At 62.3% G+C, this 57,671-nt stretch carries 47 protein-coding genes (1 of these 47 running past the window's edge); 30 read left to right on the forward strand and 17 right to left on the reverse strand.

The annotated features are described in order from the left end of the window. Positions 1 to 272 precede the first annotated feature (272 nt). Positions 273 to 2,771, reverse strand: a complete 2,499-nt coding sequence (locus AB9K34_RS03105) for an adenosylcobalamin-dependent ribonucleoside-diphosphate reductase (protein WP_369952986.1) — start codon at positions 2,769 to 2,771, stop codon at positions 273 to 275. Between the two features lie 90 nt (positions 2,772 to 2,861). Between AB9K34_RS03105 and AB9K34_RS03110 the strand changes: the two genes are divergently transcribed. Beyond that, the gene (locus AB9K34_RS03110) at positions 2,862 to 3,293 is read left to right on the forward strand and encodes a DUF1489 family protein (protein WP_369952987.1); all 432 of its coding nucleotides are present in this window, start codon (positions 2,862 to 2,864) and stop codon (positions 3,291 to 3,293) included. Between the two features lie 108 nt (positions 3,294 to 3,401). After that, positions 3,402 to 4,211, forward strand: a complete 810-nt coding sequence (locus tag AB9K34_RS03115) for a GH25 family lysozyme (RefSeq protein ID WP_369952988.1) — start codon at positions 3,402 to 3,404, stop codon at positions 4,209 to 4,211. Here AB9K34_RS03115 and hisG read toward each other — a convergent pair. The 3 genes from hisG to hisS are packed head-to-tail and all read right to left on the reverse strand — an operon-like array spanning position 4,208 to position 7,499. Beyond that, positions 4,208 to 4,897, reverse strand: coding sequence for an ATP phosphoribosyltransferase (hisG, locus tag AB9K34_RS03120; RefSeq protein ID WP_369952989.1), 690 nt, complete (start codon positions 4,895 to 4,897; stop codon positions 4,208 to 4,210). The two genes, AB9K34_RS03115 and hisG, sit on opposite strands and share 4 nt — an antisense overlap. Then, entirely contained in the window at positions 4,894 to 5,982 is a 1,089-nt protein-coding gene (locus AB9K34_RS03125) for an ATP phosphoribosyltransferase regulatory subunit (RefSeq protein WP_369952990.1), read from the reverse strand. Before AB9K34_RS03125 ends, hisG begins: the two co-directional genes overlap by 4 nt. Further along, positions 5,982 to 7,499: a histidine--tRNA ligase gene (hisS, locus tag AB9K34_RS03130; RefSeq protein WP_369952991.1), complete on the reverse strand. Its 1,518-nt coding sequence runs from the start codon at positions 7,497 to 7,499 to the stop codon at positions 5,982 to 5,984. Before hisS ends, AB9K34_RS03125 begins: the two co-directional genes overlap by 1 nt. A 135-nt stretch (positions 7,500 to 7,634) precedes the next feature. Here hisS and AB9K34_RS03135 point away from each other — a divergent pair, with 135 nt between their 5' ends. Beyond that, a complete protein-coding gene (locus tag AB9K34_RS03135) occupies positions 7,635 to 7,829 on the forward strand; it encodes a SlyX family protein (RefSeq protein ID WP_369952992.1) in 195 nt (64 codons plus the stop codon). A 148-nt stretch (positions 7,830 to 7,977) separates the two neighbouring features. On the opposite strand, the gene dnaE is transcribed toward AB9K34_RS03135, so the two are convergent. Then, positions 7,978 to 11,490 carry a DNA polymerase III subunit alpha gene (gene dnaE, locus AB9K34_RS03140; RefSeq protein WP_369952993.1) on the reverse strand — a complete coding sequence of 1,171 codons (3,513 nt, stop codon included), beginning with the start codon at positions 11,488 to 11,490 and terminating at the stop codon, positions 7,978 to 7,980. A gap of 344 nt (positions 11,491 to 11,834) precedes the next feature. On the opposite strand from dnaE, the gene AB9K34_RS03145 reads away from it, so the two are divergent. The 8 genes from AB9K34_RS03145 (at position 11,835) to AB9K34_RS03180 (ending at position 21,888) form a co-directional block, all read left to right on the forward strand. Next, positions 11,835 to 13,196, forward strand: a complete 1,362-nt coding sequence (locus AB9K34_RS03145; RefSeq protein WP_369952994.1) for a xanthine dehydrogenase small subunit — start codon at positions 11,835 to 11,837, stop codon at positions 13,194 to 13,196. After that, positions 13,193 to 15,487 (forward strand): xanthine dehydrogenase molybdopterin binding subunit, encoded by a 2,295-nt coding sequence (xdhB, locus tag AB9K34_RS03150; protein WP_369952995.1) that lies wholly within the window; start codon positions 13,193 to 13,195, stop codon positions 15,485 to 15,487. Before AB9K34_RS03145 ends, xdhB begins: the two co-directional genes overlap by 4 nt. Then, positions 15,477 to 16,412, forward strand: a complete 936-nt coding sequence (gene xdhC, locus AB9K34_RS03155) for a xanthine dehydrogenase accessory protein XdhC (RefSeq protein ID WP_369952996.1) — start codon at positions 15,477 to 15,479, stop codon at positions 16,410 to 16,412. Before xdhB ends, xdhC begins: the two co-directional genes overlap by 11 nt. Further along, on the forward strand, positions 16,409 to 17,926 hold the full coding sequence (locus AB9K34_RS03160) for an ABC transporter ATP-binding protein (RefSeq protein ID WP_369952997.1): 1,518 nt from the start codon (positions 16,409 to 16,411) through the stop codon (positions 17,924 to 17,926). The genes xdhC and AB9K34_RS03160 overlap by 4 nt, the downstream gene beginning before the upstream one ends. 33 nt (positions 17,927 to 17,959) lie before the next feature. Then, positions 17,960 to 19,039 (forward strand): ABC transporter permease, encoded by a 1,080-nt coding sequence (locus AB9K34_RS03165; RefSeq protein WP_369952998.1) that lies wholly within the window; start codon positions 17,960 to 17,962, stop codon positions 19,037 to 19,039. 1 nt (position 19,040) lies between these two features. Beyond that, positions 19,041 to 19,961 (forward strand): ABC transporter permease, encoded by a 921-nt coding sequence (locus AB9K34_RS03170; protein WP_369952999.1) that lies wholly within the window; start codon positions 19,041 to 19,043, stop codon positions 19,959 to 19,961. Positions 19,962 to 19,992: 31 nt separating this feature from the next. Beyond that, a complete protein-coding gene (locus tag AB9K34_RS03175) occupies positions 19,993 to 21,066 on the forward strand; it encodes a BMP family ABC transporter substrate-binding protein (RefSeq protein ID WP_369953000.1) in 1,074 nt (357 codons plus the stop codon). A 156-nt stretch (positions 21,067 to 21,222) separates the two neighbouring features. Continuing rightward, complete coding sequence (locus tag AB9K34_RS03180) at positions 21,223 to 21,888, forward strand: hypothetical protein (RefSeq protein ID WP_369953001.1); 666 nt, start codon at positions 21,223 to 21,225, stop codon at positions 21,886 to 21,888. A gap of 401 nt (positions 21,889 to 22,289) precedes the next feature. On the opposite strand, the gene AB9K34_RS03185 is transcribed toward AB9K34_RS03180, so the two are convergent. Both AB9K34_RS03185 and ettA read right to left on the reverse strand, forming a co-directional pair. Further along, a complete protein-coding gene (locus AB9K34_RS03185; RefSeq protein WP_369953002.1) occupies positions 22,290 to 24,575 on the reverse strand; it encodes a right-handed parallel beta-helix repeat-containing protein in 2,286 nt (761 codons plus the stop codon). A 225-nt stretch (positions 24,576 to 24,800) separates the two neighbouring features. After that, positions 24,801 to 26,450, reverse strand: coding sequence for an energy-dependent translational throttle protein EttA (gene ettA / locus AB9K34_RS03190; protein ID WP_369953003.1), 1,650 nt, complete (start codon positions 26,448 to 26,450; stop codon positions 24,801 to 24,803). Positions 26,451 to 26,623: 173 nt separating this feature from the next. Here ettA and AB9K34_RS03195 point away from each other — a divergent pair, with 173 nt between their 5' ends. After that, positions 26,624 to 27,235: a nicotinate-nucleotide adenylyltransferase gene (locus tag AB9K34_RS03195; protein WP_369953004.1), complete on the forward strand. Its 612-nt coding sequence runs from the start codon at positions 26,624 to 26,626 to the stop codon at positions 27,233 to 27,235. 206 nt (positions 27,236 to 27,441) lie between these two features. Then, positions 27,442 to 28,938, forward strand: coding sequence for a D-alanyl-D-alanine carboxypeptidase/D-alanyl-D-alanine-endopeptidase (gene dacB, locus AB9K34_RS03200; protein WP_369953044.1), 1,497 nt, complete (start codon positions 27,442 to 27,444; stop codon positions 28,936 to 28,938). A gap of 16 nt (positions 28,939 to 28,954) precedes the next feature. Here dacB and AB9K34_RS03205 read toward each other — a convergent pair whose 3' ends face one another. Further along, entirely contained in the window at positions 28,955 to 29,323 is a 369-nt protein-coding gene (locus AB9K34_RS03205; protein WP_369953045.1) for a tellurite resistance TerB family protein, read from the reverse strand. Between the two features lie 251 nt (positions 29,324 to 29,574). Between AB9K34_RS03205 and AB9K34_RS03210 the strand changes: the two genes are divergently transcribed. Continuing rightward, positions 29,575 to 31,149 carry a lysine--tRNA ligase gene (locus AB9K34_RS03210; protein ID WP_369953005.1) on the forward strand — a complete coding sequence of 525 codons (1,575 nt, stop codon included), beginning with the start codon at positions 29,575 to 29,577 and terminating at the stop codon, positions 31,147 to 31,149. Between the two features lie 108 nt (positions 31,150 to 31,257). On the opposite strand, the gene AB9K34_RS03215 is transcribed toward AB9K34_RS03210, so the two are convergent. Next, entirely contained in the window at positions 31,258 to 31,548 is a 291-nt protein-coding gene (locus AB9K34_RS03215; protein ID WP_369953006.1) for a hypothetical protein, read from the reverse strand. A gap of 305 nt (positions 31,549 to 31,853) precedes the next feature. Between AB9K34_RS03215 and AB9K34_RS03220 the strand changes: the two genes are divergently transcribed. The 3 genes from AB9K34_RS03220 (at position 31,854) to AB9K34_RS03230 (ending at position 33,150) form a co-directional block, all read left to right on the forward strand. Next, entirely contained in the window at positions 31,854 to 32,060 is a 207-nt protein-coding gene (locus tag AB9K34_RS03220; RefSeq protein WP_369953007.1) for a cold-shock protein, read from the forward strand. Positions 32,061 to 32,160: 100 nt separating this feature from the next. Continuing rightward, on the forward strand, positions 32,161 to 32,532 hold the full coding sequence (locus tag AB9K34_RS03225; protein ID WP_369953008.1) for a hypothetical protein: 372 nt from the start codon (positions 32,161 to 32,163) through the stop codon (positions 32,530 to 32,532). Between the two features lie 63 nt (positions 32,533 to 32,595). Beyond that, positions 32,596 to 33,150 carry a L,D-transpeptidase gene (locus AB9K34_RS03230; protein WP_369953009.1) on the forward strand — a complete coding sequence of 185 codons (555 nt, stop codon included), beginning with the start codon at positions 32,596 to 32,598 and terminating at the stop codon, positions 33,148 to 33,150. Positions 33,151 to 33,259: 109 nt separating this feature from the next. Here AB9K34_RS03230 and AB9K34_RS03235 read toward each other — a convergent pair whose 3' ends face one another. Continuing rightward, the gene (locus tag AB9K34_RS03235) at positions 33,260 to 33,928 is read right to left on the reverse strand and encodes an arylesterase (protein ID WP_369953010.1); all 669 of its coding nucleotides are present in this window, start codon (positions 33,926 to 33,928) and stop codon (positions 33,260 to 33,262) included. Positions 33,929 to 33,954: 26 nt separating this feature from the next. Here AB9K34_RS03235 and AB9K34_RS03240 point away from each other — a divergent pair, with 26 nt between their 5' ends. Both AB9K34_RS03240 and AB9K34_RS03245 read left to right on the forward strand, forming a co-directional pair. Then, positions 33,955 to 34,650: an ABC transporter ATP-binding protein gene (locus tag AB9K34_RS03240; RefSeq protein WP_369953011.1), complete on the forward strand. Its 696-nt coding sequence runs from the start codon at positions 33,955 to 33,957 to the stop codon at positions 34,648 to 34,650. Next, positions 34,647 to 37,175 (forward strand): ABC transporter permease, encoded by a 2,529-nt coding sequence (locus AB9K34_RS03245; protein WP_369953012.1) that lies wholly within the window; start codon positions 34,647 to 34,649, stop codon positions 37,173 to 37,175. Before AB9K34_RS03240 ends, AB9K34_RS03245 begins: the two co-directional genes overlap by 4 nt. On the opposite strand, the gene AB9K34_RS03250 is transcribed toward AB9K34_RS03245, so the two are convergent. After that, positions 37,176 to 37,622, reverse strand: coding sequence for an Rrf2 family transcriptional regulator (locus AB9K34_RS03250; RefSeq protein ID WP_369953013.1), 447 nt, complete (start codon positions 37,620 to 37,622; stop codon positions 37,176 to 37,178). A gap of 93 nt (positions 37,623 to 37,715) precedes the next feature. Between AB9K34_RS03250 and AB9K34_RS03255 the strand changes: the two genes are divergently transcribed. Continuing rightward, positions 37,716 to 38,294 (forward strand): gamma-glutamylcyclotransferase family protein, encoded by a 579-nt coding sequence (locus AB9K34_RS03255; protein ID WP_369953014.1) that lies wholly within the window; start codon positions 37,716 to 37,718, stop codon positions 38,292 to 38,294. A 77-nt stretch (positions 38,295 to 38,371) separates the two neighbouring features. On the opposite strand, the gene gltX is transcribed toward AB9K34_RS03255, so the two are convergent. After that, positions 38,372 to 39,697, reverse strand: coding sequence for a glutamate--tRNA ligase (gltX, locus tag AB9K34_RS03260; RefSeq protein WP_369953015.1), 1,326 nt, complete (start codon positions 39,695 to 39,697; stop codon positions 38,372 to 38,374). Positions 39,698 to 39,954: 257 nt separating this feature from the next. On the opposite strand from gltX, the gene AB9K34_RS03265 reads away from it, so the two are divergent. Beyond that, entirely contained in the window at positions 39,955 to 40,869 is a 915-nt protein-coding gene (locus AB9K34_RS03265) for an MBL fold metallo-hydrolase (protein ID WP_369953016.1), read from the forward strand. 81 nt (positions 40,870 to 40,950) lie between these two features. Continuing rightward, positions 40,951 to 41,343, forward strand: a complete 393-nt coding sequence (locus tag AB9K34_RS03270) for a metallopeptidase family protein (protein ID WP_369953017.1) — start codon at positions 40,951 to 40,953, stop codon at positions 41,341 to 41,343. Here the strand turns inward: AB9K34_RS03270 and AB9K34_RS03275 are convergent, their stop codons facing one another. Next, on the reverse strand, positions 41,344 to 43,002 hold the full coding sequence (locus AB9K34_RS03275) for an NAD+ synthase (protein WP_369953018.1): 1,659 nt from the start codon (positions 43,000 to 43,002) through the stop codon (positions 41,344 to 41,346). A gap of 213 nt (positions 43,003 to 43,215) precedes the next feature. On the opposite strand from AB9K34_RS03275, the gene AB9K34_RS03280 reads away from it, so the two are divergent. Both AB9K34_RS03280 and AB9K34_RS03285 read left to right on the forward strand, forming a co-directional pair. Then, positions 43,216 to 44,586, forward strand: coding sequence for an MORN repeat-containing protein (locus tag AB9K34_RS03280; RefSeq protein ID WP_369953046.1), 1,371 nt, complete (start codon positions 43,216 to 43,218; stop codon positions 44,584 to 44,586). Between the two features lie 243 nt (positions 44,587 to 44,829). Then, the gene (locus AB9K34_RS03285; protein WP_369953019.1) at positions 44,830 to 46,404 is read left to right on the forward strand and encodes a 2-isopropylmalate synthase; all 1,575 of its coding nucleotides are present in this window, start codon (positions 44,830 to 44,832) and stop codon (positions 46,402 to 46,404) included. Between the two features lie 63 nt (positions 46,405 to 46,467). On the opposite strand, the gene AB9K34_RS03290 is transcribed toward AB9K34_RS03285, so the two are convergent. Beyond that, entirely contained in the window at positions 46,468 to 47,040 is a 573-nt protein-coding gene (locus AB9K34_RS03290; RefSeq protein WP_369953020.1) for a hypothetical protein, read from the reverse strand. Positions 47,041 to 47,368: 328 nt separating this feature from the next. Here AB9K34_RS03290 and AB9K34_RS03295 point away from each other — a divergent pair, with 328 nt between their 5' ends. From AB9K34_RS03295 to AB9K34_RS03320, 6 genes are read left to right on the forward strand one after another with little or no spacing between them, the layout of a single operon-like run. Then, complete coding sequence (locus AB9K34_RS03295) at positions 47,369 to 48,415, forward strand: rod shape-determining protein (RefSeq protein WP_369953021.1); 1,047 nt, start codon at positions 47,369 to 47,371, stop codon at positions 48,413 to 48,415. Positions 48,416 to 48,474: 59 nt separating this feature from the next. Continuing rightward, positions 48,475 to 49,377 carry a rod shape-determining protein MreC gene (gene mreC / locus AB9K34_RS03300; RefSeq protein ID WP_369953022.1) on the forward strand — a complete coding sequence of 301 codons (903 nt, stop codon included), beginning with the start codon at positions 48,475 to 48,477 and terminating at the stop codon, positions 49,375 to 49,377. Beyond that, the gene (locus AB9K34_RS03305; RefSeq protein ID WP_369953023.1) at positions 49,370 to 49,906 is read left to right on the forward strand and encodes a rod shape-determining protein MreD; all 537 of its coding nucleotides are present in this window, start codon (positions 49,370 to 49,372) and stop codon (positions 49,904 to 49,906) included. The genes mreC and AB9K34_RS03305 overlap by 8 nt, the downstream gene beginning before the upstream one ends. Continuing rightward, positions 49,906 to 51,849 (forward strand): penicillin-binding protein 2, encoded by a 1,944-nt coding sequence (mrdA, locus tag AB9K34_RS03310; protein ID WP_369953024.1) that lies wholly within the window; start codon positions 49,906 to 49,908, stop codon positions 51,847 to 51,849. The genes AB9K34_RS03305 and mrdA overlap by 1 nt, the downstream gene beginning before the upstream one ends. Beyond that, positions 51,846 to 52,997, forward strand: a complete 1,152-nt coding sequence (gene rodA / locus AB9K34_RS03315) for a rod shape-determining protein RodA (RefSeq protein ID WP_369953025.1) — start codon at positions 51,846 to 51,848, stop codon at positions 52,995 to 52,997. The genes mrdA and rodA overlap by 4 nt, the downstream gene beginning before the upstream one ends. A gap of 4 nt (positions 52,998 to 53,001) precedes the next feature. Then, on the forward strand, positions 53,002 to 53,934 hold the full coding sequence (locus AB9K34_RS03320) for a 2-hydroxyacid dehydrogenase (protein WP_369953026.1): 933 nt from the start codon (positions 53,002 to 53,004) through the stop codon (positions 53,932 to 53,934). Between the two features lie 14 nt (positions 53,935 to 53,948). Here the strand turns inward: AB9K34_RS03320 and AB9K34_RS03325 are convergent, their stop codons facing one another. From AB9K34_RS03325 to AB9K34_RS03335, 3 genes are all read right to left on the reverse strand, one after another. After that, entirely contained in the window at positions 53,949 to 54,764 is an 816-nt protein-coding gene (locus tag AB9K34_RS03325) for a TylF/MycF/NovP-related O-methyltransferase (protein ID WP_369953027.1), read from the reverse strand. Positions 54,765 to 54,775: 11 nt separating this feature from the next. Next, positions 54,776 to 56,788 carry a M3 family metallopeptidase gene (locus AB9K34_RS03330; protein WP_369953028.1) on the reverse strand — a complete coding sequence of 671 codons (2,013 nt, stop codon included), beginning with the start codon at positions 56,786 to 56,788 and terminating at the stop codon, positions 54,776 to 54,778. 80 nt (positions 56,789 to 56,868) lie between these two features. Next, positions 56,869 to 57,671: the 3' portion of a ThiF family adenylyltransferase gene (locus AB9K34_RS03335; RefSeq protein WP_369953029.1), read on the reverse strand. Its footprint extends 256 nt past the window's final position; the window shows 803 of its 1,059 coding nt (coding positions 257-1,059); its start codon lies off the right edge, out of view — the gene reads right to left on this strand; its stop codon occupies positions 56,869 to 56,871.

Consider the following 57,671-nt stretch of genomic DNA (forward strand, 5'->3'; position numbering starts at 1 on the left):
CGTGATCCTCTAGCGAGAACTCATAAAACAGCGCCGGTTGCGCCTCCTGCCGCGGTCCCATCATCGCCGATCCTCCCATCCAACGCAGGAATTGAATCAGCCGACGCCCCTTCGATCAAGGGCGAGTTTTTCAACAAAATAAGCGCCTAAATAATGGAACACGCAAAAGTCTGCTATGAAAGTTGCAGGTTTGACGCCAAGAAATAGCAACTCGGCGTCAACAAATGTCACCTTATGTGTCGTTCCACACTCAGCCGAGGCCAGCTCAAAGCCTATCCACATCTCGAATATCCGCAGCTGGCGCAGGTCATGCAGCCTTCGATCATGCGCATGTCGTATTGGCCGCAACTGGAACACGCCTTGCCGCGAGAGGCGTCGGTGTTCACCACCTGTGCCTGAGGGTCGGATTTCAGCGCCATTCCCTCGCCTTCCAGGAAACCGATTGCGATCATGTGGCGCTCTATCACGCCTCCGATCGCTGCCAGGATCGACGGGATGTACTTGCCCTGAACCCAGGCGCCGCCGCGGGGATCGAACACGGCTTTCAACTCCTCCACCACAAAACTGACGTCGCCGCCCCGGCGGAACACCGCGCTGATCATCCGCGTCAGGGCCACGGTCCAGGCGAAATGCTCCATGTTCTTGGAATTGATGAAGACTTCGAACGGGCGGCGATGACCGTTGATGACGATGTCGTTGATGGTGATGTAGAGCGCGTGTTCGCTGTCGGGCCATTTCACCTTGTAAGTGTTGCCTTCAAGCTCGCTGGGGCGGTCCAGCGGTTCGGACATGTAGATCACGTCGCCATGCGGCGTCCGGGGTTCGGAATTCGAGGTCGCAACCACCACCGGCTGCTCCAAGGCGCCGGTCAGCGCGTCAACGGGCAGTTCCAGTGCATCCGCTATTTTCTGCAGCGCGTCGAAAGGCGGTGATTTACCTTCCTGCTTTATCGACTGGACATATCCGGCGGCCAGACCGGCTTTCAGCGAAAGCGCCTTGTCAGAAAGACCGGCACGGTCTGCCGCACCGCGAATCGTGTCATAGAGTGTGTCGGCACCCGGCGTCGCGGCGTCATTTTCGGCGACACTCAGAACACTTCCCGTCACCTCGTTCGGACGATAGGTGGTGCAACCCTTGCAGCCGGAATCCCACGCCTGCATGTAGACATCCTTGAACGCGTCGAAACTGATGTCCTCGGGACAGTTGATGGTCTTAGAGATCGAGGAATCCACCCATTTCTGCGCGGCGGCCTGCATGCGGACATGGTCGGCGGGCGACAGGGTCTGGGCGTTCACGAAGTAGTCCGGCAGTGCGACGTCACCGAAAGTGTCGCGCCACATCTGCACCGCGTAATCGACGACCTCTTCCTCGGTACGGCTGCCGTCCTTCTGCAACACCTTGCGCTTGTAGGCATAGGCGAAGACCGGTTCGATCCCGGACGAGACATTTCCGGCATAGAGGCTGATGGTGCCGGTGGGTGCGATGCTGGTCAGCAGGGCATTGCGGATGCCGTGTGCGCGAATGGCCTCGCGCACGTCTTCATCCATATGCTGCATGGTGCCACTGGCGAGGTATTTCTCGGCATCGAAGAGCGGAAAGGCACCCTTCTCCTTCGCCAAATCCACCGACGCCAGATACGCGGCGCGGGCGATCGCGTGCAGCCAGCGCTCGGTCTGCCGCGCCGCCTCCTCCGACCCATAGCGCAGCCCCAGCATCAGGAGCGCATCCGCCAACCCGGTCACGCCCAATCCGATGCGGCGCTTGTTGCGGGCTTCCTCGGCCTGTGCCGGCAGCGGGAATTTGGAAACGTCCACCACGTTGTCCATCATGCGCACCGCCGTCGTGACCAGGTCGGACAGCGCCGTCTCGTCCAGCTGCGCCGCATCCCCGAACGGATCGGTCACCAGACGCGCGAGGTTGATCGACCCCAGAAGGCAGGCGCCATAGGGTGGCAGGGGCTGTTCGCCACAGGGATTGGTCGCCGCGATGGTCTCGCAATAGGCCAGGTTGTTGGCGGCATTGATGCGGTCGATGAAGATCACGCCCGGCTCGGCATAATCATAGGTCGCGCGCATCATCTTGTTCCACAGGTCTCGCGCCTGCAACGTGTGATAGACCTTGCCATCGAATTGCAGGTCCCACGGCCCGTCATCCTTGACCGCGCGCATGAAGTCATCGGTCACCAGCACCGACAGGTTGAACATGCGCAGCCGGGCCGAGTCGGACTTGGCCGTGATGAACTGTTCCACGTCCGGATGATCGCAACGCATCGTGGCCATCATCGCACCGCGCCGGCTGCCTGCCGACATGATGGTGCGGCACATGGCGTCCCAGACATCCATGAAAGACAGCGGCCCGCTGGCATCGGCGGCAACACCTTTCACATCCGCGCCCTTGGGGCGGATCGTGCTGAAATCATAGCCGATCCCGCCGCCCTGCTGCATGGTCAGCGCGGCCTCTTTCAGCATCTCGAAGATACCGCCCATGCTGTCCGGTACCGTGCCCATCACGAAACAGTTGAACAGCGTCACCTGCCGTGCCGTTCCCGCTCCGGCGGTGATGCGCCCTGCGGGCAGGTATTTGAAATCTTCCAGTGCCGAAAAGAACCGGTCTTCCCAGGCTTCGGGGGTCTTTTCATGGCTGGCCAGGTCCCGTGCGATCCGGCGCCATGTATCCTCGACGCTTTGGTCGATCGGGCTCCCGTCGGCCTCTTTGAACCGGTATTTCATGTCCCATATCTGTTCGGCGATCGGGGCGGCAAATCGGCTCATGATCCGAATCCTTTCCTGGCAGGCAACCACAATAGCTTGAAGCGGGGTCAATATCCACTACCATATAAACCCTCTAGTGGAGGCGACTCTGTGGACAAGACCGTCAATCTGATCAAACTCTCCGTCGGCACCGAAAGCGTCGAGGATCTGTTGCAATGGCAAAAGACCCGCCGCGCGCAATCGGAGGACGGGCTGCCTCGCCATGTCACGCGGATGTGGCCGAAACGCGAGGCCGAACTCCTGAACGGCGGCTCGATCTACTGGGTGATCAAAGGTCTGATCCAGTGCCGTCAGCGGGTGCTGCGGCTGGATGAGGTGGTAGGCAGCGACGGCATTCGCCGCTGCGCCATCGTGCTGGACAAGAGATTGCAGCGCACGCATTCGGTGCTGCGCCGCCCGTTCCAGGGGTGGCGCTATCTGCCGTCCGGCGATGCACCGCCGGACCTGCCCGAAGGCCGCGACGCGGATGACGTCCTGCCCATGGAGCTCAATCGCGCGCTGGCAGAGATTGGCGTGATCTGATCCCGCGTACCAACATATCGCTGTTGCAGGGGCGCGATATCGTCTAGAAAAGCATCGACTCCAACAACAAGGCCGCACACAGAGACGGCATCGAGCAGGAGAACGACAATGTACAGAATCCTGGTGGCGCTGCTGGCGGCGGCCATCCTCGCCAGTTGTGGTGGACGCGCCGACCGGACGGCGCCGGTGGTACCTGCCAAGCTGGATCCCGAGACGAACCTTCTCGTCTATCCGCGATATGGCGACTCCAAACCGCACCCTTGGAAAGGCCGCGATCCCTATTCCTATCCGATCCACGGCATCGACGTCGCGCGGTATCAGGGGGATATCAACTGGTCGCGTGTGAAATCCGCCGGGATCAATTTTGCCTTCATCAAGGCCACCGAAGGCGGCGATTACATCGATCCGATGTTCCGCGAGCACTGGCAGGGCGCACGCCGCGCCGGGGTTCGTCAGGGCGCATATCATTTCTACTATTTCTGCCGAACGGCGCGCGAGCAGGCCGCCTGGTTCATCCAGAATGTCCCGCGCAACAGTTCCGACCTGCCGCATGTGCTCGACTTGGAATGGAACCACCAGTCGCGCACCTGCCGCCTGCGCCCGGACGGCGAAACCATCCGCGCCGAGGCCGAAATATTCCTCGACACGCTCGAAGCATATTACGGTCGCCGCCCGGTGGTTTACACCACGGTCGATTTCTTTGCCGAAACCGGCATCGGCCGGCTGCGCGATACGGAATTCTGGCTGCGCTCGGTCGCGGGTCATCCCCGCACCGTCTATCCCGGCGCGTTCTGGACCTTCTGGCAATATACCGGTACCGGAATCGTACCGGGCGTCGACGGCCCGGTCGATCTGAACGTGTTCAGATCGTCGCCCGAAAGCTGGTTGCGCTGGTCCGGCGGGGTGACGGCCCGTTAACCCACCTGCCTGATCAGGGTCTTCAACGTTTCACGGTCCGCGTCACTCACCGGTGCGGACCGGCTGCGCCACAGCGTCGCCTGGCTGCGCAGGACCAGACCGTCAGACAGGATCTTCAGGTGATTGGCCCGCAGCGTGTCCCCGGTAGAGGTGATGTCGGCCACCATCTCGGCGGTTTCGTTCATCACCGTGCCCTCGGTCGCCCCCTGGCTGTCGACCAGTTGGTAATCCGCCACGCCGGTCTCGCGCAGGAAGCCATGCACCAGCCGGTGATATTTGGTCGCGATACGCAGCCGATGTCCGTGCCGCGCCCGAAATGCCGCCGCGACAGCATCCAGATCATCCAGCGTATCCACATCAAGCCAGCATTTCGGCACCGCCAGCACCAGGTCCGCATGGCCAAAGCCCAGCGGGCTGACCTCTTCGGTCTGCTGCTCCCAGAGCGGCAACTTCTCATGGACCAGATCGGTCCCGGTGACACCCAGGTGAATACGCCCCGCAGCCAGTTCGCGCGGGATTTCACCGGCGGACAGCAGGACCAGATCAACGCCGTCGATCCCCGTCACCACACCGGCATATTCCCGCTCCGAACCGGTGCGCGTCAGGGTAATCCCCCGTTTGGCGAACCAGCCGAATGTCTTTTCCATCAACCGTCCCTTGGACGGCACGCCCAGCTTGATACTCATGCCAAACCCTCCCGGAGTTCCAGCATCAGACCAGGACGCAGCACGCCGCCAACGGCCGGGATCTCGCTGCCTCCGCCCAACTGCCGGGTCAGGGCATCATACCGCCCCCCGGTGGCTATCGGTGGCAAATCCGGACGACGCTCGGCATAGAATCCGAAGACGAAACCGTCGTAATATTCCATCGACGTCCGGCCATAGCTGGCCTCGAAATCGAGATTCTCGACATCGATTCCGCAAGCGTCCAACGCGCCCAGCCGGGCCTCCAGCAGATAGAGCGACGGCGTGATAGACGGCAGATCCACTGCGATGTCGCGCAGATGGCCCAGCGCGTAAGGCGCCGTCTCACGTACCGACAGCAGGTTGTCCAGCGCCGACAACTCGGTTGCGCTGATCGGCGGCGCTTCGGCTTCCGCACGAAGGGCCTCGATCCGCTCGGCAAGTTCTGCCTGCCCGCGCTTGCCGATCCAGGGCACATCGACCGACAACGGGTCCTCCAGCGCCAGCAGTTTCGCGCGTTTCGGCGGCACAGGCGCGCGTCGCGAATACCGCTCGAGCAAGACCCGGAAGCGCCGGGGCCGCCAGATATGGCGCATCAGCGCCCGCTTGCGCCGCTCGTTGGTGTTCAGCCCGCGAACCGCAGCCATCAGGATGCCGATGTCACCGGTCGCCGCCCGCAGGTTCAAGCCTGCGACCGCCTCGGCAATGCGCGCAAAGACCTCGGCATCCGCCGTCGCGGGATTGCTGCGGTCGAACAGTTCGTAGCCGACCTGCACATATTCGCTCGCCCGCTCGGGATGTTCGTCCTGATGACGGAAAACCTCGCCCGAATAGGTGTATCGCGCCGGTTCGGCTCCAAATTCCATATGCATCTGCACAACGGGTACGGTGAAATCCGGGCGCAACATCTGTTCGCCATGCAAGGCATCGCTGGTCACATAGGCCCGGGCGCGAATGTCTTCGCCGTAAAGATCCAACAGCGTTTCAGAAGGCTGCAGGATCGGCGTTTCGATCGGCAATGCCCCGGCGGCCTGAAACAGCGCACGAAGGCGCGCGGCTTCGGCCAGCGTCTCGGCCCGCGTTGGCATCAATTCGTCCCGATCTCGTGCAGAGCGAGGATCTCGCGCACCTTGGCCAGCATCTCGTCGCGCGCCACCTCGAACTGGCTGGGGCGTTCCTTCCACTCCTCCAGCGTTGCGTTTTCGGCGATCCGCGCGCCAAGGATCAGATCCTTGATCTGCACCACACCACGTTCCCGTTCGTCGCCGCCCTCGATGATCGCCACCGGGCTGTTGCGCCGATCCGCATATTTCAACTGGTTCCCGAAATTCCTGGGATTGCCCAGATACACCTCGGCACGCAGACCCGCGTTGCGCAACTCCGCCACTATCGCCTGATAATCCGCCATGCGATCCCGATCCATCACGGTGACCACCACAGGCCCATGTTCACCCGGCTTGATCCGCCCCTTTTCCCGCAATGCCGCCAAAAGGCGATCAACACCAATGGACACCCCGGTCGCCGGCACGGCCTGCCCTGTAAAGCGCTTGACGAGATCGTCATAGCGGCCCCCACCGGCAACCGAACCGAACTGCCGTTTGCGGCCCTTGTCGTCAAAGATCTCGAAGGTCAGTTCGGCCTCATAGACCGGCCCGGTATAGTATCCCAGACCACGCACCACGGAGGGATCGATGATGATACGGTCGGCACCATAGCCCTGCGCGGCCAGGAGGTCGGCGATATCCTGCAATTCACCGACACCGTCCTCGCCCATGGACGACCCCTGAACCAGTTCACGCAGCCGGGCCACCGTTTGCGCGCCGGTGTCACGCCGTGCGTCCATGAACCCCATGACGATCTCGGCCTGCGCATCCCCGAGGCCTGCGCCCTCGGTGAAATCGCCGCTGTCATCCTTGCGCCCCTCGCCCAACAGCGCCCGCACCCCGTCCGGCCCCAGCCGGTCGAGCTTGTCGATCGCGCGCAGGACAATGCCGCGCGCCTCGGCATGTTTGCCGGGGTCTTGCGGGTCGAGCACGCCGGCCACTTCCATCACGCCATTCAGAACCTTGCGGTTGTTGATACGGATCACGTAATCTCCGCGCGCGATGCCGACGGCCTCGAGCGTATCGGACAGCATCGCGCAAATCTCTGCATCCGCCGCCATGCTCGCCGTACCCACCGTGTCGGCGTCGCATTGATAGAACTGGCGATACCGCCCCGGCCCCGGCTTCTCGTTGCGCCAGACCGGCCCCATCGCATAGCGGCGATACGGCATGGGCAGATCATTGCGGTGCTGGGCGTAGACCCGCGCCAACGGCGCCGTCAGGTCGTATCGCAAGGCCAGCCAGTCGCCCCGGTCGTTATCGTCAAACTCCTGCCAGGCAAAGACTCCTTCATTCGGCCGGTCGACGTCAGGCAGGAATTTGCCCAGCGCCTCTACCGTCTCGACCGCCGAAGACTCCAAAGCGTCAAACCCGTAGCGATGGTAGACCGCCGCAATCGCCTGCAACATCTCACTGCGCTGCGTGACTTCCGCACCGAAATAATCGCGGAACCCCTTGGGTGTCTCGGCCCTGGGGCGGGGCTGTTTCTTGGTCTTGGCCATATCGAGAGTCCTTGGGCAGTCCGGTTGCGGCGCGGTCTAGCCCAAGGTCACCACAGGAGCAAGGCAGCGCAGGTGCAGCCGTTGGAAAAGACGCAAAACCACGCTATGAGCGCGCCGAAGCAATGAGGTACCACCATGCAACATCTTGAAGAGAAAATCGCCCACCTGCTGCGCAGCATGGATGAACTCAGCGACGTGGTCGCGCGCCAACAGAGAGAGATCGACACGCTGACGCGGCGCGTCCACATGCTCATGCAACGCGAAGGCGAACGCGATGCCGAGCGTGGTGGCGGGGTGATCATTGGCGACGAACGCCCGCCGCATTACTGAGCCGGAAAAACGATGAGGGGCGCTGCCCCTCAAACTCCCCGGAGTATTGGGACAAAGATGAAAGGGTAGACCCCGGATCTTCATCTTTGTGAAAATACTCCGGGGGAGACGCCCGCAAGGCGGCGGGGGCAGAGCCCCCCAAACTGCATCAGAGATCCTCGACCATCATTACGCCCTGCAGGCTCTTGAGCGCGCCCTTGATCTGAGGATTGATGGCGAATTCCTGCCCGAGTTCCATCTCGACCTCACCGGGTAGCGCGGGGTCCATCAGGCAGACCTGTACCGGGCCTCTCGCGGCGTTGCGCGCAGCGATTCGGGCGTCGTCAAGGACGCGCGCCACCGTCTCTACGGCATCTACAGTTTCGATAAACACTCGCAGACCAGCCGCCTCGAGTTCACCGATCGCCGCATCGACCGGCACGACCGAACGGGCCAGCAGCTTCAGCTGATCGCTTTCCACGTTGGCTTCGACCGTGATCACCACTTTGGACCCGACATCGAGAAAACCGCGCGATTTTTCCAGGATCTCCGAGAACAGCGTCACCTCGTAGGCCCCGGTCGCATCCGAAAGCTGTGCAAAGGCAAACCGGTTGCCGCGCGCGGATTTACGTTCCTGTCGCCCCGCGACCACCCCTGCCAGTTTGGCCACGTGCGGCGAGGACGCCGCCTTTTTCTGCACCTCTTCCAGCGTCATCACACCCTTGCGTTTCAGAAAGGCGGCGTAATCGTCAAGCGGATGCCCGGACAGGTAGAAGCCGACGGCCCTGAACTCTTCGGCGAGACGCTCGGCGGGAAGCCAGTCATCGACCTGAGACAGGCGTGGTTCTGGGAGATCTTCGCCCGCCTCGCCAAAGAGCGAGACCTGGTTCGAGTTCTTCTGCTCATGCACCGCCGCCGAATAGGCAACGAGCGCATCCAGGCTGTCAAACACGCGACGCCGGTTGGAATCGAGCTGATCGAACGCACCGGCACGTGCCAGCATCTCCATCGGACGCTTGCCCACGCGCTTCAGATCGACGCGTCGCGCCAGATCGAACAGCGTGACAAAGGGCTTCTCGACGCCATCCTGCCTGCGCCCGTCAGTCACCAGGCGCATCGCCTCGGTACCGACATTCTTGAGCGCCCCGAGCGCGTAGACCAGCGCCCCATCCACAACCTTGAAGGTTGCATCCGAGCGGTTCACGCAGGGCGGCACCCATGGCAGATCCAGCGCCTTTTTCACCTCTTCGAAATAGACCGCCAGCTTGTCGGTCAGGTGAATATCGCAGTTCATCACCCCGGCCATGAACTCGACCGGATGGTTCGCCTTGAGCCAGGCGGTCTGGTAGCTGACCACGGCATAGGCCGCCGCGTGTGATTTGTTGAACCCGTAATTGGCGAATTTTTCCAGCAGGTCGAAAACCTCGGTCGCCTTTTTCCTGCCGACACCGTTTTCCGCCGCGCCCTTTTCGAATTTGGGACGTTCGGCGTCCATCGCCTCCTTGATCTTCTTGCCCATCGCCCGGCGCAGCAGGTCCGCGCCACCGAGGCTGTAGCCTGCCATGACCTGCGCGATCTGCATCACCTGCTCCTGATAGACGATGATGCCTTGGGTTTCTTCCAGGATATGGTCGATGAGCGGATGAACCGAGGTGATCTCGCGCTGGCCATTCTTGACTTCGCAATAGGTCGGGATGTTTTCCATCGGCCCCGGACGATAGAGCGCGACCAGGGCGACGATATCCTCGATACAGGTTGGCTTCATGCGCTTGAGCGCATCCATCATCCCCGAGCTTTCAACCTGGAACACCGCCACGGTCCTGGCGGCGGCGTAGAGCTTGTAGGTCTTTTCGTCGTCCAGTGGGATCAGGTTCATCTGGTTCTCGGCGCCTTCCGCGGGCTCGTAGAGCTGCGTGCCGTCCGCCGCCACGTGCAGCGGCCTGCCCGAGGCGAGAATCTGATCCAGCGCGTTCTGGATCACCGTCAGGGTTTTCAACCCCAGAAAGTCGAACTTGACCAGACCGGCCTGTTCCACCCACTTCATGTTGAACTGCGTCGCAGGCATGTCCGAGCGCGGGTCCTGGTAGAGCGGGACGAGCGCGTCCAGTGGTCTGTCACCGATCACCACGCCGGCAGCGTGGGTGGAGGCATTGCGCAGCAACCCCTCGACCTGCTGCCCATAGGTCAGCAACCGGTCAACCACCTCTTCGGCCCTGGCCTCCTCGCGCAGGCGCGGTTCGTCGATCAGCGCCTTTTCGATGCTGACCGGCTTGACGCCTTCGACCGGGATCATCTTGGACAGGCGATCGACCTGGCCATAGGGCATCTGCAGAACGCGACCGATGTCTCGGACCGCCGCCTTGGACAGAAGCGCACCAAAGGTGATGATCTGCCCGACCTTGTCGCGCCCGTATTTTTCCTGGACATAGCGGATCACCTCTTCGCGCCGGTCCATGCAGAAGTCGATATCGAAATCCGGCATCGACACCCGCTCGGGGTTGAGGAACCGTTCGAACAGCAGCGAATAGCGCAGCGGGTCAAGGTCGGTGATGGTCAGCGCATAGGCCACGAGGCTGCCCGCGCCCGATCCGCGCCCGGGTCCGACGGGAATATCATTGTCCTTGGCCCACTGGATAAAGTCGGCCACGATCAGGAAATAGCCGGGAAAGCCCATGCCCTCGATGATGCCCAGCTCGAAATCCAGACGTTTCTGATAGTCTTCGACACTGACCGCGTGCGGGATCACCGCAAGGCGCGCCTGCAGGCCCTCATTTGCCATGCGGCGAAGTTCGGCGACCTCGTCATCGGCGAATTTCGGCAGGATCGGATCGCGACGATAGGCCATGAAGGCGCATCGGCGCGCGATCTCGACGGTGTTTTCCACCGCTTCGGGCAAGTCGGCGAACAGGGTCACCATCTCTTGCTGGCTCTTGAAATAATGCTGCGCGGTCAACCGTCGCCGGGGTTCCTGCTGGTCGACATAGGCACCTTCGCTGATACAGATCAGCGCATCATGCGCCTCGTACATCTTGGTTTCGGGGAAATAGACATCATTGGTCGCCACCAGCGGCAGATTCATCGCATAGGCCATCTCGACATGGCCCTGTTCGGTCAGCCGTTCGGCTTCGGGTTGCCCTCCCTCGCCGGGGTGCCGCTGAAGTTCCACGTAAAGACGGTCGGGGAAGGCCCGTACCATCCGGCCGAGCAGGTCTTCGGCTGCCGGGCGCTGACCCGCCTGCAGCAACATCCCGAGCGGCCCGTTGGGTCCACCGGTCAGACAGATCAGCCCGCCGGAATGCCGCTCCAGGTCCTCGGGCGTGACCTGCGGAAGCTGCCCACCCTTGTCGAGATAGAGGCAGGAGTTCAGCTTCATCAGGTTTTCATATCCGCTCTCGGACTGCGCCAGCAGCACGAGCGGCGCCGGCGCGCGCGGTTTCTCTCCGGGCTGCACCACCACATAGGCAAGGTCGACCTGACAGCCGATGATCGGCTGGATGCCCGCGCCGCTCGCCGTAACCGAAAATTCCAGCGCCGAGAACATGTTGTTGCTGTCGGTGACGGCCACGGCGGGCATGTCATTGGCCTTGCACATGTCCGGCAGTTTCTTGAGCCGAACCGCGCCTTCCAGCAGCGAATATTCGGTGTGAACGCGCAGGTGGATGAATCGGGGATCGATGGTCATGCCGCACGCTACCCCGATCCGGCGCAGACGTAAAAGCGGCTTTTTCAGGTGTTGTCAGGATGGGGACGATTGTCGCCGGATTATTCTGAAAAATTTGAAGGCGTTTTCACTCCTTGACCATACCGGCGGCAGGATGATCCATGAATCAAAGCCTTTAGACAACAGGCGGTCCGGAGGGCGGCACTTCTTTTTCCGCCTTCATGTCGCAGTGCAGCATATGTTTTCCTTGCCAGATCGCACTCTACCTTTCTAACCTGAATTCAATAAACGACCCGCAGGTGTTCTACGTCGCATCGAAAACCTGCAAAACGGGTCACAACAGGGTACTGCGACGGGTTTCAGACATGGACATCACGTTTCTTCTGAACGGAGAGACCGTAGCGTTGTCAGGTGTTTCACCGACGATGACGTTGCTCGACTGGTTGCGCGAGGAACGGCATCTGACAGGAACCAAGGAGGGCTGCAACGAAGGCGACTGCGGGGCCTGCACGGTGATGGTGACGGACGGAACCGGGGCAAGAGCGCTCAACGCCTGCATCCTCTTTCTTCCGCAGTTGCAGGGCAAGGCCGTGCGCACGGTCGAAGGCGTGAGCGGCCCCGACGGCACGCTGCATCCGGTGCAGGAGGCGATGATCACCCATCACGGCAGCCAGTGCGGATTTTGCACGCCCGGCTTTGTCATGTCGATGACCGCCGCCCACCTGAACGGGGCGAGCAATCATGACGACCAGCTGGCGGGAAATCTGTGCCGCTGTACCGGCTATGCGCCGATCATCCGCGCGGCCGAGGCCGCCGCCGGGCAACCGGTGCCGCAATGGGTGCGCGACGATGCGCCCGCCGCTCCGCCCGCCGCGCCGTTTATCCCAGAAAGCGCCGACGCGCTTGCCGAGATCTATGCCCGCCATCCCGACGCCACGCTGGTCGCCGGTGCGACCGATGTCGGGCTCTGGGTGACCAAGCAGCTGCGCGATCTTGATCCAGTCATCTTTCTCAACCGCTGCGACGATCTGCGGCATATCGAGATCGGCGAAACCGAAATCCGGGTAGGCGCGATGGTCGATATGAACGCGATGGGCGCGGCGATGGCCGATCTTCATCCATCCTATGCCGAGATGATCCGGCGCTATGCCAGCGTGCAGGTCCGAAACGCGGCGACCGTGGGTGGCAATATCGCCAATGGTTCGCCCATCGGTGACAACCCGCCCGCGTTGATCGCGCTTGGGGCCACCCTGCACCTGCGCAAGGGGGATGCGCGACGCGCCCTGCCGCTGGAAGAATTCTTCGTCGCCTACGGCAAGCAGGACCGTGCGCCCGGTGAATTTGTCGAGGCGGTCAGCTTTGCGCGCCAGCCGGACAGGCTCAGATGCTACAAGCTGTCCAAACGGTTCGATCAGGACATTTCCGCCGTCTGCGGCTGTTTCAATATCACCGTGGACGACGGCATCGTCCGCGCCGCCAGGATCGCATTTGGTGGTATGGCGGCCACCCCCAAACGTGCAAGGACGGTCGAAACCGCTCTGATCGGACAGCCCTGGACCGCCACCGGTATCAGCGCCGCCCAGGATGCCTTTGACGCCGACTTTACCCCGATGAGCGACATGCGGGCGTCGGCACGCTACCGGCTGGAAACGGCGCGGGCCATGCTGGCGCGATATTTTGCGGAGGATGGCGGGCAGACGGTTTCGGTTCTGGAGGTCAGCGCATGAGTGTCACCGCCCCCCTACCCCATGACGCCGCGCCCCTTCATGTGACGGGCGGCGCGCGTTATATCGACGACATCCCGACGCCGGCCGGTACGCTGCATCTGGCCTTTGGCCAGAGCGGGATTGCGCGCGGCCGGATCACCGCGATGGACCTTGCCGCCGTCCGCGCCGCCGAGGGTGTTGTGGCGGTTCTGACCGCCGAAGATTTGCCCTTTGCCAATGACGTGTCACCATCGGCCCATGACGAACCGCTGTTGTCGGATGGCACCGTGCATCACGTGGGCCAGGCGATTTTTCTGGTTATCGCCCGCAGCCACCTTGCCGCCCGCAAGGCGGCGCGCCTGGGCGAGATCACCTACGAGGAGGCGGAACCGCTGTTGAGCGTCGAACAGGCGCTCAAGGCCGACAGCCGGTTCGAAGACGGTCCGCGCATCTATGAAAAAGGCGATGCCGCCGCCGCAATCGCAGCCGCATCGCATGTGATCGAAGGCAGCATCGAGATCGGCGGACAGGAACATTTCTATCTCGAAGGTCAGGCGGCGCTCGCGGTACCGCAGGAAGGCGGCGACATGCTGGTGCATTCCTCGACCCAGCATCCGACCGAGATTCAGCACAAGGTGGCCGAGGCCATCGGCGTGCCGATGCATGGCGTCCGGGTGGAAACCCGCCGCATGGGCGGCGGTTTCGGCGGCAAGGAAAGCCAGGGCAATGCGCTCGCCTGTGCCTGCGCGGTGGCCGCACGGCTGACCGGCAAGGCCTGCAAGATGCGTTATGACCGCGATGACGACATGGTCATCACCGGCAAACGCCACGACTTCCGCATCACCTATCGGGCGGGGTTCGACGATACCGGCCGCATCAGCGGTGTCGAATTCACCCAGTACACCCGTGGCGGCTGGGCGCAGGATCTGACGCTGCCGGTCGCGGATCGGGCCATGCTGCACGCGGACAACGCCTATCTGCTGCCAAATGCGCGGATCGAAAGCCACCGGTTGAAAACCAACATGCAGAGCGCCACCGCCTATCGCGGGTTCGGTGGACCGCAGGGGGTGGTGGGAATAGAACGGGTCATCGACCACATCGCCCATGATCTGGGTCTGGACCCGGTCCAGGTGCGCAAGCGCAACTATTATGCCGAGGCGCCTGACGCGGATGCCGGAAACACCACGCCCTATGGCCAGGTGGTCGAGGATTTCGAGTTGCACGGCATGACCGAAGCCTTGCTTGCGAGCAGCGACTATGCCGCCCGCCGCGCCGCGATCGCCGAATGGAATGCCAGCCACGACATCATCAAGAAGGGCATCGCGTTCTCTCCGGTGAAATTCGGGATTTCCTTCACCCTCACGCATCTCAATCAGGCGGGGGCGCTGGTGCATGTCTATCAGGACGGCTCGGTTCACCTGAACCACGGCGGGACCGAGATGGGCCAGGGCCTGTTCCAGAAGGTGGCCCAAGTCGCCGCGAGCCGGTTCGGCATTCCTCTGGAGATGGTCAAGATCACCGCCACCGACACCGCCAAGGTGCCCAATACCTCGGCCACGGCGGCCTCGTCCGGCAGCGACCTGAACGGCATGGCGGTCAAGGCGGCGTGCGACACGATCCGCGACCGCATCGCCGCGTTCCTGGCCGAGCGGCATCAGGCCGATGCCACAACCGTGCGGTTTTCCGACGGGCAGGTGCAGGTGGCGGATGCGACCTATACATTTGCCGAGGTCGCGGGGCTGGCCTATGCCGGGCGCGTCAGCCTGAGCGCCACCGGGTTCTACAAGACGCCAAAGCTCGAATGGGACCGGATCAAGGGACGCGGGCGGCCCTTCTTCTATTTTGCCCACGGCGCGGCCGTGACCGAAGTCGCCATCGACACCCTGACCGGCGAAAACCGCATCCTGCGCGCCGACATCCTGCATGACGCGGGCGCCTCGCTGAACCCGGCGCTGGATATCGGGCAGGTCGAAGGCGGCTATGTGCAGGGCGCGGGATGGCTCACCACCGAGGAACTGGTCTGGGATGACAAGGGACGCCTGCGCACCCATGCGCCCAGTACCTACAAGATCCCTGCCTGTTCGGACCGACCGGACGTGTTCAACGTCGCGCTGTGGGACGGGCAGAACCGGGAAGAAACGATCTATCGCTCCAAGGCGGTGGGCGAACCGCCCTTCATGCTGGGCATCTCGGCCTTTCTAGCGCTCAGCGATGCCATAGCCGCCTGTGGCGATGCCTACCCGGCGCTGGATGCACCGGCGACCGCCGAACAGGTCTGGACGGCGATCCGGCGGGTGCGCAATGGGATTTGACCTGGAGGAGTTACGCGCCGCCGTGGCCGCGCACGGTCGCGTGACCCGGGTGGTTATCGCCGCGATACGCGGATCCTCCCCGCGCGAAGTCGGCGCCGCGATGCTCGTCTGGGAGACAGGGCAATCCGGCACGATCGGCGGTGGAACACTTGAATTCCAGGCTGCCAAGGCCGCACGCAGCACGCCCTCCACGGGGGTGAGTCATCACGCACTCGGCCCCGATCTGGGCCAATGCTGTGGCGGCGCGGTGACCCTATTGACCGAGGTCTATGACGCCGCCGCTCTGGCCGCGCTTGACGCGGACGTGATCGCGCGCGCCACCGATGGTCCGGCAATCATGCCGATGTCGGTCCGCCGCGTCCTGGCCGGCGCACGTGCGCAGGGCATGGCCCCCGCGCCGCAACTGCTGGATGGCTGGATGATCGAACCGGTCCATCGGCCCACGCGCCCGATCTGGATCTGGGGCGCCGGTCACGTTGGGCGGGCGCTGGTGCAGGTCCTGGCGCCGCTGCCGGACCTTGCGATCACCTGGGTCGATACCGCCGCGACCCGGTTCCCCGAGACCCTCGCACCCGGCGTGACCAGCGTATCCGCCGCCAAACCCGCGGCGCTGGTGCCGCATGCCCCGACCGATGCCGAGCACCTGATCCTGACCTATTCGCACACGCTCGATCTCGAGCTGTGTCATCGGCTGCTGGGGCATGAATTTGCCTTTGCCGGGCTGATCGGATCGAAGACCAAATGGGCGCGGTTCCGGTCGCGGCTGGCGGCCCTGGGCCATGCCGGCGGACGGATTGCCGACATCACCTGCCCGATCGGCGATCCATCGCTGGGCAAGCACCCGCAGATGATTGCCATCGGCGTCGCGGCGGCGCTGATGCGGTCCGACCAAACAAGACATGCCAAAAAGGATGTGAGCGCGTGACAGTTCCCCTTCTGAGCCTTCAGGGTCTGACCAAGGCCTATCCCGGCGTGATCGCCAACAACAACGTGTCCTTTGACATCGGCGTCGGGCAGGTCCACGCCCTGCTGGGCGAAAACGGTGCCGGGAAATCGACGCTGGTCAAGATGATCTACGGATTGGTGAAACCCGACAGCGGCACCATGCTGCTCAATGGCCGGACCTATGCGCCGCCGGAACCCCGCGCCGCGCGGGCGGATGGCATCGCAATGGTATTTCAGCATTTTTCGCTGTTCGATGCGCTGAACGTGGCAGAGAACATCGCGCTTGGCATGGAAAACCCGCCGGCCATGCGGGATCTTGCGGCACGTATCCGCGACGTTTCCGAAACCTACGGGCTGCCACTCGATCCCTTTCGCACGGTGGGCGATCTCTCGGCCGGTGAACGCCAGAGGGTCGAGATCATCCGCTGCCTGTTGCAGGACCCCAAGCTGCTGATCATGGACGAACCGACCAGCGTGCTGACGCCGCAAGAGGTGGACATCCTCTTCCAGACCCTGCGCAAGTTGAAATCCGAGGGCACCGCGATCCTCTATATCAGCCACAAGCTCGAAGAGATCCGCACCCTGTGCGATCATGCCACGGTGCTGCGTCTGGGCGAAAATGTCGGCGAGTGCATCCCCGCCGAGACCAGCGCGCGCGACATGGCCGAACTGATGGTCGGCAGCGCGCTGAAGCCGCCCGAACGCTCGCGGCGCGAGCTTGGCGAGGTCGCGCTGGACATCAGCGGGCTGTCGGTGCCGTCGCCCTCGGATTTCGGCACGGCGCTCAGGAACATCCACATGACCGTCCGTCAGGGTGAGGTTCTGGGCATTGGCGGCGTTGCAGGCAACGGGCAGGACGAGCTGCTGTCGGTGCTTTCGGGCGAAGTGACGACCGCCGCCGACGCGGTCAAGCTGGCCGGACGGCCAGTGGGCGACCTGGGCCCGACCGCGCGACGGCGGCTTGGCCTGCTGACCGCGCCGGAGGAACGGCTGGGCCACGCCGCGGCCCCGGACATGAGCCTGACGGAAAACGCCATGCTGACCGGATCGGTGCGCGAGAACCTAGTGAGCAACGGTTTCCTGAAATGGCGCGATGCCGAGAATTTTGCAAAACGGATCATCGCCGATTTCGACGTGCGCACGCCCGGTCCGGACAACGCGGCACGATCGTTGTCGGGCGGGAACCTGCAGAAATTCGTAATCGGCCGCGAGGTGCTGCAACGCCCGGACGTGCTGGTGGTGAATCAGCCGACCTGGGGCGTGGACGCCAGCGCCGCCGCCGCAATCCGGCAATCGATCCTCGACCTTGCCGCGAACGGCGCGGCGGTGGTCTGCATCAGCCAGGATCTGGATGAACTCATGGAAATCAGCGACCGCTTCGCCGCTCTGAACGAAGGCCGCCTGAGCACGCCCCGCGACACAACGGGCCTGACCATCGACGAAATCGGCCTGATGATGGGCGGCGCACATGGAATGGAGGTGGCCCATGTCTGAGCCAGAACAGCCCGCACAACGGGAGACGGGCGCATGATCGTGCTGGAAAAACGGCCGCAGCCATCCCGCAACTGGTCGATTGCGACGCCACTGATCGCGGTTCTGGCCACCATGTTCTTTGGTGGCGTGCTGTTCGCCATGCTGGGCAAGAACCCTGTCGAAGCCATCCGCACCATTTTCTGGGATCCGCTGTTCGGTGAATTTGCGTTCTACTATCGCCCGCAACTGCTGGTCAAAGGGGCGCCGCTGGTGCTGATCGCGATTGGCCTGTCGCTCGGGTTCCGGGCCGGGATCTGGAATATCGGGGCCGAGGGACAATACATCATGGGCGCGATTGTCGGCGCCGGTGTCGGCCTCGCCTTCTATCCGATGGACTCGATCATCGTGTTTCCGCTGATGATCCTTGGCGGGGCCGTGGGCGGTTGGGCCTGGGCGATGATCCCGGCACTGCTCAAGGTGCGGTTCGGCACCAACGAGATCCTGGTCTCGCTGATGCTGGTCTATGTGGCGGAACAGATGCTGGCCTCGATGTCGCTGGGACTGCTGAAAAACCCGCAGGGCTTTGGCTTTCCGGGCAGCCGGAATCTGAATGAATATGCCAGCGCGACAAGCTGGATCAATCGGGATGTCGGCATGCACTGGGGCGTCGTTTTCGCCTTTATCGCAGTGATCTTTGCCTATGTGCTGCTCAACCGTCACATGCTCGGCTTTCACATCCGTCTGACCGGCGAAGCCCCGCGCGCGGCGCGGTTTGCCGGGGTCAAACCCGCGCGGCTGATCCTGTTCTGCCTTGGCACATCCGGCGCTCTGGCCGGGCTGGCCGGGCTGTTCGAGGTGGCCGGGCCCGCGGGCCAGATCACCATCGATTTCAACGTCGGTTACGGCTTTACCGCGATCATCGTGGCGTTTCTCGGCCGGCTGCACCCGCTGGGCATCCTGCTCGCCGGAGGGCTCATGGCGCTGACCTATATCGGTGGCGAAATCGCGCAGTCCCAGCTTGGCCTGCCTGCCGCCGCAATCCAGGTGTTCCAGGGCATGCTGCTGTTCTTTCTGCTGGCTCTGGATATCCTGACCAATTACCGCATCCGACTGCGCAAGAGCGAGGTGGCCTGATATGGACCTGTCTGCAATCAATCCCGTTTTGCTGATCGCCTCGCTGATGGTGGCGGCCACCCCGATCCTGCTGGCCGGCATCGGCGAACTGGTGGCCGAAAAATCCGGTGTCCTGAACCTCGGCGTCGAGGGCATGATGATCGTCGGCGCGATCAGCGGCTTTGCCGTTGCCGTGGAAACCGGCTCGCCGTTTCTCGGCTTTGTCGCGGCCGCCCTCGGAGGAGCCGCCCTGTCTCTGCTGTTTGTCCTGCTGACGCAGGTGGCTCTCGCGAACCAGGTGGCATCCGGGCTGGCGCTCACCCTGTTCGGCCTGGGCCTCAGTGCGCTGATGGGCCAGAACTATGTGGGAATCAAACCGCCCCCGACAGGTCGGCTCGATATTCCCCTGCTCAGCGACATACCGGTCATCGGTCCGATTCTCTTCAACCACGATGCCGTGCTGTATCTCGGAATCGCGCTCGTGGCCGGGGTCTGGGCAACGCTGAAATTCACCCGGGCCGGCCTGATCCTGCGCGCCGTCGGCGAGAGCCACGATGCCGCCCATGCGCTTGGCTACAAGGTGGTGCGTATCCGCGTCCTCGCCATCCTGTTCGGCGGCGCCTGTGCCGGGCTGGGCGGCGCCTATATCAGCCTTGTGCGTGTCCCCCAATGGACCGAGGGCATGACCGCCGGTGTCGGCTGGATCGCGCTGGCGCTGGTGGTGTTCGCGAGCTGGAAACCCTGGCGCGTCCTGCTGGGTGCCTATCTGTTTGGCGGAATTACCGTACTGCAACTCAACCTTCAGGCAGCAGGCGTTGCCATTCCGGTCGAGTATCTGGCAATGTCGCCCTATCTCATCACAATTCTTGTGCTGGTGATCCTGTCAAAAGACAAAAGCAATGCACCGGCATCGCTGGGCAGAACCTTCCATGCCGCTCACTGAGCGGCCAACAAAACCAACCTGGGGGAACCTGATGAAACTCACCACACTTCTTGCCAGCGCCGCGATGGTGTTGGGCCTGGCGTCCGGCGCGATGGCGCAGGACAAGACCAAGATCGGCTTTGTCTATGTCGGGCCGGTCGGCGATGGCGGCTGGACCTACGAACACGACAAGGGCCGGCAAGCGGTCGTGGCCGAATTCGGCGACAAGGTGGAAACCACCTATGTCGAATCCGTGCCGGAAGGCCCGGATGCCGAACGTGTCATGACGCAGATGGCGCTGAACGGGGCCGACCTGATCTTTGCCACCTCCTTCGGTTACATGGACCAGACAATCAACGTCGCCAAGAAATTCCCGAATGTGAAATTCGAGCATGCGACCGGTTACAAGACGGCGCCCAATGTCTCGGTCTATTCCGCCCGCTTCTACGAAGGTCGCGCGGTGCAGGGCCATATCGCGGGCAGCATGACCAAGTCCAACATCGTCGGCTATATCGGTTCCTACCCGATCCCCGAAGTGATCCGGGGCATCAACTCGGCCTATATCCACGCCAAGAAGGTCAATCCGGATGTCCAGTTCAAGATCGTCTGGGCCTACACATGGTTCGACCCGGCCAAGGAAGCGGATGCTGCCAAGGTCCTGATCGAACAGGGGGCTGACGTGATCCTGCAACACACGGATTCCACCGCGCCACAAGCCGCCGCCAAGGCCGCCGGCAACGTGATCACCTTTGGTCAGGCCTCGGACATGAGCGAATACGCCCCCTCCCCGCGGGTCAGCTCGATCATCGACAACTGGGCCCCCTATTACATCGCGCGTACCAAGGCCGTGATGGACGGAACCTGGGAAACCGTGAACACGTGGGACGGGATCGCCGAGGGCATGGTCGGAATTGGCGAAATCACCGATGCGGTGCCCGCCGAAGTCAAGGCCGAGGCGCTCGCGCTCAAGGATGCAATTGCATCGGGCGAACATCATCCCTTTACCGGACCGCTGAACAAGCAAGACGGCAGCCCGTGGCTGGCCGAGGGAGAAACCGCCGATGACGGCACGCTTGCCGGCATGAATTTCTATGTCGAAGGCATCGAAGGCGACATTCCGCAATAATCGCGACGCCTGTTCCAGATGACGAAAGGCCCCGCTTCGGCGGGGTCTTTTACTTGCGCCCCTGACCTTTGGCCTCGCCTTGGGCCAATGCAGACCCGCCTCCGGTTAAACCGCTGTTAACCAAGCTTGCCGATGCTGGCCTACGGAGGGTGCGCGATGCGGTTCGCGATTGCAGCGTTTTTGGTTTGCATGGTTTGCGTCCACCCGGTTCACGCCGGAGCCTGGCTGCGCGAGCACAAGCGGATATTCCTGTCTTTCGGCACCACAATTCGGGGCAACAGGGCTACGCTCCCGGATTACGAGACCAAGTTCTATGCGGAATACGGGCTGATTCCCCGGATGACCCTCGGGGTGGACGTCAACGACGTGCGCGCCAAGGCGGCACATGCGCTGCTCTTCGCCCGCTTTCCCATCGGCAACACCGAAAAACGGATGCGCTATGCGGTGGAAATCGGCGTTGGCAAGCACCGACAGCAGATGCAGTGGTTTCCGATGTACAAGGCGACGCTTGCCGTCGGGCGCGGCTTCGAAAGCCGCTGGGGAAACGGATGGATGGGGGCAGAGCTTGCCTACGAGGTTCGCAGCGCGCTGCCCGAACCCGGCCTGAAGCTTGATCTTGTCGCGGGCCTGTCCTCCGGTCCGCGTATCCGCCCCCTGCTCAAACTCGAAACCGCCTATGTGCCCGACCAGCCTTTCAGCTGGTCGTTCACCCCGGGAATCATGTTCGATGTCGGCAAGAGCACCTGGGTGCTCGGCATTGAGGGGCGCTCCACGACGCAGAAAACCATTGGCCTCACCTTCAACATCTGGCGCAGTTTCTGAGCGAGTGATGACTGCCATCGCCCCTGTCTCGGCGCTCCACCTATCAACTGCGAGAGCATCCAAATGATCGCAAAACTCCACAGCTCTTCGATCGGGCCGAGCACACCAAGGCCCTTCGATGCGCGCCGCGCTGTTCACTGCTGCTCGGCGCGACAGACGATGAGGGCCATCCCCGGATTCAGCCGCGCCAGTCACCGCGAGCCACGACCAGCTTTCCTGATCGACCCTCGCCCGCGCAAATGAAAATGGCCGCGCAGTGACTGCGCGACCATCCCAAGCCCGGCTGTTCCTTCATGGATTTCCGCGTCAGGCGTCAGCACCTGAATGAACGCATTGGCAAGGCCGTCACGCTGACGCCCGCAGTTACCGGACCCGTCGCGATCCGGCCTGACGCACGGCCGCTAGCGATCCATCCGTGCAATCACGCTGACGTCACCCCGAACCGGTGTCGGCCAGATCAAAGCCAGTTGATCGCCGTTCGCGCCCTGTTGCGACCGGGCATAAGGCATGGCATGGGTAACACTCCCTACGGCATTGCGGATGGGGCCCTGCGCCATAACCGAATCGACTGACAGGATACGTCCGCCAAACGGCAAGTCCCCTTTGACGCCAATCGTCCAGGTCTGAGACGCGCTGGCGGCCTGGTGCTGAAGCCGAATGGGGTTTGCAGCCTGCCTGGCGATTCCGTGAAATGCGTTCGCCTCGAATGTCAATTTCTTGGTCAGGGTAAAGTCCAGGTCCGAGAAACTGGTATCGACGCGCTCGACCCGGTCGATATTGCCGTTGATGCTGTGGAACCGGTTTCCGCTGATGGTGACTCCATTCAGAAAATGCCCACGCCCGTGCGGCTTGACCACGATAAAGCTGAACCACGGGGCGACATTGCCGCACAGCATGATGTTGTCCGTGATGCACATCGCCGCAAACGAATAGCCGCTGACGAAATCCGGCTCGGGATCGCGCTCATTGGTCCATTCGATCATGCAATTGTCGACGTAATTGCCGGTGATGGTCGCATTGCAGTAGTTGTCCGCGATCACCAGCCCGGCCGTGCGCACCCCCCCCGACGTGCCATCACCCTGAAAGAAGTGATTGCCAATCACCACGCTGTTGGACCCGCCCAGCAAGGCAAAGTGCTTGAACCGAGTCGACCGGTTGTTCCGCAGCTTGGCATCATTGGCGTTGACGTTGAGCGCAATCGACGTGCGATCTGGCACATCCTCGGGATCTTCGGAAGACAGGAACTGGCACCTGTCGACCAACAACCCCTGACACCCCGTTCCGATCGAGGTCATGCCGCGATCCTTTGGACGGCTGATAAAACAATCCCGCAGGTGAAACGCCTTGCCGGCCGGAGACAGCCGGATTCCGCTCGCGTGGCGGCCGCACTGAAACTCGATGTCGCTCAGGACGAATTTGCTCAGACCGGCAAAGCCGCTGAAATCCATCATGTATTTGAAATCCGAGAACGTGTAGACCTGAGTTCCCTGCGCGTCGTAAAGCGGCGCGCTCAGTGTCAGCTCGCCGGCTTCGACATTCTTGGAGCGGACATAGATTTCGCGCCCGACCCCGTTACCCTGCACAAGCGCACCCACCGCGATATTTGCGATATTCGCCACTCCGGTCAGCATTCTGGCATTTCGTGCCGAATAGGTCGCCTCGGACCTGACAACCTCGGTGTCCCAGACCGATCCGCCAACCGCATCGAACTGGCCGTTGCGGATCACCCGGCGGGTTGCATAGCTGGTCTTGTTCGGAACGACGGCCTGCATATCCAGAGGCCTGGTCACGCTGATCTTGCGGCCGCACATGTCCAGGGATTCGTGATCGGAATTGTTCAGCAGCGCCTGAAACGCCTTGCCAAAGGCGAGTTCCTCATCGCCAAAGGCGTCGATATAGGTCGGCAGGTCATAGCTTTTGGTCAGCAACAACATCTTGTCGACGGGCATCGTGACGGTTCCCTCGAACGCAACCGGCGCATTCAGGGTCACGTCATCGCCCAGATAGAACACCCCTCCGGGAACAAGGATAGTTCGACCCTCCGCCGCAGCATCGGCAGCGATGAAAGCATCCGAGTCATCGGTCACCCCATCGCCAATAGCGCCATAATCACGCACGTCGACAACGCTGATCATGTCGCGCAGGAAAAAGCGCGTGACATCCTCGATTTCGATATCGTCGATTCGTACCACACCGCCATTGGGCCCGGTCAGGTCCAGACCGAAATGCCCATACAGCGCCTCGGCTCCCCACGCCATGTCCACGCCACCACGCGCACCCGGCCCGACGATGGCGGCCACCTCGACCACATCGCCATAGGTGGCCAGCTCCACCGTCGGGCCGACCTCGATCTTGCCACTGATGTGCCTGCCCCCCGCGCCACCGGCCCAGCCGGCAATGCGCACCGAAGGCAAAGCCCCCGCGATTGCCTTCACGCGAGCCCGAATCTGCAGGTAACATCCCGGCAACAGCGGCGTCTCGCCCTTGTACCGCAGCATCTGCAACGATTGGACCTTCTGCAATTCCAGGCATCCGCCAAAATCCTGGTCCGCAGCGACCAGCGCGGCATTCGTGGCATCTTCATAGGTATTCGAACCGGGCGTGCCATTGTTGCTCGACCACATGTCCAGACCGTTGCTGAACGCAGGCGGCATAAGCAGGACACCGTCGGTTATTGCCTTGTTCATCCAAATCCCTTTCCCATTGACCGCCGCCCGACACATCCGGCCGATCGGCAAAATCCATCAGGTCCGGAATACTCCCGGACGCACAGGAAAGGCTCTATTGAAGAACGGTAAAGACCCGCTCACACCACCGTCACGGTGCCTTGACCAGAGACATCACGATGCGCTGCGCGCCACTGCCTTCAGATGCGCAACGAATATCTCCGTCAGATGGCATTACCCCATGTTTTATCGCGTGAACTTCTTGAACTTCATGCGCGTGGGCTCGATGTCTCCGAGTCTCCGTTTCTTGTCTTCCTCGTAATCCTCGAAATTGCCCTCGAACCATTCCACGTGGGCGTTACCCTCAAAGGCAAGGATGTGAGTACAGATGCGGTCGAGGAAGAACCGGTCGTGCGAGATGACCACGGCGCAACCGGCAAAATCGACGAGAGCGTCTTCCAGCGCGCGCAGGGTCTCGACGTCGAGATCGTTGGTCGGTTCGTCCAGCAGCAACACGTTACCGCCCTCTTTCAGCAGACGGGCCATGTGCACGCGGTTGCGTTCTCCGCCCGAGAGCAGACCGACCTTTTTCTGCTGATCACCGCCCTTGAAGTTGAAGGACGAGCAATAGGCGCGGGAATTGACCTGCGCGTCGCCCAGTTCGATGATCTCAGCCCCCCCTGTTATCGCCTCCCACACGGTGTCATCGGCGTTCAGGTCATCGCGGGACTGATCGACATAGGACAGGTCGACCGTGTCGCCGTATTCGACGGTGCCGGCATCGGGTTTTTCCTGACCCGTCAACATCTTGAACAGGGTCGATTTACCTGCTCCGTTGGGACCGATGACGCCGACAATGCCCCCCGGAGGCAGCGAGAAGGACAGGTCTTCGATCAGCTGCTTGTCACCCATGTGCTTGGCGAGGCCGGTAACCTCGATCACCTTGGAGCCGAGACGCGGCCCGTTCGGTATGACGATCTGGGCGCGGGTGATCTTCTCGCGTTCGGACTGTCCGGCCAGTTCGTTATAGGCGGCGATCCGGGCCTTGGATTTCGCCTGGCGGGCCTTAGCGCCCTGCCGCATCCATTCCAGTTCGCGCTCCAGCGTCTTTTGCTTGGACTTGTCTTCCCGGGCTTCCTGCTCCAGCCGTTTGGCCTTTTGCTCAAGCCACGCGGAATAGTTGCCTTCGTAAGGGATGCCGCGGCCCCGGTCGAGTTCGAGAATCCAGCCGGTGATGTCATCAAGAAAATACCGGTCGTGGGTGACGATCAGGATCGTGCCCTTGTAGTCGATCAGGTGCTGCTGCAGCCAGGCGATGGTCTCCGCATCGAGGTGGTTGGTCGGTTCGTCCAAGAGCAGCATATCGGGCGCTTCGAGCAGCAGCTTGCACAGCGCCACACGGCGCTTTTCACCACCCGAGAGGTTGGCGATTTCGGCATCATCCGGCGGGCAGCGCAGGGCTTCCATCGAAACGTCGATCTGGCTGTCGAGATCCCACAGGTTTTCCGCGTCGATCCTGTCCTGCAACTCGGCCATTTCCTCGGCTGTTTCGTCCGAGTAGTTCATCGCCAGTTCGTTATAGCGGTCGAGGATCGCCTTCTTAGGGGCGACACCCAGCATGACGTTTTCGCGAACCGACAGGCTTTCGTCGAGTTGTGGCTCCTGCGGGAGATAACCGACCCTGGCCCCCTCGGCGGCCCAGGCTTCGCCGGAGAAATCCTTGTCGAGCCCGGCCATGATCTTCATCAGCGTGGATTTACCCGCGCCGTTGACGCCGACAACACCGATCTTCACGCCAGGCAGAAAATTCAGATGTATGTTCTCAAAGCACTTCTTGCCGCCGGGATAGGTCTTGGAGACCCCTTGCATGTGATAGACGAATTGATAGGCAGCCATGTCGGAACTCCGCGTCGCAAATAGGGTTGGGCCTACTTAGACAGTCGGCGTCGCAAGCGCAATCGCCTGCACTCGCACGAAGCCACGACACCCATCACGAGGAACACGAGATGACACAGGCTCATCCGGCTTCTGTTTGACACTTGCATTGTTTTGCGACCATCACTTTGCCGATGCGTTGTGATTATCCCCAGGCCCGAGCGGGCCAAAGCATAGGTCTGTTCGGCGGATCGTTCGATCCGCCCCATGCCGGTCATGTGCATGTCACCCGCGAAGCGTTGAAGCGGTTCGGGCTGGACCACGTCTGGTGGCTGGTCTCTCCGGGCAACCTGCTCAAGGCGCGCGGGCCCGCCCCCATGGCAACCCGCATCCGAGCCGCGCGTGACATCATGGACCATCCCCGCGTTCAGGTCACGGATATCGAGGCCCGCCTCGGGACCCGAGCGACGGCGGACACGATCAGGCGATTGCGACGGCTCTACCCCGGTGTCCGGTTCGTCTGGCTGATGGGGGCGGACAACCTGGCGCAGTTTCACCTCTGGCGCGACTGGCACGACATCATGCAATCCGTCCCGCTCGGTATCCTCGCCCGTCCCGGAGACCGGATTTCAGCGCGGATGTCGCCGGCGGCGCGCATCTATCAACGCTATCGAATCCGCGGGCAGGCAAGCCAGACGCTGAAATTCGCAAAGGCCCCGGCCTGGTGTTTCGTCAATGTCCCGATGGTCGATCTGAGCTCGACCGCGATCCGGGCACAGCGGGCGCAAGCAAGGGCCGATACTTAGGGATGATTCATGACAGCAGGCGCTCATGCCGTCAGGCGTCGGTCCACATGCCTGTCCGCGTCGATGTGAACCGTTGATTTACCTGCCGGTTGGCGCTTGTATTTCCGATTGAACGGCGGCTACTCTCTTGAACGTGGAGTTGTTCGCCCGGTACGGCATCCGAGCCCCGAACACGACGTGATCAGGCAAGACAACGTGACATGACCATGAAAACCATCAGATCTCGGCGTTTCGTTCTGGGCGGGCTCGCGGCGGTCGCATTTCCGGCGATTGTTAAGGCCGCGCCGCCGGTGAGCTCGTTGCGCCCTCGCGCCCGGACCGCCGAGTTCGCCCGCGTGGCCGGAGGGGGCATCGACGCGCTGATCGCCCGTTTCGGACTGAGCGGGGATGTGGTCTGTGCGGTGGCGGATGTCGAGACCGGACTCGAACTGGAAGCGGCAAACGGCACCACGGGATTGCCACCCGCCAGTGTCGCCAAGGCGCTTACCGCGCTCTATGCCCTTGAAACGCTCGGTACGGATTATCGTTTCCAAACGCGGCTGCTGGCGGCCGGCCCCGTCAGCAACGGCATACTGGACGGGGATCTGATCCTGGCAGGCGGCGGCGATCCGATCCTGACGACGGATGACCTCGCCACGCTGGCGAGCGCGTTGAAAAGCGCCGGTATTCGCGAGGTGCGCGGCGCGTTCAAGGTGTATGAAGCCGCCCTGCCCTTCGTGAACACGATCGATCCCGGCCAGCCGGATCATGTGGGCTACAGCCCGGCGGTCAGCGGCATCGCTCTGAATTTCAATCGCGTGCATTTCGAATGGCGTGCCTCCGGCAAGAGCTATCGGGTAGCGATGGACGCCCGCACCGAGCGCTATCGCCCGGAGGTGGCAATGGCGCAGATGAAGGTCGTGTCTCGCAACCTGCCCGTCTACACCTACGAAGACGCAGGCAGCGTCGATCAATGGACGGTCGCGCGGGGCGCTTTGGGTGGCGGTGGCGCAAGATGGCTGCCGGTACGTCGGCCCGGCCTCTATGCCGGTGACGTATTCCGCACCATGGCCCGCGCGCAGGGGATCGTGCTGCCGGCGGCGCGGATCTCTGGCGACCTGACACAAGGAACCAAGGTGCTGGCAACGCATGAGAGCGCGCGACTGGTCATGATCGTCAAGGCGATGCTGAAATACTCGACCAACCTCACCGCGGAAATGGTCGGCATGAGCGCCAGTGTCGCGCGCGGCGACCGGCCGGACAGCCTGCGCTCATCCGCCGCCACGATGAGCCGCTGGGCCGCCGAGCGGTTCGGAATGACGGGCACCCTTCTGGTCGATCATTCAGGGCTCGGAGACGCGTCGCGCATGACGCCGCAGGATCTGGTCGCCGCCCTGGTGAACGCGCGCAAGGACGACATCCTGCGCCCGCTGCTCAAACCCTTCGTGCTGCGCGATGCGGAAGGCCGGGCCAACAAGGCGCATCCGATCACGGTGAATGCCAAGACAGGGACGCTGAATTTTGTCTCGGGCCTTGGCGGCTACATGACGGCCACCGACGGAACAGAGCTGGCCTTTGCGATCTTTGCCGCCGATACCGAAGCCCGCAGCCGCATACCCCGTGCCGACCGGGAGCGGCCCAGGGGAGCACGTAGCTGGAACCGGCGCGCCAAGACATTGCAACAGCAGTTGATCGAACGCTGGGGTGCGCTTTACGGGACGTGACCGTGCCCACGCAGCATCAGGTCAGATGACGCGCCCGCGCTCCCCGCTCGATCGCGGCGGCATGAAGCCGGTCGATATTCAGCTCATACCGGATTTCCTCGAGCAGGCGCAGTTCCGGTTCGTGCAGCGTGCCATCCGCCGCCGCAACATCGCAAGCCAAGGCATAGGCGGTCTCAAACAGCCGTTCTGGCAGGTTGTCGCGAATGAGCCCAAAGAGCGCATCCAGCCCATCCTCCTGTTCAAACAGGTCGAACACCACCTGCGACGTCTGTTTGAGACGGTCGATATCGTATTCCGCGAAAACCGGCAGCATGTTGATCGACGACTGAATCTTGACGAGTTCGGACGTGCGCAATTCCTCGTCTGACGCAGAAACCGCGATCATCAGCGCGACAAGACAATCCTGGGGGCTGAGCTGGTTTGACGAAGATTCTTGCACTGCACGGTTTCCTTATGGGTTCGATGGCATTTTCGCGAGGATATTGACCGCGATGCAGCAGCACAATAGCAAGCGGCGATCATTTGCCTTGCGGCGGATACCACGACGGCGCGCGCCGTGTTGACGAGACCACGGCGGCGCAATAGGGAGACGCCACTACCGCGCGGGATGCGCGGCCCCTGTTTTCGGAGAGTCACATGTCTGAATTGCGCGAAGCTGCACTGGCGTCCAAGGCCTGGCCTTTTGAAGAAGCCCGCAAGCTGGTCAAACGCTATCAGAAAGCGCCGCCGGAAAAGGGCTACGTCCTGTTTGAAACGGGCTACGGTCCCTCGGGGTTGCCGCATATCGGCACCTTTGGCGAGGTTGCGCGCACAACGATGATCCGCAAGGCCTTTGAAACCATCAGCGACATTCCCACACGTCTGATCTGTTTTTCCGACGATCTGGACGGGATGCGCAAGGTCCCGGGCAATGTTCCCAACCAGGAAATGCTCAAGGAGCACCTGCAGGAACCGTTGACCAGCGTGCCCGACCCGTTCGGAGAGTTCGAGAGTTTTGGTGCGCATAACAACGCGATGCTGCGACGGTTCCTTGATACCTTCGGTTTCGACTATGAATTCATCAGCGCCACCGAATTCTACAACTCCGGGCAGTTCGACGCCGTGCTGCTGCGTGCCGCCGAGCGCTATGACGACATCATGAAGATCATGCTGAAGTCGCTGCGCGATGAGCGCCAGCAGACATATTCGATCTTCCTGCCGATCCACCCGGAAACCGGCCGTGTGCTCTACGTGCCGATGAAAGAGGTGAATGCCAAGGACGGCACCATCACCTTTGACGACGAGGACGGCAAGGAGTGGACCCTGCCGGTGACGGGCGGCAACGTCAAATTGCAATGGAAGCCCGACTTCGGAGCCCGCTGGGCGGCGCTCGAGGTCGATTTCGAAATGTATGGCAAGGACCATTCGACCAACACGCCGATCTACGACGGGATCTGTCGTGTACTGGGTGTCCGTCCGCCCGAGCATTTCACCTACGAACTGTTCCTGGACGAGAACGGCCAGAAGATCTCGAAATCTTCCGGCAACGGGGTCAGCATCGACCAGTGGCTGACCTATGCCAGCACCGAGTCGCTGGCCTATTTCATGTATCAGAAGCCCAAGACGGCCAAGCGGATGTATTTCGACGTCATCCCCAAGGCAGTGGACGAATATCACCAGCAACTGCGCGCATTTCCCACGCAGGACATCAAGGCACAGGTGAACAACCCGGTCTGGCACATTCACGGCGGCGATGTGCCGGAAAGCACGCTGATCGTACCGTTCTCGATGCTCCTGAACCTTGCTTCGGTCTCGGGCGCTGAGGACAAGGACCAGCTCTGGGGCTTCATCCGACGCTATGCGCCCGACGCGAGCGCCGAAAGCCACCCGGATCTTGACGCAGCCGCGGGATTTGCGGTCAAGTATTTCAATGACTTCGTCAAGCCGACGCGGCAGTTCCGTGAACCGACCGAGGCCGAGCGCGACGCGTTGCTCGACCTGCGGGCACAGTTGGCGGCATATGACGGGCGCGTCGAGGACGAAGCCCTGCAATCCATCGTCTACGCGGTTGGCCGCGATCGGTTCGATCCGCTGCGCGGCTGGTTCACGGCGCTCTACGAGGTGTTGCTCGGCGCGAGCCAGGGGCCGCGTTTCGGCGGATTCATCGCGCTTTACGGCGTCGATGAAACAGTGGCACTGATCGACAAGGCGCTGGCCGGCAAACTGGCCTGATCCTGCACAAAGGCACCTGCCGGACGGCAATCAACATGCCGTCCGGAAATCTGCCGGAAATTTTCAATGGCCGGGCCGGTTCGCTTGTCAGCCGCCCGTCTGACGATGTCACAATTCCGCGACGACCGTCCCTCGCATCTCGCCGGTCATTCGTGAAAAGTCTTCGGCGTGAATCTTGCTTCGAACGGCCTCGATGGCGTGATCCGCAGCGTCGCGCGTCGCGGTGTCGGGCCATTCCGTGATGGCCGCGCTGGTTCGGTCGCTGGTGCGTATGACGCAGACGCGCGAGGCCCCGAGCTCTTTGAGCGCAGGCATTCGCTTGTCACGGATGTTCTGCAAAGCCACATCATAGTTCGTCCCGTCGGAAATCTCCCAGGTGGTGATCGTGATACAGGTCATCGTCCCCTCCTTCTTGCCGATATCATCTTGCAACCATACACTTTTTCGGACTAGATTGACAGGGTTCCACTATTCGCGCCTAGACAGCGCCCGCATCCACACAGACATTCCCCGCACCCAAATACCATTGGGCGCGACAAAATTGTCTTGCGCGGGAATGTGCGAAATGCGATAGCCCAAAGGGCTAACGTTATCTTTTTCGACCTACTGTCTCCTTTCCAAGGCCGGCCAGTCTTCGATCCAGACCAACCACGCCGGGCTGTCGCACTTCCGCGGACAGCAAACCAAAACAGGAGACCACGGATATGGCCACTGGCACCGTGAAATGGTTCAACTCAACCAAAGGCTACGGCTTTATTGCGCCCGATGGCGGCAGCAAGGACGTTTTCGTACACATTTCCGCCGTTGAGCGCGCAGGCCTCACCGGTCTGGCGGACAACCAGAAAGTGACGTTCGACATCGAAGCGGGCCGTGACGGTCGCGAAAGCGCGACCAACCTGGCGCTTGCCTGATCCCGGTCATTCACCGGACGGAATTTGAGAGAGGCGGGCTCGATGCCCGCCTTTTTTACATCGCTCGGAAACGAGTTCGCCCTGCTTCACAGTCAAAGACATGCACTGGATCGCTTTCCTCGCCCTCCCGCTGATCGCCGCCCTTGCCGCGCAATATACCAGCGTCACACAGACGCTGGGTGCCCATCCGTTCTGGGCCGATAAAGTCATCTGGATCGGCTTGCCGCTCGGTATCGCATTGGCGTGGTTCTCGGCTTTCCTACGACTCGGACAGGTAGCGACCACAGTGCTTTGCCTGCTGCTGGCAGGAACCTCGTTCATGCTTGCCCATGCCGCCAAGGAGGCCTTTGCAGCATCCTATGCAGAGAGCGCGTTCGCGGGCCGGTTCTGGTATTTCGGGTGGATTGCGACCTGTGCCTTCGTGGCCTCAGCGCTCGCAACAATAGGTCGTCCGACACCGCGAGAGCATTGACCTGACGTTCACAAATCCACGTATAAATGGTAATGTAAGCTGCGCCACGATCAGGGAACCGTCATGATTTCACGCCGAACCTTCATAGCAACCGCCGCGTCGGCGGCTGTCGTACCGGGCCTCGCATCCGCCCAGGGCGAAGCGTTTGATCCGACACCGCAATACGTCAGGATCAAGAAGGATTATCAACCCGGTCAGATGCTGATTCTTCCGCGTTCCTATTATCTCTACTTCGTGACCGAGCCGCGCAAGGCGATCCGCTATGGCGTCGGCGTCGGCAAGGCGGGGCTGGAATTTACCGGCACCGCAACGATCGACGTCAAGAAGGAATGGCCAAGCTGGCGCCCCACCGACGAGATGATCGAGCGCAGCCCAGAAACCTATGGCCGTTTCAAGGGCAACACATACGTGCAACCGGGCGGGCCGGACAATCCGCTCGGGGCACGGGCGCTCTACCTCTTCCAGAACGGCGTCGATACCTACTTCCGCATTCATGGCACCACCCAGCCCGAAACCATCGGTCAGTCGGCCTCCAACGGCTGCATCCGGATGCTGAACGAACACGTGATCGACCTTTACAATCGCGTTCCCATCGGCACGGTGGTCACCGTTCTCTGACCGACGTGGACACCGAAAGCGCCACACTGACAATCGCTGGCTCGCGGCGCGCCAAAACGCTGCGGCAGGCATCCTGATCCAGCCGGCGGATTGCGCCGCCCGGCATGGTCTATTGCGCTGCTTCGATCTGCTTGACCAGGTCCAGAACGCGCGGGCCGATCACCCCCACGATCATGCGCACGCCTTCGGGATTGGGATGGATCCCGTCCTCCTGCATGAATTTGCGCATTCCGGCGGGGTCGGATGTTTCACCGGCGATGCCGGCAAAGAAGTTCTCTTCATAAAGCGCACCATATTGCGCAGCGAGTTCCGGATAGAGCGCATCGAACGCCGCCTTGTACTCGGGCCCGTAGTTTCCCGGAGCCTGCATCCCGACGAGCAGGACATCGACATCGGCCTGCGATGCGGCTGCAAGGATCTTATCGAGGTTGCTGCGGCTGACCTCGGGCGCGATCCCGCGCAGCAGGTCATTGCCGCCAAGCGCCACGATCATGCCATCCACCTCGGGCGTCAACGTCCATGCGACACGCGCGGCGCCGCCCGCCGTGGTATCGCCCGACACGCCCGCATTGATCACGGTGACATCGGCACCCTGCCCACGCAACCAACCCTGCAATTGCGGCACGAAACCATCCTGCTGCAACAGCCCATACCCCTGTGTCAGACTGTCGCCCAGAGCGGCGATGGTCACCTGCTCTGCATTGGCGATCAGCCCGTAAACCGATAAAACAATGCCGCCCAACACCTTGCGCATTCCGTCAATCGCTCCATATGCCATCTGTCACACCTAATGAACCGGGGCCCATGTCCGAGCCGATCCTCTCCCTCAAAGATGCCTCTTTGTCGCTGAATGGCAATGCCGGGCCTGTCGATATCCTGCACTCCGTCACACTGGACGTGAACCGTGGCGAGACCTTGGGGCTGATCGGCCCGTCGGGCTCTGGCAAATCTTCGTTGCTGATGTTGATGGGCGGGCTGGAACAGGCCACATCCGGGTCGATCACCGCACTTGGCCATGACCTGACCGCAATGGACGAGGACGCGCTCGCCCGGTTCCGCCGCGATCACATGGGCGTGGTCTTTCAGTCCTTTCACCTCATCCCGACCATGACGGCGCTTGAAAACGTGGCCACGCCGCTGGAACTTGCCGGGGCAAGGGATGCGTTTGACCGGGCTGCCGCCGAACTGGAGACCGTGGGGCTGGCCCATCGTGCCAATCACTATCCGACACAGATGTCCGGTGGCGAACAGCAACGCGTGGCGCTGGCCCGCGCCTCGGCATCACGCCCGCACATCCTGCTGGCGGACGAGCCCACCGGCAACCTTGACGAGGCAAACGGCACCGCGATCATGGACCTGCTTTTCGGCCTGCGCGACCGGCATGGCGCGACGCTGGTTCTGGTCACCCATTCCAGCGAACTCGCCGCCCGCTGCGACCGGGTGATCCGCCTGCGCGACGGCACGATCGCACCGGAAATCGAACGTGAGGCGGCGGAATGAGTCTTCGCCTCGCGTCGCGCTTTGCCCGACGCGAATTGCGTGGCGGGCTGCGCGGGTTTCGCATCTTCCTCGCCTGCCTGACACTCGGCGTTGCCGCCATCGCCGCAATCGGCACGATCCGCGCATCGATCGAGTCCGGCCTGACCCGTGAAGGGGCGGCCTTGCTGGGCGGTGACGCCCAGATGAGGTTCACCTATCGCTTTGCATCCGAAAATGAACGCCTGTGGATGCGCGATACCGCCACGGAGATTTCGGAAATCGTCGATTTCCGCTCGATGGTCGTGGTCACGCGTGACGGCAAAACGGAACGCGGACTGACGCAGGTCAAGGCGGTCGATGACGCCTACCCGCTGATCGGCAAGGCACAGTTGGACCCGGACATGCCGCTGCACGAGGCGCTCAGGGGGCGTGATGGTCTGCCCGGCGCCGTGATGGACCGGGTCCTGATGGATCGCCTTGGTCTCATTTCCGGCGATACTTTCCGGCTGGGCACCCAGGATTTCATTCTGATGTCAACGCTGGTGCATGAACCTGACGGAGCCTCCGAGGGCTTTGGTCTCGGCCCCCGCACACTGGTCGCGACCACTGCATTGGCCGACTCCGGCCTGCTGTCGCCCGGATCGCTCTTTTCCACCAAATACCGCCTCACCCTCCCGCCGGACAGCAACCTTGACGGGCTGGCCGCCGAAGCGCGCGCACGGTTCGAAAACTCCGGGCTGCGCTGGTCCGATTCCCGCAACGGGGCGCCCGGCGTGGCCGAATTCGTGAACCGTCTCGGATCGTTTCTGGTTCTGGTCGGGTTGTCGGGGCTTGCGGTGGGGGGTGTCGGCGTGTCCGCCGCCGTGCGCGCCTATCTTGCGGACAAGACCAATGTCATCGCAATCCTGCGCACCCTTGGCGCGGACCGCGCAACGATCTTTCAGACCTATTTCCTGCAAATCGGCCTGCTCTCGCTGGCGGGTATTGTACTCGGCGTAATCCTCGGTGCAATGGTGCCAATTCTCGTCGCCCCATTGATCGAGGCACAACTCCCGATTCCGGCCGCCTTCACCATCTACCCCGCCCCGCTTGCCGAGGCAGCGATTTATGGTTTGCTTACGGCGCTGATCTTCACGCTCTGGCCGCTGGCGCGCACCGAAGACGTGCGCCCCGCGAGCCTGTTTCGCGATGCGCTCGCCGGCGCGCGCCTGATTCCACCTCTGCGCTACCTCGCCACCCTCGCGATCGGAATTGCCACGCTTGTCGGCCTTGCAACCTGGTTCAGCGGAACCGCGCGCCTGACCCTTTGGACCACCGGCGGTATCGCCTTTGCGCTCGCCCTGCTGGCAATCTCCGCTCTCGTCATTCGCGCCATTGCGCGACGGGGCGGCGCGCTCGCGCGCGGGCGCCCTGCCCTGCGATGGGCATTGTCGGCGATTTCCGGACCGGGCGAAGGCGCAACCTCGGTTGTCCTGTCTCTCGGCCTCGGCCTGTCGGTTCTCGCGGCAGTCGGTCAGATCGATGGCAACCTTCGCAACGCGATTTCCGGAAACCTGCCCGATATTGCACCCTCGTATTTCTTTGTGGACATCCAGCAGGATCAGATCGACGGCTTCACGCGGCGCCTGTCCACCGAACCTGCCGTCAGCCGGGTGGAAACCGCCCCGATGTTGCGCGGCATCGTGACCCGCATCAATGGTCGCCCCGCCCAGGACGTCGCCGGCGGTCACTGGGTCGTCGAAGGGGATCGCGGCCTGACCTATTCCGCCGAGATGCCGGCAAGCACGCGTCTGCTCGCCGGGAAATGGTGGCCCGCCGACTATGACGGCCCGCCGCTGATCAGCTTCGCCGCCGAAGAGGCCGCGGAACTGGGTCTCGACCTTGGCGACACGCTCACCATCAACATTCTGGGGCGCGACATAACCGCCACGATCGCCAGCTTTCGCGAAGTCGATTTTTCCACCGGCGGGCTGGGTTTCGTCATGTCGATGAATCCGTCTGCGCTGGCCGGCGCGCCGCACAGTTTCATCGCAACTGTCTATGCCGAGGACGCCGCCGAAAGCCGGATCCTGCGGGATCTGGCAAATGCCTATCCCAACATCACCGCCATCCGCGTGCGCGATGCCATCGACCGCGCCTCCGAGGTGCTTTCCGGGCTGGCCGCTGCCACCTCCTATGGCGCCGCAGCGACACTGCTGACCGGCTTTCTCGTGCTGATCGGAGCCGCCGCAGCCGGCGAACAGGCCCGCACATACGAGGCCGCCCTGCTCAAGACGCTCGGTGCCGCCCGCGCACGCATCCTGACCAGCTTCGCATTGCGCGCAGCCCTTCTGGGCGCCGCCGCAGGCAGCGTGGCGCTCATCGCGGGCATCGCTGGCGGCTGGGCCGTCAGCCACTTCATCATGGATACCGATTTCACCGTGATCTGGCCCTCCGCCCTGGGCATCGTGGCCGGAGGCATCCTGGCAACATTGCTCGCCGGGCTGGGCTTTTCGTGGCGTCCGCTGGCCAGCCGCCCCGCGCGCGTTCTTCGCGGACGCGAATGATCAGCGCGTGCAGGCAACCGGTTGCAAGATCCGCAACAGCTCGGTGTTCTCACATACCAGCGCATCCAGCGTGATATCGTCGAGGCTCGCGTAGAACGCGGATACCGCATCCATCAGCGCCAGACGCAACCGGCAGGACGCAACAAACGGGCAGCTGTTATCCGCATCCGCGAAACATTCCGTGATCGGCGGCTTGCCCTCGACGTCCCGAAAGACATCGCCGATCCGGATGGTCGCCGGTGCACGCGCCAGCGCCATGCCCCCATTTCGTCCGCGCTGCGTTCGCAAATAGCCCAGTTGGCTCAACTGGTTGATCACCTGCGCCAGATGGTTCTCGGACACGTTGCAACACTCCGCGATCTCCGCCTTGGTGACGAGCCGACCGCCATTGGCCGCGCAATACATCAGCAACCGCACCGCGATATTGGTTCTCTTGGTGATTCTCACGCCCATGCTCCCCGCATCGTTCGCATTGCAACTTGTCGCACATCGCGCGAAAAAGCGGTTTGACATACATCAATAGCGACAGCGCAGGCACGCATGACAGCGGACCCTTACTTTTTCGGCTACGGCAGCCTCGTGAACCGCGCGACCCACGACTTCACGAATCCGCAACCGGCGCAGCTGACCGGCTGGTGCCGTGCCTGGCGGCACACCGATCTGCGCCCGGCGGCCTTCCTCACCGTGGTACCCGCGCCGGACACCACGATCGACGGATTGATCGCCCATGTGCCGAATGGCGACTGGCAGGCCCTGGATCAGCGCGAATGGGCCTATGATCGCATACCGGCAACCGCGTCCGTGACCCATCCGGTAACCAAACCCGTCGAGATCGCGGTCTACAGCGTGCCGCTGACGCGCCACACCACGCCGACAGACCGCCACCCGATCCTGCTCAGCTATCTCGACGTGGTGATTCAGGGCTACCTGAGGGAATTCGGGACAGGCGGCGCCGACCGCTTCTTTCAGACGACACAGGGCTGGGAGACACCGATCCTCGATGACCGCAACGCCCCGCGCTATCCACGCCACCAGCAACTGACCGCGCAACAGATCGCCTATGTCGACGACCGGCTCGCCGCAATGAAGGCCCGCATCGTGACCACATCGGGCCGCTGATCCGCCACCGCTTCAGCTTTGGCAAAATACTCCCGCCGGAGGCTCCCGCAGTTTCCACGGGCGCCGACGTCTTTTGTTCAGGCGCGCGCGCGCACGACCTGCATCAGCGGCATCAGCGCCGCCATTTCCGGTCCGCGCTCCAACCCGGTCACCGCCTTGCGCAGGGGCATGAACAGCCCCTTCCCCTTGCGCCCGGTCGCCGCCTTGACCGCATCGGTCCAAGTCTTCCAGGTCTCGCCGTCATAGGGCGCATCCGGCAACAGCGACATCGCCTCTGCGACAAATGCGCGGTCTTCCTCGGCGATCAACGGCTCGGCGCCGTCCCGGCACAGGATCCACCAAGGCTCAAGATCGCCCAGCGTCGTTATGTTGTCGCGCGCCATCAGCCAGAAAGCCTCGGCAAGGTCATCGGGCACGCCCGCCGCCGAGACCGCGTCACGCACCTCCGACAGCGGCAGGCCCTGCAGGTAGTGACCGGTCAGCGGAAACAGATCATCCACATCGAACTTGGTCGGCGCACTGCCGAAGCGCGAGATGTCAAACCCATCGACCAACTCGTCGATGCTGCCGCGCAATTCCACCGGATCGCTCGACCCCAGCCGCGCCAGCAGGCTCAGAAGTGCCATCGGCTGCACCCCGCGTTCGCGCAGGTCACGCAGCGCCAATGTTCCCAACCGCTTGCTCAGCGCCTCGCCCTGCGGACCGGTCAGCAGCGAATGATGGGCAAAGCGCGGCGGTTCGAAACCAAGCGCGTGCATGATCTGGATCTGTGTCGCGGTATTGGTCACGTGATCCGAGCCCCGCACCACGTCGGTCACGCCCATCTCGGTGTCATCGACCACCGACGCAATCGTATAGAGCACCTGCCCGTCGCCCCGGATCAGGACCGGATCGCTGACGCTGGCGGCGTCGATCGAGATGTCGCCAAGGATACCGTCGGCCCACTCGATCCGTTCGTGGTCAAGCTTGAAGCGCCAGACACCATCCCCGCGCTCGGCGCGCAGCGCGTCCTTTTCTGCATCGCTCAGGCTCAGAGCCGCGCGATCGTAGACCGGCGGCTTCCCCATGTTCAGCTGTTTCTTGCGCTTTAGGTCAAGTTCGGTCGGTGTCTCGAAGGCCTCGTAAAAGCGTCCCATCTCGCGCAACCGATCGGCGGCCTCTGCATAGCGGTCCAACCGCGCGGATTGCCGCTCGATACGATCCCAATGCAGGCCGAGCCAGTCCAGATCTTCCTTGATCGCATCCACATAGGATTCCCTGGAGCGGTCGGGATCGGTGTCGTCGATGCGCAGAATGAACGTGCCACCCGCCTTGCGCGCGATCATGTAGTTCATCAGCGCCGTGCGCAGGTTTCCGACATGGATATAGCCGGTAGGCGAAGGGGCAAAACGGGTGGTTGTCATCGGTATCTCCTGTTCGGCGATCTGTTGTCACAGGGATGCGCCTTTGTCCAGCCAGAGCGCCATACCCGGCACCGCGGCACGGCTCGGCACAAGCGAAGAAATCGCTCGCATGATCATTGGTTGACCGTCCGTCATGCGTGGCCATGACGAAATTCATCACATCTCGGTGCGCGCCGCTCAAGGGGGCGAACAACACGTGGCCAAAGGGCGAAACAGTTCTATCATGAACATGATGCCCGAACACAGGAGACCGCCCGATGACCAGACTCACCCGTCGCGCCGCATTGGCAGGGGCTGCTGCCCTGCCGTTCGCCGCCGCCGCTGTCCGCACCCATGCCGCCGCCCCGATGATGGGCGCGTCAAATCCGCCCTACAACCGTTTCAGGCTGGGAGAGTTCGACGTCACAACGATTCTCGCCGGCACCCGCACGGTCGGGGACCCGCAGAACATATTCGGCATGAACGTGTCTCCCGAAGCGTTCAAAGAGGTCTCGGACGCGGCCCATATACCGACGGACCAGGCGCAGTTCTTTTTCACCCCCACCATCGTCAACACCGGAGCCGAGCTTGTGCTGTTCGATACCGGTCTGTCGGCAGAGGGCACCACCGCTGCGCTGGCTGCCGCCGGATACACACCCGACATGATCGATGTCGTGGTCATCACGCATATGCATGGCGACCATATCGGCGGCGTGACGAATGGCGACGCGCCCACCTTTCCCAATGCCCGCTATGTCACCGGATCGGCCGAGTTCGACGCCTGGAGCGCCATGGGCAACGACACGTTCGATGCCAAGATGAAACCTCTGGCCGAGCAAACCACGTTCATCCCGGGCGGGGCCGACGTGACAGGCGGCATCACCGCGATGGAGGCTTTCGGTCACACGCCGGGGCACATGGCCTACCTGCTGGACAGTGGCGGCAGCCAATTGCTGATCGGTGCCGATTTCACCAATCACTATGTCTGGTCGCTCGCCTATCCCGATTGGGAAGTGAAATTCGACATGGACAAGGAAATGGCCGCCCGGACCCGGCGCAAGATTCTCGGGATGCTGGCCACCGACGGGCTCCCCATGATCGGCTATCATATGCCATGGCCGGCGGTCGGCTATGTCGAAACACGTGGCGATGGATTTCATTATGTACCCCACAGCTATCAACTGATGTTGTAACCATGCGCAGAGCGTGCCCTGCCCTCACCGAAACGCGCTCGGCATCTTCAAGTCGTGGCGGGCCTGCGTCATAAGACGCGCATGCCCGAGTCCCCATCCCTTGATGAGTTCGAAACCATGGCCCGCCACACGATCAGCACGCTGCCCGAGCCGTTTCGCGGCCCGGCGCGTGACGTGGCGGTTTGCGTTGCCGACTGGCCGTCACGACAGATGCTGCACGAGCTCGGGATAAGCGACCCCTTGCACCTGACCGGGCTGTATGACGGCACACCGATGACACTGAAATCGGTCTGGGATCAGCCGGAGCAGCCCGATACGGTGTGGCTGTTCCGCGAGCCGATCCTCGCGGAATGGCGCGCACGGCGCGGTGTTGCCCTCGCGGATCTGATCGCGCATGTCACGATCCATGAATTTGCACACCATTTCGGCTGGTCCGACGACGACATCGCACGGATCGACCGTTGGTGGGAATGATCAGCTTGGGTCGCGCCAGCGATTGACGATCGGATAGCGCCGGTCAAGCCAGAACGCCGCCTTGGTCAGACGCGGCCCGGGAGCCGACTGAAACCGCTTGTATTCGCTCATGTAGATCAGCCGCTCGACCTTTTGCGCGGTTGCCCGGTCAAACCCTGCTGCAACGCAATCCGCAATCGACCCGTCCTTGTCCACAAGGATCTCCAGCATCGCATCAAGCGCCGGATAGTCCGGCAGGCTGTCGCTGTCTTTCTGGTCTTCCCGCAGTTCCGCAGACGGTGGCTTGTCGATCACGTTGGGGCGGATCACCTCGCCCGCGGGCCCCATCATCCAGTCGCGATGGTTGGCATTTCGCCAGCGGCAGGTCTCGAATACCCGCGTCTTGTAGAGATCCTTGATCGGATTATAGCCACCTGCCATGTCCCCGTAGATGGTGGCATATCCCACCGCGACCTCGGATTTGTTGCCGGTGGTCAGCAACATCTCGCCGAACTTGTTGCTCATCGCCATCAGGAGCAGCCCGCGCAGCCGCGACTGGATGTTTTCTTCGGTCAGCCCCGGCTCGGTGCCCGCAAAGAGCGGCGCAAGCGTCCGGGTGATCGCGGCGCGCCCCTCGCTGATCGGGATGTAATCGTAATGGCATCCGAGCGCCTCGGCGACGGCCTCGGCATCGGCAAGGCTTTCATCGCTGGTGTATTCCGAGGGCAGCATCACGCATCGCACGTTCTCCGGCCCCAGCGCATCCGCCGCTATGGTGGCGACGATGGCGCTGTCAACGCCTCCTGACAGACCGAGCAGGACCCTGGAAAAACCCGACTTTGCCATGTAATCGCGCAATCCCGTCACCATCACGCGATAATCCTGTTCATATGCGTCGGGATGGGAATGCTCGACACCGGGCAGGATGCGCCAACCGGTGTCGCCGCGCTCAAGGTCCAGATGCTGGATCGCCTCGTCAAACAGCGGCATTTGCAGGGCGAGTGCGCCACCAGGGTTCAGCGCGAAACTGCCTCCGTCAAAGACCTGGTCATCCTGCCCGCCCACCATGTTGAGATAGATCAATGGCAAGCCGGTTTCGACAACCCGTGCCACCATATGGTTCAGCCGGGTTTCGAATTTGTCGCGGTAATAGGGCGATCCGTTGGGGATCAGCAGGAAATCCGCCCCGGTCTCGGCCAGCGTTTCCGCCACGTCCTCGTGCCACGCATCCTCGCAAATGGGTGATCCGATGCGCACGTCGCCCACCGCATAAGGCCCGCCAAGCGGCCCGGTATCGAAAATGCGCATCTCATCGAATACGGTTTCATTCGGCAGGTGGTGCTTGAACACCGTGCTGACAATCTGCCCGCCCCTGAGGATCATGTAGCAGTTATAAAGCTCCGTCCCTTCGAGCCACGGACCACCGATGGCCATCGCCGGCCCGTCAGCACAATCGGCAGCCAGCTTGCGAACCGCGTCAATCGCTGCCGTGTGAAAGGCCGGCTTCATCACAAGGTCCTGCGCATTATAGCCGGTGATGAACATTTCCGGCAGCGCCACGAGGTCCGCATCGGCTTTGCGCCCCTGCTCCCACGCGGCGCGGGCCTTGTCCGCGTTGCCGGTCAGATCACCGACAACCGGGTTGAGTTGCGCCAGAGTTATGCGAAATCGGTCAGCCATGCTGCCCCCGTACCCAGAACCATCCCCTGCCATTTAGCAGATCACCGCCCGAGTAAAAGAGAGCAGGGCAAAAGACATTGCTCAATCCGGCACGCTCGCATAATTTCGCACCACAGGGCGCAGAAGCCGCCAGAACATCGGGCAACAGGGCATCTCATGACAGTTCCAACCGTACTTCGCCGACTCTCAGCGACCACATCCGTATTGCTGGTCATGTCCGTTGCCGGCCCGGCGCTGGCACAGACCGAACAGATCCTGACCAAGCAGGACGATATCGGCGGCGTCTACGAAGGCACGTTTCGCGGCGGGCTGCAACATGGCACCGGCACCTACACCCTGCCCAATGGTTACGAATACAGCGGCGACTGGGTGGATGGCGAGATCACCGGCAACGGTGTCGCAAAGTTCCCCAACGGCTCGGTCTACGAAGGTGAGTTCGCCAAGGGAAAGCCCCAGGGCAAGGGCAAGATCGTCTTTGCCGATGGCGGCACCTACGAGGGGGAATGGGCCGATGGCAAGATCAATGGTCGCGGGGTCGCGACCTATGCGAACGGCGTGCGCTACGAAGGCGAGTTCAAGGACGCGCAGCATCACGGCACCGGCACGATGCAGGACCCGGATGGATACGAATATGTCGGAGACTGGGTGGAGGGCGTCAAACAGGGCAAGGCCGTCATCACCTATGCGGATGGCGCGGTCTATGACGGAGAGCTTGTTGCCGGCAAACGGTCTGGCAAGGGCAAACTGACGCTGACGGACGGGCTGGTTTACGAAGGCGAGTGGAAGAACGGACAATTCGACGGCACGGGCACGCTCGTGCAACCCAACGGTGATACATATACCGGCCAGTTCGTCGGTGGACGCCGGCAGGGCAAGGGGCGCGTCGACTATGCCAACGGTGACAGCTACGAGGGCGATTTTACCGAGGATCACCGTGACGGGACAGGTACGTTCACAGGCTCGGACGGGTATGTCTATTCCGGCACCTGGGTGGCCGGCAAGATCGCTGGCAACGGAAGGGTGACCTATCCGGACGGATCGATCTATGTCGGCGAGTTCAGCGACGATCTCGCGAATGGCGCCGGCAAGATCACCTATCCGGACGGGGCGTCTTACGAGGGCAACTGGGTCGCCGGGGTCATCGAGGGCACAGGCACCGCAACCTACCCCAACGGCGTTGTCTATGAGGGCGAATTCAGAAACGCGCAGAATCACGGCAAGGGCGTCATGACCTATTCGGACGGCTATCGCTATGAAGGTGACTGGGTGGATGGCCAGCGGCAGGGCAGCGGCAAGGCGACCTATGCGGACGGATCCGTTTACGAAGGCACATTCGACAAGGGCGCACGCCACGGCACCGGCAAGATCGTGATGCAGAACGGTTTTATCTACGAAGGCGAATGGACTGCGGGCAAGATCACCGGCAACGGGCGCGCAACCTATTCCAACGGTGACGTCTACGAAGGTGAATTCCTGGAAGGCAAACGGCATGGCGAGGGGACAATGCGCTATGCCAGCGGTCAGCAGGAAAGCGGCGAATGGGCAAACGGCGCGCTGAAACCGGAACCCGCGGCGCAGGAGTGACGCGGCAGGTCGCAGGCGGTCACGACCAACGGCACAAAAACGGCCTTTTCATTTCCGACCGGGCGGATATAACCTTTGGCCATGACACATGACGCACATATCCGTTTCGCAGCCGTCTCTGGCGGCGCGGCGCTGTGCGGCCTACTGATCCTAAAGCGCCTCTGAGCGTGCCAACCGGCGCGCCCGCTCAGAGGATGCAGCCTGCGCGCCATTGGCTTTAGGACAGATACGAAAGAACCCGACATGACACAGACAACTGACAAAGATCGCGTCTTGATCTTCGACACCACGTTGCGCGATGGCGAACAGAGCCCCGGCGCGACGATGACCCACACGGAAAAGCTCGAAATCGCCAGCCTGCTCGACGAGATGGGCGTAGATATCATCGAGGCCGGGTTTCCCATCGCCTCCGAAGGCGACTTCAAGGCGGTCAGCGAAATTGCCGCGAATTCCCGTAACAGCGTGATTTGCGGCCTCGCCCGCGCCAATATCGGCGATATCGACCGCTGCTGGGAGGCGGTCAGAAACGCCGCGCAGCCACGTATCCACACCTTCATCGGCACGTCACCGCTGCACCGCGCGATCCCGAATCTCACACAGGATGAAATGGCCGATCGGATCCATGAAACCGTGACCCATGCGCGCAATCTCTGTGACAATGTGCAATGGTCACCGATGGACGCCACCCGCACCGAATGGGATTACCTCAAGCGCGTTGTCGAGATCGCGATCAAGGCCGGCGCCAGCACGATCAACATTCCGGACACCGTGGGGTATACCGCCCCGGTCGAGAGCGCCGATCTGATCAAGCGGCTGATCGCCGAGGTACCCGGTGCCGACACGGTGGTCTTTGCCACCCATTGCCACAACGACCTTGGCATGGCGACCGCCAACAGCCTTGCAGCCGTCGCAGGCGGCGCCCGCCAGATCGAGTGCACGATCAACGGCCTCGGCGAACGGGCTGGCAACACCGCCCTTGAAGAAGTGGTGATGGCATTGAAAGTGCGCCACGACATCATGCCCTGGCACACCGGCATCGACACCTCCAGGATCATGAATATCAGCCGCCGGGTCGCCACGGTCAGCGGTTTTCCGGTGCAGTATAACAAGGCCATCGTCGGCAAGAACGCCTTTGCGCATGAATCCGGTATCCACCAGGATGGAATGCTCAAGAATCCCGAGAATTTCGAGATCATGCGCCCCGAGGATGTGGGCTTGACCGCATCCAACCTCGTCATGGGCAAGCATTCAGGCCGCGCCGCGCTGCGCGACAAGCTCGAACAACTTGGCTTTGAGATCGGCGACAACCAGCTCAAGGATTTGTTCGTGCGGTTCAAGGAACTGGCCGACCGCAAGAAAGAAGTGTTCGACGATGACATCGTCGCGCTGATGCGGGCAGGCGAAGATCCCGAAAACGACCATCTACAAATCGTGTCGATGAAGGTGGTCTGTGGCACAGGCGGCCCGGCGGAGGCCACGATAGAGATGGAAATCGACGGCAAGGATTCGATCGCGACCGCACATGGCGATGGTCCGGTCGATGCGTCGTTCAAAGCCATTCGCGAGCTTTACCCGAATGCCGCGCATCTGCAGCTTTATCAGGTGCACGCGGTCACCGCGGGCACCGATGCGCAGGCAACCGTCTCCGTTCGGCTGGAAGAAGACGGGATGATCTCGACCGGGCAGTCGGCCAACACCGACACCGTGGTCGCCAGCGCCAAGGCCTATGTCAATGCGCTCAACCGGCTGATCACCCGGCGTGAAAAATCCGCCCCGGGCAGCGATGTCCGCGAGATCAGCTACAAGGACGTGTCCTGACGAAAGGCGTCAAAAACGACCGCCAAAAAGCGCGCGCGAGCCAATTCGCGCGCGTTTGTAAGCTCATCGACCAAAGGCGCTGTTCGGTACCCAGCTGCGTTTCTGCCCGGTGGGACCGGCCTTCATCATCAGACAGGACGTGCCGGCGTTCTGATAATAGAGAATGTCGAGATCGTACCAGCCGGCGACCGGTGCCTCGACCTGGGTCACGACCGTTCCTTCACATCCCTGGATGCCCGAGAAATAACCGACCTGCTGACCGCCGATGCTGGCGTCCAGTCCGTCATTGGTAAACATCTCGATGTCATAGACGCCGGGGGCATCGAACCGGTAATATCCCTTGATCCTGGCAGCGAAATACCACGGCTGCGTGGCGGTGAGATTGAGTTCGCCAAACTCTTTTTCGCGATAGTCGAGGCCACGTAACGGTTCGCCGCGCTGCGGATTCGCGGCATGGATCTGCTTGGCCCGCGACAATGTCTTGAACTTGGTTTCCGAATAGCCATAGCTCACATCAAGACCGCTCTTGACCGACGCAGGTTGCGGATTGGCGGGGGTCAACTTCAACGGTGCGGCAACCGCGGCCGTACAGAACACTCCCAGCACGAATGTCGTGCCGATCAGAAATCTGAGCATGGTGGTCTCCTTGCTATCGGCATGGGTCTCTTGCCCTGTCGGCTTTTGACCGCAACACTAGAGCCGCCATTTGGTTGCGACAAGCCCGAGATTGCATCCGCAAAACCGCCTGATGTGACGTCTAATCCGGCGATATGCCAGAAGACCCCGCGCGGTGCGCGCCGCGCACAGCGCATCAAACGCCCCCTGCATGGCAGAAACGGGCAATAATGCGCTGATCGATAGGAATTCGGACCTTTCGCACATCCCGGCACGGGCATATAAGATGCACGGCTTGGCTCGGTACGAGTCGCAGGCCCAATTTGCAGTAACCTACAGGACCACGTGCATGTCGATCTTCGGAAATTTTGGCGGCATCTTTGCCTCGGATATGGCGATCGACCTCGGAACGGCCAACACGCTGGTCTATGTCAAGGGGAAAGGCATAATCCTGAGCGAACCCTCGGTTGTTGCCTATCACGTCAAGGATGGCGTCAAACGCGTACTCGCCGTCGGTGAAGATGCCAAGCTGATGCTGGGACGAACCCCCGGTTCCATCGAGGCGATCCGCCCGATGCGCGAAGGAGTCATCGCGGATTTCGACACCGCCGAAGAAATGATCAAACATTTCATCCGCAAGGTTCACCGCCGCTCGACCTTTTCCAAGCCCAAGGTCATCGTCTGTGTCCCGCACGGCGCGACCCCGGTGGAAAAGCGCGCGATCCGTACCTCGGTGCTGAGCGCCGGTGCGCGCAAGGCGGGGCTGATCGCGGAACCGATTGCCGCCGCCATCGGGGCGGGCATGCCGATCACCGATCCGACCGGCAACATGGTGGTGGATATCGGCGGTGGCACCACAGAAGTTGCGGTACTGAGCCTTGGCGACATCGTTTATGCCCGTTCGATCCGGGTGGGTGGCGACCGCATGGACGAAGCGATCATTGCCTATCTGCGCCGCCAGCAGAACCTGCTTATCGGTGAGAGCACCGCCGAACGGATCAAGACAAGCATCGGCAGCGCCCGGATGCCCGATGACGGGCGCGGCGCCTCGATGCAGATTCGCGGGCGCGACCTGCTGAACGGCGTGCCGCGCGAACTCGAGGTCAGCCAGGCACAGGTGGCAGAAGCCCTGTCCGAACCGGTACAGCAAATCTGCGAAGCGGTGATGACCGCGCTGGAAACGACACCGCCGGATCTTGCCGCCGATATCGTTGACCGGGGCGTGATGCTGACCGGTGGCGGCGCGTTGCTCGGCGATCTGGATCTGGCGCTGCGCGAGCAGACCGGACTGGCGGTTTCGATCGCCGATGAAAGTCTGAATTGTGTTGCCCTGGGCACCGGCAAAGCGCTGGAATTCGAAAAACAACTGCGACACGCGATTGACTACGACAGCTAGGGCACCCACCTTTTCCTAGCATCGACCGCAGGTGCCCGCGCGCCGCAAAAGAGGTTCCGTTGGCCAAGGACCGTTCACAACGCGATGACTATACGACCCCGCTGCGCCGCCTTCTGCTGGGGATCCTGTGCCTGTGCCTGCTTGCGATCTTCCTGGTCTGGCGGATCGACAGCCCCCGCGTCGAGCGATTTCGTGCGCAGGTCACCGACAAGGTCGTGCCCAACATGAGCTGGGCGATGGCCCCGGTGACGGGCGCCATCAACCTGATCCGCGATTTCCAGAGCTATCAGCGACTGGCCGAGCAGAATCGCGACCTGCGGGACGAGCTGCGCCAGATGCAGGCCTGGAAGGAAGCGGCGCTGCAACTGGAACAGGAAAACGCCCGACTCCTTGATCTCAGCAACGTGCGGCTCGATCCCCGCCTGACCTACATCACCGGCGTGGTGATGGCCGATTCCGGATCTCCGTTCCGGCAATCGGTCTTGCTGAATGTCGGTGCCCGGGACGGCATCGTCGACGGCTGGGCAGCAATGGATGGCATCGGGCTTGTCGGACGCATTTCGGGCACCGGGGAAACGACATCGCGGGTCATCCTGCTGACGGATGCGGCAAGCTCGGTCCCCGCGACCATTCAGCCCTCGGGTCAGGGCGCGCTGGTCGCCGGTGACAACTCCGCCGCACCGATACTGGATTTCCTTGAAAATACCGATCTGGTGCGGCCCGGCGACCGGGTGATCAGTTCCGGCGACGGCGGGGTTTTTCCTGCGGGTCTGTTGATCGGTCAGGTCGCCGCCGACCCGTCCGGGCGGCTGCGCGTCCGCCTCGCGGCGGATTACGAACGACTCGAATTCCTGCGGGTCCTGCGGCACCACGGAACCGAGATGATTTCGGACCCCGGGAGCATCGTGACACCGCTTGCGCCACGCAACACGGCCCAATCAGGGGTGCTGGGTGATGAGTGACATGCCGCTGTCACATACCTGGGCGATGCGCCTGTGGTTTCTTGTCCTGTGCGCGGTGATCATTTTTTTCCACTTGATGCCGCTGGAGACCACGCCGCGCAACTGGGCGCCTCCTGATCTTCTGATCGCCTTCATCCTCGCCTGGGCCCTGCGCCGTCCCGATTACGTGCCCGCACTCAGCGTGGCGGCGGTGATCCTGATGGCGGATCTGCTGTTTCAGCGCCCTCCGGGCCTCATGGCGTTGCTGGTGGTCCTGGGGTGCGAATTCCTCAAAAGCCGCGCCAACAGCCATGGCGAAACGAGCTTTATCGTGGAATGGTTCAATGTCTGCGTGGTCATCGCGGGCATCACGGTTCTCGACCGGCTCATTCTGACGATGACATTGGTGGACAGGGCACCGCTATCGCTGCATCTTATTCAGATGGTGCTCACCATGGCCATATATCCGCTCGCGGCCTTCGTGACCCAGACCCTTCTGGGCGTGCGCAGGCCATCGCCCGGCAACTCCGATGCATTGGGGAACCGCTGATGCGACGCAACCCGAGGGAACTCGACTCGACACACCGCCAGATGAGCCGCAGAACGCTGCTTCTGGGGGGTGCACAGTTGGCGTTGGTCGGTGCGTTGGGCATGCGCATGCGCTATATGCAGGTGGATCAGGCCGACCAGTTTCGCCTGCTCGCCGAAGAGAACCGGGTCAACATCCGCCTGCTGCCGCCCGCGCGGGGCGAATTGTTCGACCGCAATGGCGAGCAACTGGCGCATAACTCGCCGAGTTACCGGATCATCATCGTTCCCGAAGATGCCGGCGACGTTGACAAGGTCATCGCGGACCTGTCCCGGCTCGTGGAACTGGACGAAGAAGACCTGAACAAGGCGCTGACCGAAATGCGCCGCAGTCCGCCCTTCCTGCCGATCACCCTCGCCGATCAGGTCAGTTGGGAAGACATCAGCAAGATCGCCGTAAACGCGCCCGCCCTGCCCGGCATCACGCCCGAGGTCGGCCTGACCCGCGTCTATCCCCGCCGCGCGGATCTCGCGCATGTGATCGGCTATGTCGGACCGGTGAGCGACTACGACCTCAAGCAGATCGACGACCCGGAACCGGTATTGCGGATCCCGCGGTTCCAGATCGGCAAGGTCGGGCTGGAAGCCAAGCGCGAAGACGTGTTGCGTGGCAAGGCCGGTGCCAAGCGGGTCGAGGTCAATGCCACGGGCCGGGTGATGCGCGAACTGGACCGGCGCGAGGGTCAGTCGGGTGCCGATCTGCAACTCACCGTCGATGCCGACCTGCAAGGATATGTACAGGCACGGCTGGGCGAAGAAAGCGCCGCCGCCGTTGTCATCGACTGCGAAAATGGCGATCTGCGGGCGATCTGCTCGTCCCCCAGCTTTGACCCGAACCTATTCGTGCGCGGCATATCGGTCGCCGATTATCGCAGCCTCACCGAGGACCCCTATCGCCCGCTTGCGAACAAGACGGTGCAAGGCACGTATCCGCCCGGATCGACCTTCAAGATGATCACCGCAATGGCCGCGCTCGAAGAAGGCGTGATCGGTTCCGGAGAAACCGTCTGGTGCCCCGGCCATCTCGAAGTATCCGGCCGCCGGTTCCATTGCTGGAAACGCGGCGGGCATGGTCATGTGGACCTGAACGCCTCGCTCAAGCGGAGCTGCGATGTCTATTATTATGACATCGCCATCAAGGTCGGGATCGACAAGATATCCGCAATGGCCAAGCGGTTGGGGCTGGGCGTGAGGCACGACATCCCGATGTCGGCCGTCGCCGAAGGGCTGGCCCCCGACCGGGCCTGGAAACAGCGGGTTCACAACGATGTCTGGCGGATCGGTGACACCGCGAACTCCTCCATCGGTCAGGGTTACATGCTGGCCTCGCCACTTCAGCTCGCGGTCATGTCGGCCCGGCTCGCGACCGGCCGCGAGGTCGCCCCGCGCCTTGTCAAGAAGATCAACGGCATCGAACAACCCAGCGGTGCCGGTGACTCGCTTGGCATGAACGAAAACCATCTGCGGCAGGTACGCAGGGGCATGTATGACGTCTGCAACGACCGGCGCGGCACGGCCTATCGCAGCCGCATCATAGAAGACAGCTATCGCATGGCCGGCAAGACCGGCACCAGCCAGGTGCGCAACATCACCAAGGCCGAGCGTGCGGCGGGTGTCATAAGCAACAGCGACCTGCCGTGGGAACGGCGCGATCATGCGCTCTTCGTGTGTTTCGCACCCTACGACAATCCGCGCTACGCGGTATCCGTCATCGTCGAACATGGCGGCGGCGGATCGACCGCAGCGGCCCCGATCGCACGCGATGTCATGTTGCAGGCCCTGTATGGCGACACCCCGCCCCTGTCGGCCTACCCCGCAGCGGATCGCAGCAAGATCAAGGCCCAGCAAGAACGCCTGCACCGGGATTACCCCGGCGTCAGTGCCCCGGTGAGCGACCGCGCATGAGTTATCTTGAGCACAACGTCAAATCGACCCCGACCGGTCCGCGCAAGATGCTGCACATGAACTGGCCTCTGACTCTGCTGCTGATCAGCGTGGCGAGCGTCGGGTTCCTGATGCTCTATTCGGTTGCCGGAGGGTCTTTTCAGCCCTGGGCGGAACCGCAGATCAAGCGCTTTGCCGTCGGGTTCGCGGCGATGGTGGTCGTTGCGATGGTGCCGATCTGGTTCTGGCGCAACATGTCGGTTCTCGCCTATATCGTCGGAGTCGTCCTGCTGGTTCTGGTGGCAACGATCGGCGAAGAGGGCAAGGGCGCGCAACGCTGGATCAATCTCGGGTTCATGCGCCTGCAGCCGTCGGAGCTCATGAAAATCGCGCTGGTGATGGTGCTGGCTGCCTATTACGACTGGCTCCCCGCGAAACGGACATCGCACCCGTTCTGGGTCATGATCCCGGTGGCGCTGATCCTGTTGCCCACTGCCCTGGTTTTGAAACAACCGGACCTCGGCACCTCGATCCTGCTGCTGGCGGCGGGCGGCGGTCTGATGTTCCTTGCGGGCGTGCACTGGGCCTATTTCGCCGCTGTGATCGCCGCGGGGGCCGGCCTGATTACCGCCGTGTTCGAAAGCCGCGGCACCGAATGGCAATTGCTCAAGAACTACCAGTACCGGCGCATCGACACATTCCTCGATCCTTCGAGCGATCCTCTCGGTGCAGGCTATCACATCACGCAATCCAAGATCGCCCTGGGGTCCGGCGGATGGACCGGGCGGGGATTCATGCAGGGCACGCAATCGCGCCTGAACTTCCTGCCGGAAAAGCACACCGATTTCATCTTTACCACCCTGGCCGAGGAATTCGGTTTCGTCGGCGGATTTTCCCTGCTCACACTCTATGCCCTTATCATCGTGTTCTGTGTCTACACGGCGCTTGCAACGCGCGACCGGTTTTCATCTCTGGTGACGCTCGGGATCGGGCTCAACTTCTTCCTGTTCTTCGCGGTGAACATGTCGATGGTGATGGGGCTCGCGCCGGTTGTCGGCGTGCCCCTGCCGATGGTCAGTTATGGCGGATCGGCCATGCTTGTCCTGATGGTCGCCTTCGGTCTGGTTCACAGCGCGCACATCCATCGCCCACGCCAACAAAGACGGTAATACCTTGACCATCAATATTCTCTTCGCCGCCAAATCCGAACGCTGGGCCACATACGAGGCGCCGCTGAGCAGGGCTTTGTCGCAGGCCGGACTCGAATTTGAACTGCGCCCGGATTTTCCACCCGCCGAGGTCGATTATATCATCTACGCCCCCAACAGCTCGCTTCAGGATTTCCGACCCTACACGCGGCTCAAGGCGGTTCTGAACCTCTGGGCCGGGGTTGAGGACGTGGTGCAGAACGAAACGCTGAAGGTGCCTCTGACCCGCATGGTCGATCACGGGCTGACACAGGGCATGGTCGAATGGGTGACCGGACACGTGCTGCGCCACCATCTGGGGATGGACGCCCACATCCTTGGTCAGGACGGTCAATGGCGCACTGCGGTCCCTCCGCTGGCCGAGGATCGCCCCGTCACCATTCTGGGCATGGGCGCGCTCGGACAGGCCTGCGCCGCCGCCCTGACCGGGCTCGGATTTCCCGTCAGCGGCTGGAGCCGGAGCGCCAAGACGGTGCCGCAGGTCGCCACCTATCACGGCTATGACGGCTTGCAGACCGCGCTCTCAACCGCGCAGATCCTCGTATTGCTGCTGCCGGACACGCCGGTCACGACCGATATCCTGAATGCCGACACGCTTGCGGAACTGCCGCGCGGTGCCATTGTGATCAATCCCGGACGTGGCCCGCTGATCGACGACAACGCCCTGATCGCTGCACTGGACAGCGGACAGCTGGCACATGCGACACTGGATGTGTTCCGCGTCGAGCCGCTACCCGCAGATCATCCGTTCTGGGCGCATCCAAAGATCACCGTGACGCCGCATATCGCCTCGGCCACGCGCGAAGGCACGGCAAGCCAGACCATCGCCGAGAACATCCGCCGGGGCGAAGCCGGCGAACCGTTCCTGCATGTCGTGGATCGCGCGCTCGGCTACTGACGTCGCGACACGCGTCAGGTCTTTTGCCACCAGACTCCGGTGTGGTCGATCTTGTGGATCTCTTCGGTGATCCCGTGTTCATCCCGGTAATCGTGGATCGCCTGCCGGCAGGCCTTGATCCCGCCATAGTCGTCGACGATGAGAAATCCGCCCGGTGCCAGCCGGGGATAGAGCGCCGAAATCGCCTGAATGGTCGACTCGTACATATCGCCGTCCAACCGGATCAAGGCAAATTGGGGCACGTCGAGCGCGTGCAGCGTATCCTTGAACCAGCCGACCACGAACTCGACCCGGTCATCCAGCAGATCATAGGCCTCGAAGGTTTTCTTGACTGCATCGACTCCCACCGCCAAGCGACCTCGCGTATGAAAACGGCTTCCCTTGTCCGCCGGATAATCCTCTTCGTTGGGCGGTGGCAAACCCTCGAAACTGTCGGCGAGGTAGACCCGGCGATCCTCGACCCCGCGAAATTTGAGCACACCACGCACCATAGCCGATGCGCCGCCGCGCCAGACGCCGGTTTCGATGAAATCGCCTGGCACATCCTCGGCAATGACCCGGTCGGTAAGATGTGCCACGTTCTGCAACCGCCTGATCCCGGCCATGCTGTGCCCGACAACGGGCCAGTCGCGGCCCTGAAAACGCTTCTTCTTGTCAAACGGAACCGTCTTACCGCGTCGCACGATCTGGCGATCCGCGCCATAGATCATGTCCGTCAGACACCTGGCCATGAGATCCACATACATCTCGAAGCCCGGATCGGACACGGATACCTTTTGCAGATCTGCCGCCGGTGCGGTTTCGGCCGGTTCCGTCGCTTGCTTGTCCATCCCGCTCTCCTTCATGCCGCCAACCCGCGCCCTTTCAAAAGGGCCCCGACCTCGGGCAGGCGCCCCCGGAATGCGGTATACAGAACATCCGGTTCCTGCGACCCTCCGGCAGACAGGATATGCTCCTCCAACGCCTGTGCACGCTCGGGATCGAACGCACCGCCCGCCTCTTCAAATGCGGCAAAGGCATCGGCATCCATCACCTCGGACCACATGTAGCTGTAATAGCCGCTGGAATACCCGTCACCGGCAAAAACATGCGCGAAATGCGGCGTCGCATGGCGCATCCTGATCGCGTGTGGGATCCCGAGATCTTGCAGGATCTCGGCCTGTCGCGCCATTGGATCGGCTGGCGCGTCGCCCTCGTGAAACGCAAGATCGACCAGCGCCGAGGCGACATATTCCACCGTCTGGAAACCCATGTCGAATGTCGCGGCCCCCAAAACCTTGTCGAGCATCTCCGCAGGCATCGGTTCACCGGTTTCGGCATGCACCGCAAACTCGCGCAACACCTCGGGCACCTCCAGCCAGTGTTCGTAAAGCTGGCTGGGCAGTTCCACGAAATCGCGGGCAACCGAGGTGCCTGAGATGCTCTCATAGGTGACATCCGACAGCATCTGATGCAGCGCGTGGCCGAACTCGTGAAACAGCGTGCGCGCATCGTCATAGGACAGCAGCGCCGGCTCGCCCTTGGCAAAGTTGCAGACATTGATGACGATCGGTGCCTGTTCACGCGGGAACCTGGCCTGCGACCGCATCGCCGAACACCAGGCCCCCGACCGTTTCGAGCCGCGTGCGAAATAGTCTCCGATGAACAGCGCCACATGCTCGCCCTCGCGCGTCACCTCCCATGCCCGACAGTCCGGATGATAAAGCGGCAGGTTCACCGCCCTGAATTCGAGCCCAAACAGACGGTTGGCGCAGGAGAACGCGGCATCGATCATCCGGTCCAGTTGCAGATAGGGCTTCAGCGCGGCCTCATCCAGATCATGTTCGGCCTTGCGCCGCCGCTCCGCATAGTATCGCCAGTCCCATGGCTCCAGCGCACCGTTTATGCCGTCGTTATGCATCATCTGGCTGAGCACTTCGGCATCCGCGTCCGCCCGTGCCTTGGCAGGTTCCCAGACAGCCATCAGCAGATCACGTACCCTGTCCGGCGTGCGTGCCATTTCGGTTTCCAGCTTGTAATCCGCAAAGCTGTCATAACCCAGCAAAGCCGCCCGCTCCTGGCGCAAGGCCAGGATCTCGGCGGCAATGTCGCGGTTGTCCGTCGCGCCGCCATTCGCCCCCCGCGCCGCCCAGGCCTCGTAGGCCCGTTCGCGCAGGTCCCGGCGTGGCGAAAATTGCAGGAACGGCACGATGATTGACCGCGACAGGGTGACGATCGGGCCGTCGACGCCCTTTTCCCTGCCGGCCGCTCGCGCCGCATCCACCGCAAATTTCGGCAGCCCGTCGAGATCGGCTTCGGACAGTTCCATGTACCACTCGCGCTCATCCGCAAGCAGGTTCTGCGTGAACTCGGTTCCGAGTGTAGCAAGGCGTGACTTGATCTCTTTCATCCGCGTGTCGGCATCGCCCTCAAGCGCCGCGCCGGCCCGCACCAGACCGCGATGGGTCAGCATCAGTACCCGTGCCTGCTCGGGGGTGAGGGCCAACTCATCCTTGCGCGCCCAAAGATCGGCAACCCGTCGAAACAGCGCCTTGTTGGACGAGATGTCCGAGAAATGCGCCGCCAGCCTTGGCGAGAACTCCCGCTGCAACGCCTCGCGATCCGGGTTGCTATCAGCCCCTGCTACCGTGAAGAACACCGACAGAACCTTGTCCAGCGCCTCTCCCGCCGCTTCCAGTGCCTCGACCGTATTGGCAAAGCTCGCCGGCTCGGGATTTTCCGCAATCGCCGCGATCTCGGCCCTGTGCTGCTCCAGCGCGCTGTCGAGCGCCGGGGCGAAATCGCTGTCAGAGATCGCGTCAAACGGGGCAATCTGAAACGGCGTGTTCCAGTCGGTCAGGATCGGGTTGGTCATGGCAATCTCCTTTTGAAGCGCAAGCTATGAGCGCACTGCCCGAGGGTCCAGAGGTCGAGGCGAGATTTCCGCCCCGCGGCTCAACCGGCCCGCCCCCTGCCGCCACAGACCGGGCAGCCGGCGCGCGGAGACAGCCGGATCGTTCGTGTCTCGCCATAAAGTGCATCATAAATCAGCATCTGCCCCCGCAGCGGCATGCCGGCGTCCGTCACCACCTTGATCGCCTCGACCGCCATCATCGCACCAACCACGCCGGGCAGCGGCCCGATCACCCCCGCCTCGGCACAGGACGGGGCCAGCCCGGGTGCCGGCGCCTCGGGGAAAATGCACTGATAGCAGGGACCGGTATGGGACGGATCAAAGACCGAAAGCTGACCCTCCCACTGCGACAGCGCCCCGGAGACAAGCGGTTTGCCGGCGGCAACCGCAGTGGCATTCGACAGGTAACGCGTGTAGAAATTATCGGTCCCGTCGAGGATCAGATCATACTCCGTAAACAGTTCTGCCGCGATGTCCGGCGTCAGCCTGCGATGATACGGCCGCACCATCACGGCCGGGTTCTGGGCCAGCATCGCCTGTTGCGCGGAAAACACCTTGGGCATGCCGATATCGGCATCGCGGTGGATGACCTGCCGTTGCAGGTTGGCGTTTTCGACCACGTCATCGTCGATCACGCCGATTGTGCCGATCCCGGCGGCGGCGAGGTATTGCAACGCCGGCGCACCCAGCCCACCGGCCCCAATGACCAGCACACGCGCCTGTTTCATCCGCTTCTGCCCCGGCCCGCCGATTTCGCGCAACACGATGTGGCGCGCATAGCGATCCAGTTCGGTTTCGGTAAAGGCACCCGGCGGTTTCTGCGTGGTTTGAGGCGTTTCTCGGG

It is taken from the genome of Sedimentitalea sp. XS_ASV28 (assembly GCF_041224545.1).
GTDB lineage: Bacteria > Pseudomonadota > Alphaproteobacteria > Rhodobacterales > Rhodobacteraceae > Sedimentitalea.

Bases quoted from the DNA above. Each gene is read 5' to 3' on its own strand.
- AB9K34_RS03135 (WP_369952992.1), top strand. From the start codon at position 7,635: ATGCAACATCTTGAAGAGAAAATCGCCCACCTGCTGCGCAGCATGGAT.
- AB9K34_RS03290 (WP_369953020.1), bottom strand. From the start codon at position 47,040: ATGCTCAGATTTCTGATCGGCACGACATTCGTGCTGGGAGTGTTCTGT.
- hisG (WP_369952989.1), bottom strand. From the start codon at position 4,897: ATGAGTATCAAGCTGGGCGTGCCGTCCAAGGGACGGTTGATGGAAAAG.
- xdhB (WP_369952995.1), top strand. From the start codon at position 13,193: ATGAGTGTCACCGCCCCCCTACCCCATGACGCCGCGCCCCTTCATGTG.
- AB9K34_RS03235 (WP_369953010.1), bottom strand. From the start codon at position 33,928: ATGGCATATGGAGCGATTGACGGAATGCGCAAGGTGTTGGGCGGCATT.
- AB9K34_RS03170 (WP_369952999.1), top strand. From the start codon at position 19,041: ATGGACCTGTCTGCAATCAATCCCGTTTTGCTGATCGCCTCGCTGATG.
- AB9K34_RS03280 (WP_369953046.1), top strand. From the start codon at position 43,216: ATGTCCGTTGCCGGCCCGGCGCTGGCACAGACCGAACAGATCCTGACC.
- AB9K34_RS03205 (WP_369953045.1), bottom strand. From the start codon at position 29,323: ATGATCGCGGTTTCTGCGTCAGACGAGGAATTGCGCACGTCCGAACTC.
- hisS (WP_369952991.1), bottom strand. From the start codon at position 7,499: ATGGCCAAGACCAAGAAACAGCCCCGCCCCAGGGCCGAGACACCCAAG.
- AB9K34_RS03180 (WP_369953001.1), top strand. From the start codon at position 21,223: ATGCGGTTCGCGATTGCAGCGTTTTTGGTTTGCATGGTTTGCGTCCAC.
- AB9K34_RS03305 (WP_369953023.1), top strand. From the start codon at position 49,370: ATGAGTGACATGCCGCTGTCACATACCTGGGCGATGCGCCTGTGGTTT.
- AB9K34_RS03105 (WP_369952986.1), bottom strand. From the start codon at position 2,771: ATGAGCCGATTTGCCGCCCCGATCGCCGAACAGATATGGGACATGAAA.
- AB9K34_RS03330 (WP_369953028.1), bottom strand. From the start codon at position 56,788: ATGACCAACCCGATCCTGACCGACTGGAACACGCCGTTTCAGATTGCC.
- AB9K34_RS03285 (WP_369953019.1), top strand. From the start codon at position 44,830: ATGACACAGACAACTGACAAAGATCGCGTCTTGATCTTCGACACCACG.
- AB9K34_RS03275 (WP_369953018.1), bottom strand. From the start codon at position 43,002: ATGGCTGACCGATTTCGCATAACTCTGGCGCAACTCAACCCGGTTGTC.
- dnaE (WP_369952993.1), bottom strand. From the start codon at position 11,490: ATGACCATCGATCCCCGATTCATCCACCTGCGCGTTCACACCGAATAT.
- AB9K34_RS03215 (WP_369953006.1), bottom strand. From the start codon at position 31,548: ATGACCTGTATCACGATCACCACCTGGGAGATTTCCGACGGGACGAAC.
- AB9K34_RS03265 (WP_369953016.1), top strand. From the start codon at position 39,955: ATGACCAGACTCACCCGTCGCGCCGCATTGGCAGGGGCTGCTGCCCTG.
- AB9K34_RS03185 (WP_369953002.1), bottom strand. From the start codon at position 24,575: ATGAACAAGGCAATAACCGACGGTGTCCTGCTTATGCCGCCTGCGTTC.
- gltX (WP_369953015.1), bottom strand. From the start codon at position 39,697: ATGACAACCACCCGTTTTGCCCCTTCGCCTACCGGCTATATCCATGTC.
- AB9K34_RS03225 (WP_369953008.1), top strand. From the start codon at position 32,161: ATGCACTGGATCGCTTTCCTCGCCCTCCCGCTGATCGCCGCCCTTGCC.
- xdhC (WP_369952996.1), top strand. From the start codon at position 15,477: ATGGGATTTGACCTGGAGGAGTTACGCGCCGCCGTGGCCGCGCACGGT.
- AB9K34_RS03175 (WP_369953000.1), top strand. From the start codon at position 19,993: ATGAAACTCACCACACTTCTTGCCAGCGCCGCGATGGTGTTGGGCCTG.
- AB9K34_RS03240 (WP_369953011.1), top strand. From the start codon at position 33,955: ATGTCCGAGCCGATCCTCTCCCTCAAAGATGCCTCTTTGTCGCTGAAT.
- AB9K34_RS03165 (WP_369952998.1), top strand. From the start codon at position 17,960: ATGATCGTGCTGGAAAAACGGCCGCAGCCATCCCGCAACTGGTCGATT.
- AB9K34_RS03210 (WP_369953005.1), top strand. From the start codon at position 29,575: ATGTCTGAATTGCGCGAAGCTGCACTGGCGTCCAAGGCCTGGCCTTTT.
- AB9K34_RS03125 (WP_369952990.1), bottom strand. From the start codon at position 5,982: ATGCCAACGCGGGCCGAGACGCTGGCCGAAGCCGCGCGCCTTCGTGCG.
- AB9K34_RS03195 (WP_369953004.1), top strand. From the start codon at position 26,624: ATGCGTTGTGATTATCCCCAGGCCCGAGCGGGCCAAAGCATAGGTCTG.
- rodA (WP_369953025.1), top strand. From the start codon at position 51,846: ATGAGTTATCTTGAGCACAACGTCAAATCGACCCCGACCGGTCCGCGC.
- AB9K34_RS03255 (WP_369953014.1), top strand. From the start codon at position 37,716: ATGACAGCGGACCCTTACTTTTTCGGCTACGGCAGCCTCGTGAACCGC.
- AB9K34_RS03270 (WP_369953017.1), top strand. From the start codon at position 40,951: ATGCCCGAGTCCCCATCCCTTGATGAGTTCGAAACCATGGCCCGCCAC.
- AB9K34_RS03145 (WP_369952994.1), top strand. From the start codon at position 11,835: ATGGACATCACGTTTCTTCTGAACGGAGAGACCGTAGCGTTGTCAGGT.
- AB9K34_RS03220 (WP_369953007.1), top strand. From the start codon at position 31,854: ATGGCCACTGGCACCGTGAAATGGTTCAACTCAACCAAAGGCTACGGC.
- mrdA (WP_369953024.1), top strand. From the start codon at position 49,906: ATGCGACGCAACCCGAGGGAACTCGACTCGACACACCGCCAGATGAGC.
- AB9K34_RS03295 (WP_369953021.1), top strand. From the start codon at position 47,369: ATGTCGATCTTCGGAAATTTTGGCGGCATCTTTGCCTCGGATATGGCG.
- AB9K34_RS03230 (WP_369953009.1), top strand. From the start codon at position 32,596: ATGATTTCACGCCGAACCTTCATAGCAACCGCCGCGTCGGCGGCTGTC.
- AB9K34_RS03325 (WP_369953027.1), bottom strand. From the start codon at position 54,764: ATGGACAAGCAAGCGACGGAACCGGCCGAAACCGCACCGGCGGCAGAT.
- AB9K34_RS03115 (WP_369952988.1), top strand. From the start codon at position 3,402: ATGTACAGAATCCTGGTGGCGCTGCTGGCGGCGGCCATCCTCGCCAGT.
- dacB (WP_369953044.1), top strand. From the start codon at position 27,442: ATGAAAACCATCAGATCTCGGCGTTTCGTTCTGGGCGGGCTCGCGGCG.
- ettA (WP_369953003.1), bottom strand. From the start codon at position 26,450: ATGGCTGCCTATCAATTCGTCTATCACATGCAAGGGGTCTCCAAGACC.
- AB9K34_RS03245 (WP_369953012.1), top strand. From the start codon at position 34,647: ATGAGTCTTCGCCTCGCGTCGCGCTTTGCCCGACGCGAATTGCGTGGC.